Source organism: Zhongshania sp., from assembly GCF_029212375.1.
GTDB lineage: Bacteria > Pseudomonadota > Gammaproteobacteria > Pseudomonadales > Spongiibacteraceae > Spongiibacter.
In genome coordinates this window covers 115,344-173,014 of record NZ_JARGNU010000002.1, presented here as the reverse complement: position 1 = coordinate 173,014, position 57,671 = coordinate 115,344, and the positions used below count along the sequence as shown (strand labels likewise).

Below are 57,671 nucleotides of genomic sequence, written 5' to 3'. Positions count from 1 at the left end.
GCGCCAAACAGCCATGCAAAATCTGAGGTCAGTGCCGCCCCAGCGTAGCGGAAGCGACGCTCAAAATTAGCGGTTAAGGTGCCCGAGGCTTGTCCGTAAGAAACACCGAGTAACGCAAAGCCCACCAATATGAAGGTGTCTTGCATTGCTGGTGAACCGCTCATGAGCATTGGTGTAAACAGGGCAAAGATCGCAATCAGCACCGCCATTAACGACACTGTGGTGCGTTTACCAATGCGGTCGGCAATCACCCCAGAGGCGACGGTTGCAAAGATGCCAATACAGGCGCCGAACACCTGCACAATTAGCACATTGCCAATTAATTGCGACTCACCCAAGGAGATCCACGACAGCGGAAAGATGGTAACAATATGAAACAAGGCGTAGCTGGCGAGTGCCGCGAAGGCACCCAGAAAAATATTGGGGCCTTGCTTCTCTAGCATTTCACTGGTGCTAATCGGTTCCAGCTCACTCTCTTCTAAGGCGGCGGTGTACTCTTCGGTGAGCACTAGGCGCAGGCGCGCAAACAGCGCAACCACATTAATTGCAAAGGCCACAAAGAAGGGATAACGCCATGCCCATGCTTGGAAATCTTCGGCGCTGACGCTGCTAATTAAATAGAAAAACAGCAAGTTGGCAATCAAAAAGCCGATAGGTGCGCCAAGCTGGCCGATCATGGCGTACCAGCTGCGCTTGGCCGGCGGCGCATTGAGCACCAGCAGCGACGGCAGGCCGTCCCACGAGCCGCCAAGGGCAAAGCCTTGCAGAATACGAAACATGGCAAGCAGGAGTATTGAGGCACCACCAAGGCTGTTATAACCTGGCAAAAACGCAATGCCGGCGGTGGCGGTGCCCAACAAAAATAAGGAGCTACTCAGCTTTACACTACGCCCCCAGCGGCGCTGAATATTCATAAACAGCGCGGTGCCAAAAGGCCTTGCGACAAACGCCATAGAGAAAATAGCAAAGCCGTATAACATACCTTCTAAGGTACTGGCGAAGGGGAAAAACACGCTCGGAAACACCAATACGCAGGCCATGCCAAACACAAAAAAGTCAAAATGTTCTGAGGCGCGGCCAATAACCACGCCGATGGCAATTTCGCCTGGGGCGACTGGTGAATGCCCCGCTGGCGTTTGCATATCGGCGGCGAGAGAAGAGTGTGTTGTACTGGCCATGGTGCGGCGCTCATCCGTAGGTTTTATGAATTATTGAAAGACTACTCCGATTACCCCACGCCAGCCATAGGACAAATTGTCCAATTCTTTCCCACCCGCAATTCGCTTAAAGTCTGCGCCCTCTCATTAACATCTGGACTTGCGAGTGGCGATGTCAATTCCCAAAACTCTGCGCACTATATTTGTTTCCGCTATCGGAATGGCCCTGCTGTCTGGCTGCGACACCGTGGTTATGTCGCCGTCTGGCGATATTGCGGCGCAACAGGCCAAGCTGATTGTGTGGGCGACGATTCTTATGTTGATCGTCGTGGTTCCGGTTATTGTGCTGACCTTGTTATTTGCATGGCGCTATCGCGCATCCAATAAAGAGGCCACCTACACCCCCGACTGGGATCACTCCACTAATCTGGAACTAATCATTTGGGCTGCGCCACTGGCCATTATTATCGCCTTGGGCGCGCTAACTTGGGTGAGCACTCACCAGCTGGACCCCTACCGCCCCCTCGATCGCATAGAAGAGGGTCGCCCCGTGCCCGAGGGTGTTGAGCCACTGATTATTGAAGTGGTCGCGATGGACTGGAAATGGCTGTTCTTTTATCCCGAGCAAGGTATTGCGGTGGTCAACCAATTGGCGGCCCCACTGGATCGGCCAATAAAGTTCAAGATCACCGCCACTACCATGATGAACTCTTTTTATATTCCGGCGCTGGCAGGGCAGATCTATGCTATGGGCGGTATGGAAACCCAGCTACACGCGGTTATTAATCAAGCGGGTAGCTACGACGGCTTCTCTGCCAATTACTCTGGCGCGGGCTTTAACGGCATGCGTTTTAAATTTTTGGGCTTATCCGAGGCTAAGTTTGACGAGTGGGTGAGCAAGGCCAAAACCGATGGCGAAGTGCTCAGCCGCAAGGTGTACACCGAGCTAGCTGAGCCCAGCGAGTACAACCCCGTGCAGTACTACCGCGAAGTGGCGCCGGATCTTTACGACGCTATTCTCAACCGCTGCGTAGCGCCAGGCACCCTGTGCATGAAAGACATGATGAAGCACCACGGCAGCCATGGAGCCGGTGCACACGCAGCGGAAACCAAGCGCGTCAGCCCAGCTGTAAATCACAACACAGATGATGAGGGTCACCATGCCCACTAGCTACCTTTGTGCAATTACCGTGGTCGCGAAGCGTCCGTCCCATTCACTTATAGCGCGTCAGGGCGCCGGTAACTCTCATGTCTGATTTCAGTACCCTTATATTTGGCCGGCTAACACTCGACGCCATTCCCTACCACGAGCCAATTCTGCTCATTACCTTTGCCGTTATGGCGAGTGCGGTTATAGCCTTACTAGTGGTGCTCACCCGCTACAAAGTGTGGGGCTATTTGTGGAGTGAATGGTTTACCAGCATCGATCACAAGCGTATCGGTGTGATGTATATGATTCTGGGTTTGGTCATGCTGCTGCGCGGCTTTGCCGACGCCATTATGATGCGGATACAGCAGGCAATTGCCTTTGGCGATTCCGCAGGTTATTTGCCGCCAGAACACTACGACCAAATCTTTACCGCCCACGGCGTGATTATGATTTTCTTTGTGGCCATGCCCTTTGTGGTTGGCCTTATGAACTACATTGTGCCCCTGCAAATTGGCGCGCGAGACGTTGCGTTTCCGTTTTTGAATAACCTCAGCTTCTGGATGACCAGTGCCGGTGCGGCGCTAATTATGGTGTCACTGTTTATTGGTGAGTTCGCCAAATCCGGCTGGCTGGCCTACCCGCCATTAACGGGAATACTGCAAAGCCCTGGAGTCGGGGTGGATTACTATATTTGGTCGCTGCAGATTGCCGGGGTCGGCACCCTGCTATCCGGTATCAACTTTGTGGTCACCATTGTCAAAATGCGCGCGCCCGGCATGAATATGATGAAAATGCCGATTTTTACCTGGACCGCGCTGTGTACTAACATCTTGATTGTGGCGGCCTTCCCTGTATTAACGGCGGTAATGACCTTGCTGTCCTTAGACCGCTACTTGGGCATGAATTTCTTCACCAACGACCTTGGCGGCAACGCCATGATGTACGTAAACTTAATTTGGATCTGGGGTCACCCAGAGGTTTACATACTGATTCTGCCGATCTTTGGCGTGTTCTCAGAGATCGTCTCTACCTACAGTGGTAAGCGCCTATTCGGTTACTCGTCCATGGTCTACGCGACCTTGGTCATCACCATTCTGTCTTACCTCGTGTGGCTGCACCATTTCTTTACCATGGGATCTGGCGCAACGGTGAATAGCTTCTTTGGTATCACCACCATGATAATTTCGATTCCCACCGGCGCGAAAATCTTTAACTGGTTGTTCACCATGTACCGTGGTCGCATTCAGTTTGAAGTGCCCATGCTGTGGACCATCGGCTTTATGATCACCTTCGTGATTGGCGGCATGACTGGCGTGTTACTGGCTGTACCACCTGCTGACTTTGTGCTGCACAACAGCCTGTTTTTGATTGCTCACTTCCACAACGTCATTATCGGTGGCGTGGTGTTCGGCACCTTTGCCGCGATTACCTTCTGGTATCCCAAGGTCACCGGTTACAAGCTCGAACCCTTCTGGGGCAAGGTCTCGTTCTGGTGCTGGTTTATTGGTTTCTACCTCGCCTTTATGCCGCTGTACATGTTGGGCTTTATGGGCGTCACCCGCCGTATGAGCCACTTCGACGATCCATCGTTGCAGATCTGGTTCCAAGTTGCCTTGGGTGGCGCGGTGTTAATTGGCGCGGGCATTATCAGTTTCTTGATTCAGCTCTATGTGAGCTACAAACGCCGCGACTCGCTGCGCGACGAGACTGGCGACCCGTGGAATGGCCGCACCCTAGAGTGGTCGACCTCGTCACCTCCACCAAAATACAACTTTGCGTTTACCCCGCGGGTTTACGACCAGGACGCGTGGTGGCATATGAAGAGCAATGGCTTTAAACACGCAACGGCGGGGTTTATGGCAATTCACATGCCCAAAAACACCGCCGCTGGCATGGTAATCTCGGGCCTTAGCGCCGCCTTTGGCTTTGCCATGATCTGGCATATGTGGTTAATCGGTGGCCTGACATTTGTGGCCTTGATCGCTGCAATTATTATTCACACCTTTAATTACAAGCGCGACTACTACATCCCAGCTGAAGAGGTTGAGCAAGTCGAATCCAAACGAACTGAGGTGCTTGCCTAAGATGTCTCATTCCACTGTTTCGCCCGCCGCTCAGGCGGGTCAATTCGACTTCCTCGTTAAGGGGGAGCATCACGTCGCCAACGGCACCTTGCTGGGCTTCTGGCTGTATTTGATGAGCGATTGCCTCATCTTTGCCGCACTGTTTGCCACCTACGGCGTGTTAAGCCAAAACTACGCAGGCGGGCCATCGGGCGCAGATTTATTTGATCTGCCGCTGGTTGCCTTAAACACCAGTTTTCTGTTGTTTTCGTCGATCACCTACGGCTTTGCCATGCTGCAAATGCAGCAGCGTAAACTTAAAGGCACCATGATTTGGCTGGCCATTACCGGTGTATTCGGCGCGGGCTTTCTGGGCTTAGAACTCTATGAGTTCTATCACCTTTTACACCAAGGTGCCGGCCCCCAGCGCAGTGCGTTCTTGTCGGCCTTTTTCACCCTTGTCGGCACCCACGGCTTGCACGTGTGCATTGGGATTATCTGGTTAGTCACCCTGCTATTCCAACTCCGCAAGCACGGCCTGACCACCGCAAACCGTCGCCGGTTATTTTGCCTGTCGATGTTTTGGCACTTTCTGGACGTGGTCTGGATTGGCGTATTCACTATTGTTTATTTGATGGGGTCACTGTCATGAGCGAGCTTTCACACAACCACGACGAGCATCACGCAGACCATCACCAAGAAGAAGGCCCACACAGCAGTTTCAGCGGTTATATGCTGGGTTTTATGGCCTCGGTGTTCCTCACCGCCATTCCCTTCTGGTTAGTAATGGGCGACGTATTCAGCTCACGCAATACCACCGTGCTGATCATTCTCGCCTTTGCTCTTGTGCAAATTCTGGTGCATATGGTTTATTTTCTGCACATGAATTTTCAGTCTGAAGGTGGCTGGACAATGCTGTCGCTCATTTTCACCGTGGTATTACTGTTCATTACCCTGTCTGGTTCGCTGTGGGTGATGTACCACATGAACGTAAATATGATGCCCTCAATGATGTCGGGCGGCAGCTAAACCGTGACCATCCGCCGCACAGTCAAATTATCGCTAATTAGCCTGTGCGGCCTACTTCTCTTTACAGCCTTTATTGCCCTTGGCAATTGGCAGTTAGAACGTCGCCTGTGGAAACTAGACTTAATCGAAAAAGTCGAAACCCGCGTTCACGCTCCCGCTGAACCTGCGCCAAGTAGCAGCGACTGGCCATCGGTTAACAAAGACGATGACGAATACCGCCATGTTGTTTTAGACGGCCAATTCCTAGCAAACAAAGACACCCTGGTGGTTGCCGCCACCGAGCTTGGCAGCGGCTATTGGGTACTCACTCCGTTTCGGCGCGGCGATGGCAGTATTGTGTTGGTCAATCGCGGTTATATCGGCCAAGGCCTTACACCATCAGCGCCAGCTACCGGCAACACATCTATAGCCGGCCTAATCCGCCTAAGCGAGCCCAAGGGCAGTGTGCTGCGTGAAAACAGCCCAACTAGCGGCCGCTGGTATTCACGGGATATAAAGGCCATTGCCAACAATCTCGGTATCAGCGCCGCGCCTTATTTTGTAGACGCCGATGCTACCCCCCCTCAAATACCAAACGAGCAAACTCCGGTCGGCGGCCTTACCGTTATTAGCTTCAACAACAGCCATTTGGTGTACGCAATTACCTGGTACGGCCTCGCCTTTTCCGTGCTGCTCGCTGGCTTTATTGTGTTTCGGGAAAGTCGCCGTAAAGACTGACCGCGGCTGCGCGCTCAGCCCGTCATGCGTATACTGGCTTGCGCGCTTAAAATAGGCTTGGGGAGAAATACAATAATGACCGACACCAGAGCGCTGGCCGCGGTAAACCAGCTGCTAAGACAAACCGAATCCGACGATACCGACACGCTTGGCAAACATATGCGCCAGTTGGTGCAGTTGCGCTGGATGGCGGTGCTCGGCCAATTACTCACTATTCTCGTTACCCATTACGGCTTTGGTGTTGAACTGCCCTTGCAGCTTATGTTGAGCGTGCTCGGCGGGCTTATCGCCTTTAATGCTTTTAACGAGCTGAGCCTGCGACTGCGTCGCCGAGTGCGCACCGCCGAGCTATTTATGGGCCTGCTAGTCGACATGGGCACCCTCACTTTTCAACTGTTTCTTAGCGGTGGCGCGACCAACCCCTTTGTATTTCTCTATTTATTACAGGTTGGCCTCGCGGCAGTACTTCTAGCGCAAACCTACGCATGGGTACTATTGGGCTTCGCCACAATGTGCTTTCTTTGGCTGGCCGAAGCGGGCCACCCCCTCGACCTACCCCAAGATTATCACCTTGGTATACGCAGCTATTACGTAGATGGCATGCTAATTTGCCTAGTGCTTAATGCCGCGCTATTGGTGGTTTTTATCAATCGTATCAACCGCACTCACCGCGAGCACGATGCCCGCCTTGCCGAATTGCGCCAGCGCGCCGCCGAGGAAGAACACATCTTGCGCATGGGCTTGCTCGCCTCAGGAGCGGCCCACGAACTGGGCACCCCGCTGGCGACCATCGCGGTAATTCTCGGTGATTGGCGGCATATGCCCACCCTCAGTGCAGACCCAGACCTTTGCGAAGAGATCACCGAAATGCAAACGCAGGTGCAACGCTGTAAAACCATCGTTAGCGGCATTCTCATGTCGGCGGGTGAAACCCGCGGCGAGTCCTCTGGCGAAACCAGTGTGTGTGAGTTTTTCGACGAGCTACTTAACGAGTGGCAGAGCACCCGCAAAGTTCGCGAGTTCAGCTTTGACAATCAATTTGGCGAAGACCTAGATATCGCCTCCGACACAGTACTAAAGCAGACCATCTGCAATCTGCTCGACAACGCGCTAGAAGCCTCACCAGAGTGGGTCGGCCTCGACGTCTCCCGCCAAGACGACACGCTTGTAATACGGGTTGTCGATCATGGCCCTGGCTTTGCCAAAGAAGTATTCGACCGCCTCGGCCAGCCCTATCAATCAACAAAAGGGCGGCCAGGCAGCGGTCTGGGATTATTCCTTGTATTCAATGTGGCGCGAATATTAGGGGGCCAAGTGCGCGCCCGTAACCGGCAAGAAGGCGGCGCTGAAATCAGCCTGCGCCTGCCACTAGACGCACTCCGGCTCAAGGAGGTTTAAGGACATGACCAACGATTCAAACGACGCTGAAGCCAAGATCGAAACAACCACTGACGACAGCGCACCAACACTGTTACTGATTGAAGACGATGCCGCCTTTGCGCGTACCTTGAGTCGCTCCTTTGAGCGACGCGGCTACGCGGTGATCAGCACCAGCAGCCTCGACGGCGCCCTCACACTGCTAGAGAGCCACTCCCCTGGTTACGCGGTGGTCGACCTCAAATTAGATGGCGAAGCCTCTGGCCTGGCCTGCGTACAGGCCCTGCACAAACACGATCCTGATATGCTGATCGTGGTGCTCACCGGTTACGCGAGTATTGCCACCGCAGTAGAGGCGGTAAAACTCGGCGCTTGTCACTATCTTGCCAAGCCTTCGAATACCGACGATATCGAAGCGGCATTTAATAGCGCCGAAGGCAATGTAGAAGTTGAAATTCGCGGTCGCGCCACCTCCATAAAAACCCTAGAGTGGGAGCGTATTCACGAAACCTTGGCCGAGACCGGATTTAATATTTCAGAAACCGCTAGGCGGCTTGGCATGCACCGGCGAACCCTAGCCCGCAAGCTCGCCAAGCAACAAGTGAAGTAACGCGGCCTACTCAAGGCCGCCAAGACACAAATATTTAATTTCGACATAATCGTCGATACCGTATTTTGAACCCTCGCGGCCACTGCCAGATTCTTTCACGCCGCCAAAGGGCGCCATTTCATTTGAAATCAGCCCTTCGTTAATCCCGACAATCCCGTATTCCAAGGCTTCACCAAAGCGCCAAATGCGCGCGTGGTCTTGGGTATAAAAATACGCCGCCAAGCCAAACTCGGTATCGTTAGCCATCTCGATGGCTTCTTCCTCGGTATCAAACGCAAACAGCGGCGCCACGGGGCCAAAGATTTCTTCTTTAAAAACTCGCATCTCTCGTGTTGCACCGGTCAGTACTGTGGGCTCGTAAAAGCAGTCGCCCAGCGAAGAAGCTCGACCACCGGCTAAGGCTGTCGCGCCTTTGGCCAGCGCATCGTCCACCAGCGCAGTCACATCCCGCGCCGCCTTGCTATTCACCAGCGGCCCCATGGTTGTTTCCGCAGCGGCGCCATCACCTAACTGGAATTTGCGTACTTCTGCGGCGAGCTTTTCGGCAAACTCATCGTAAATACCGCGCTGTACCAATATGCGATTGGTACACACGCAGGTTTGCCCCGCATTGCGGTATTTTGAGGCCATCGCACCGGCAATAGCGGCGTCGATATCGGCATCGTCAAACACAATAAACGGCGCGTTGCCGCCCAGCTCCATCGAGGTTTTTTTCACGGTGGCCGCGCATTGCTGCAACAGGGTTTTACCCACTGGGGTCGATCCGGTAAAGGTCAGCTTGCGCACCAGCGGATTGCTGGTCATTTCACCGCCAATGGCGCTGGCAGAACTACCACACACCACATTAAACACCCCAGCGGGAATACCCGCCTCCTCGCCCAGCACGGCCATCGCCAAAGCCGACAGTGGCGTTTCTTTGGCCGGTTTACACACAAAGGCGCAGCCCGCCGCTAAAGCCGGTGCCACCTTGCGGGCAATCATTGCATTAGGGAAATTCCAAGGGGTAATCGACGCCACCACGCCCACCGCTTGCTTAATAACGAGGATGCGTTTATCCGCCGACGGCGGCGCAATAATGTCGCCGTAAATACGTTTAGCTTCTTCGGCAAACCATTCAATATAATTGGCGCCGTAGGCAATTTCACCAGCGGCCTCAGCTAGGGTTTTACCCTGCTCCGCCGTTAAAATAGCCGCTAAATCCTGTTGATTGGCCATAATTAAGTTAAACCACTGCCGCAAAATATTAGCGCGTTCTTTGGCGGTTTTACGGGCCCATAATTTTTGCGCCTGCTCTGCGGCGGCAATCGCCCGGCGAGTTTCATCAACGCCGAGATCAGCAATACTGGCAATAAGCGCACCATTAGCAGGGTTTATTACCGCTAGTGTTTTGCCATTGTCGGCATCAAACCACTGGCCGTTGATATAAGCCTGCGAGCGCAGCAAATCTGGGCGCTTTAGCTGCAAGTTAGTTGCGGGCGTAATTTCCATAAAGTCACCTGTAAATAAAGAGTTCGAAGCCTCTGCAGCGCATTTGTTCCATTTTTTATTTATGTATAAAGGATGAGCCAAGGCTGCCGAAGTACAGCTTTTATGAGGCTGTCAGCTCACTCAAAAACCACACTTTTGCGACTACCATAAAGCTGATGCAAGGTGACGCGACTGGCGCAGTCCTGACTTTTGCGAATATGGTTAGTCATTTCATCGACGGCCACAGCGAGATCCCGCGACAATAACAACTGACAAATGCGGTAGTGTTCTTCATAAGTGTCAATAATGCTTTGTGCATCGGGAAACCCCAACCGTCGCACCGAGCGAATTTGGCTGTTGATATCGCGAATATAGTGCTGCAGAACCGCGTTTTTAGAAATCTGCGCCAAGTCTTGGTGAAAGTTTTCTTCTGCTTCTTTTATGGCATCGTTAACAGTAATACCAAAATGTAGCTTTTCCGGGTGCCAAAGTTCGGCGACGGCTTTAAGCTCGGAGTGGTCGCTAAGCTTGGCAATTTCGGCCAACACCATGGTCTCGATACTCACCCGCACATCGTAATATTGACTGATTTGGAGCAGGTCAATATTGCGAATAAAGCAACCCTGCTTGGCGCGAATCGATAAAAACCCCTCGCTCTCCAAACGCTGTAGTGCGGCGCGAATCGGGGTGCGGCTAACTTGAAAATAATCGGCCAACTGGGTTTCAGTTACCCGTGAACCTGGGGCGATTTTTAGCGCAATAATCATCTCCCGCAACTGCTCGTAAACCAGCTGGGCATTCGGCTTTACTTGGGTATTGGCTTTAACGCTCATTGGCTATGGTTTACGGCTATGGTTGATGAAAGTGGACAGTGAAAACAGCCCTAAGTCTTTAGTATTCGCCCAGCCTTTGCAAGTCGTAGAAATTTTGTACACATCGGCTTCATTTCAGTGCACAAGCAATCAACATGCACGTAGTTGGCGCTAACCGCGGCAGGCATTACATTTGTTCAACCCCGCCTACCCCTAAGATCTTCTTCTTAACTATCTGATTTAATTATAAATCATAGATCGTCAATAAATGGCTCACCGAACTGGTCTGGGATTTGCTTTGTTGTATACAACAATGAATTCAACGTTGTACCCAAACTTACATGCACTATATACCCTGTTAGGAGAGCTGCAAACATGTCCCGAACTAATCTGCGCATTTCGGTATTCGCCCCCTTCCGCTGGCCTAGCATTCGCACTGGCGCCGCGCTCTTGGCAAGTTTACTGCTTGGCTCCCAGGCAGTGGCTGGCGCGGCGCAATGGAGCTCTACCAATATTCAGTATTTGGCTGGCAGCACTTACGAGGCAATTTACTTTGACAGCGATGCCGGCAAGCTGAGCTCAAAAGAGGACTCCAACTCGATTATCACCATAGAACACGTTAACGGTTGGAAGTACGGCGACAATTTTTTATTCGTCGACATCACCAACCCCGACAGCAACGATGCGGGAGCACCAACCGGCTATTACGGTGAAATTTCACCGCGGCTGAGCTTTAGCAAAATAACCGGCAAGGATTTAAGCGCGGGTATTATCAAGGATGTGTTAATCACCACCACCGCCGAAATCGGTCAGGGGTTTCACACTTACTTATACGGACTGGCAGTGGATTTGGACATCTTCAGCATGCCGGTTTTTCAGATCAACTATTACGTGCGCAATGAGACAGCGTACGGCGCCGACACCGGCAACCAGCTCACCTTGGTGTGGCTAAAGCCCTTTGACTTAGGCGCATTATCGTTTTCCTTTGAAGGCTTTTTTGACTACGCCTTTGATATGGATCACGCCGAAGACAACATCATTACCGGCCCACGCTTACTACTAGACGTAGGTAAATTGTGGGGCGCGCCTGGCGTGCTGCAAGCCGGTGTTGAATACCAAGTCTGGCGCAATAAATTTGGTATCGACGGCATTGATGAAGATGTGGCCCAGGCCATGGTCAAGTGGATCTGGTAATTCCAGTACCAACAACAACGCACAATGATTTGGAGATGCAAGGATGAAACAAAAAAGTCAGTTGTCACTCAGCCGCAGAAAGTTTGTTAAAACCGCCTCAATTGCTGCCGCCGGCTTAAGCATGGCGCTTAAAACGCCCCTCGCGCTGGCCGCAGCCAAAGTAAAAATGGGTTTTGTTTATGTTGGCCCCCGCGACGACTACGGCTACAACCAGGCCCATTTTGAGGGTAAAGCTGCACTGGCCGCGCTGGACTGGGTAAAGGCAGTAGACGAAGAGAACGTGCCCGAAACCATTGAAGTACAAAAAACCATGGAGAGCATGATTCAGCTCGATGGCGCTCAAGTCTTATTTCCAACCTCCTTTGGTTACTTCGACCCCCATATTCTTAAAATTGCCAAGCGCTATCCCGACACCACCTTTCTGCACTGCGGTGGGCTGTGGGATGCCGAAAAGCACCCCAAGAATGTCGGCAGCTATTTCGGCTATATCGATGAGCCAGTTTATATTTCCGGCATTGTTGCGGGGCATATGAGTAAATCCAAAAAGCTGGGGTTTATCGCCGCCATACCCATTCCGCAGGTACTGCGCAATATCAATAACTTCACTATGGCCGCGCGCAGTATTGACCCATCTATTACCACCACGGTGGTGTTTACCGGCGGCTGGTCTGACCCAGTTAAAGAAGCGGAGGCGGCAAATAGCTTAGTGGACCAAGGCATCGACGTGCTGACCTGCCACGTGGACAGCCCCAAAGTGGTGGTGGAAACCGCAGAAAAGCGTGGCATTTACTCCTGCGGCTACCACACCAATAACGCGGTGTTAGCGCCCAAGGGCTTTTTAACCGGCGCGGAGTGGAGCTGGGCAACGGTGTATAAAAACTACGCCGAGTTAATTAAAAACAAACAGCCTATTCCTAATCTAGTACGCGGCGGTTTAAAGGACGGCATTGTTAAAGTATCACCCTACGGCGCTGTAGTAAGCGACGCCGCCAAGGCCGACGCCGACAAAGCCCTAGCCTCGTTCATGGACGGCTCTATGGTGGTTTACAAGGGCCCAATCAAAGACAACAAGGGCAACACGGTCATCCCAAAAGGCAAATCCTACCTCCAGACTGATACTTGGTTAGAGAGTATGGATTGGCTAGTTGAAGGCGTGGTTGGCTAAATCCAGACGAGGCGCGACCATGCTAAAAACTGTCGAAATATGGTGCTTGTCACTGGGGGCATTGCTGCTGTCTATGCTACTCATTGCCGCCTTTATTTTCACCACGGGCAATTCACCTTCCGAGGTATTTCACAGCCTATATCGAGGCGCATTTGGCAGCTGGTTTTCTTGGCAAAACACTCTAGTGCGAGCGGCGCCGCTAATGCTCACTGCGCTGTGTACCGCCCTGCCCGCTAGGGTGGGCTTAATCGTGATTGGCGGTGAAGGCGCTATGGTGGTGGGCGGCCTAACGGCAGCAATAACTGGTATTGCCATTCAGGACGCGCCCTCGTTTATGGTGATGAGCGCCATGATGATCGTTGGTGGCGGCTGCGCCGGCCTGTGGATTCTTGCTGTGGGGGCACTGCGCCACTACCGCAATGTGAATGAAACCATCAGCTCGCTGCTACTCAACTACATTGCCATCGCGGTCTTAAACTTTTTGGTGGTGGGGGTATTAAAAGACCCCGCGACCCTCAACAACCCCTCCACGTATTCGATTGGCGAGAAGAATATGATCACCAGTATCGGCGACAGCTCAGTGCACTGGGGTTTGGTCTACGGCCTAGTGGTTTGTTTAGCCATGTGGTTTGTGGCGCGCCGCACCACCTTTGGCTTTGCCGCCGACGTGACCGGCGGCAATATCCGCGCTGCGCGTTTGGTGGGTTTGCCGGTGGCCAAAATCGTATTGCTGTCGTGCTTTCTGGGCGGCGCGGCGGCAGGGCTGGCTGGGGTGATTGAGATTGCCGCCATCCAGGGCCGCGCCAATAGTTCACTGAATGCGGGCTATGGCTATGCCGGCATTCTGGTGGCATTTCTGGCTAGGCACAATCCATTAGCCATTATTCCCTACGCCTTGCTGCTCGGTGGCATTCAGGCATCGGGAGGCTTGCTACAGCGCGCCCACGATCTACCCGATGCCACCGTGGCGGTTTTTCAGGGCATTATTTTTATGATGATTCTCAGTAGCGAAATGTTGTACGGACGCATTAAGTTTCTGCAGCCCAAGAGCATGATTTCATGAGTGCTAACAGAGCAAGTGTGACGCCTTTATCCCTGAGCGACAAAAATAGGACGCAGCGCTAATGGAAAACGATATCGGACTTTGGAGTGTGCTTATTGCGGTGCTCGGTGGCGCCATCCGTGTGGGTACGCCCTTTATTTTCGTCAGCCTCGGCGAATGCCTAACCGAAAAAGCGGGGCGCATTAATCTTGGCCTCGAAGGCAATTTAATAATGGGTGCCATGACTGGCTACGCGGTGTCCTACCTCAGCGGCTCGCCGTGGCTGGGGGTGCTGGCCGCCGGTAGCTCGGGTTGTGTGCTGGGCATACTGCACGCCCTGCTTTGCCAAAACAAACAAGTAAACGATATTGCCGTAGGCATTGCCATGATGCTGTTCGCCACCGGCATCGCCTTCTTTTATGGCAAAGCTTTTATTCAACCCAGTGCGCCGCACCTACCCTCGATTGGCTTTGGCAACTGGAGCAGTTCGCCGGTAATAAAAGCCGCGCTGGATATCAATGTATTGTTTTTCCTCGGCGTCGCGCTGGCGCCGGCTATGGCCTGGTTTCTGCGCACCACCCGCTGGGGGAATGCCGTGCGCGTGGTGGGCGAGAGCAGCGACGCCGCCTTGTCGCTGGGCATGAATATCAATCGCGTGCGTCTCCTCAGTACCATGGCCGGTGGCGGCTTGGCGGGTATTGGCGGTTCCTATCTGTCGCTCTACTACCCTGGCAGTTGGAGCGAGGGCCTATCTAGCGGCCAGGGTTTGATGGCGGTGGCGCTGGTTATTTTTGCGCGCTGGAATCCCATGAACTGTCTCTATGCCAGCCTGCTGTTTGGCGGCGCTGCGGCCTTGGGGCCAGCACTGCAATCGGTGGGCATTAACTGGGGATACTATTTGTTTAACGCCGCGCCCTATGTGCTCACCTTAGTCATTATGATTGCCGCCTCTAGCGCCAAGGGCACAGTGCGCGGCATGCCAGGTGAATTTGTTAAATAACGCCAATTGGACTTGTTAAAAAGGATATGCGTATGAGCACTATCACCATTGACGCCACGCCCTACCCATGGCCCTACAACGGCAAACTTACGCCGCAAAATACCGCGCTGCTGATTATCGATATGCAAACCGATTTCTGCGGTGTGGGTGGCTATGTAGACAGCATGGGCTACGACCTGTCGCTGACCCGCGCGCCAATAGAGCCCATCAAGGCGCTGCTGGCGCTATTCCGCGCCAAGGGCTTTCACATTATTCACACCCGCGAGGGCCACCGCCCCGACCTCAGTGATTTACCGCCCAATAAGTACTGGCGCAGTCAGCGCATCGGCGCTGGCATTGGCGATGCTGGGCCCTGCGGGCGCATATTGGTTCGCGGTGAACTGGGCTGGAATATTATTGACGAACTGGCGCCGCTAGCCGGTGAGCCAATTATAGACAAGCCTGGCAAGGGTTCTTTTTACGCCACCGATTTAGAATTAATTTTGACTAAAAACCGCATCGAAAATCTGATTATCTGCGGCATAACCACCGATGTCTGTGTAAGTACCACCATGCGCGAGGCCAACGACCGCGGCTACGAATGTTTAATGGTGGAAGACTGCTGCGCCGCCACCGATCCCGACAACCACCAAGCGGCCATCAATATGGTAAAAATGCAGGGCGGCGTGTTTGGTGCCACCGCGCCATCTGCCTTGCTGCTGGAGGCGCTAAGCAAATGACTGAGCAGCCGATTCTCGAAGCCCTGTCGATCTGCAAGCAATTTGGCGATGTGCGGGTGCTGAATAATATTTCCCTAAAATTGGGACGCGGCACCGTGCACGCGCTGCTGGGCGAGAATGGCGCCGGAAAAAGCACCTTGGTTAAATGTATTATGGGCTACTACCGCCCCGACGACGGCCAGCTGTTATTTGAGGGCCGCGAGGCGCAGATTGTCAGTCCGGAGCAGGCCACCGCGCTGGGCATTGGTATGGTATACCAGCACTTTACCTTGATTCCCAATATGAGTATTGCCGAGAACATTGTGCTGTCGCGGCCCAATTTACCGGCGGTCATCAACTGGCCCGCCGAGATTTCACAACTGGAACAGCGCATGGGCGAGATGCCGTTTCAGTTTGAACTGCGCCGTTCAATCAATTCACTGTCTGCCGGTGAAAAACAAAAAGTCGAGATCATTAAGCAATTGTTGCTCAATGCCAAAGTATTAATTTTGGATGAGCCGACCTCGGTATTAACCCCCACCGAAGCCGATGAAGTGCTCGACAAAATTTATCAACTCACCCGCGACGGCAAACTCAGTGTTTTAATCATTACCCACAAATTCCGCGAAGTAATGAAATACGCCGACGACGTGACCGTGCTGCGCAAGGGCGAATACATCGGCTCGGCCAAGGTTGCCGATGTCGATCCCGAGAAGCTCGCCAAGATGATGGTGGGCGAAGAGACCCTGACCCAAGCGCCGTCTCGCGCCAGCCATAAAAATCGCCGCTGTGTTGTGCAAATAGACAAGCTCACAGTGAACAATGAGCAGGGCTTAGCCGCTATTAGCAATCTTGATTTAGAATTGTATGCCGGAGAAATCATCGGCATCGCCGGTGTCTCCGGCAATGGTCAAAAGCAACTCACCGAAGTCTTGGGTGGGCAGCGCGCGCCGCTGTCTGGTCAGCTTCGCGTTAACGGCCAAGCCTTTGGCGCCAGCCGTCGCGAGATGGTAGAGCACCAGTTTTATTGTCTGCCCGAAGAACCCCTGCGCAATGCCTGTGTGGCGAATCTGAGCGTGGCCGACAATATCGCCCTGCGCAAATTCGACAGCCCCGCGTTTACCTCAATGAAATGGATTGTTAAGCGCAAAGCCATACGCGACTTTGCCCTCGACCTTATTCAACAATACAAAATTCGCACTGCCGGTCCAGAGCAAAATATTGGTGCGCTGTCTGGCGGCAATGTTCAGCGCGCGGTACTGGCGCGGGAACTGGCCCAAGCGCTATCGGTACTGGTGGTATCTAACCCCTGCTTTGGATTGGATTTTAAGGCAGTGGCCGATATTCGCGCCCGCCTGCTTGAGGCCCGCAACCAAGGCACCGCCGTACTGCTGCTCAGCGAAGATCTGGATGAAATTTTGGAATTATCTGATCGCTTCTTTGTGATCTCGGGCGGCCAGCTGGTTTACCAAACCACCCCGCAAGAGGCCGACTTACAAACCATCGGCCGCTATATGGGCGGGCATTAAGCCCCAGTTTAAGGAGAAGATATGTTTACTATTGCCGCCAGCCCCTATCCCTATGTCCTGCCCAGCGGCAGCAAACCCTGCCTGATCGTAATTGATATGCAGCGGGATTTCGTCGAAGCCGGTGGTTTTGGCGAAGCACTGGGCAATGATGTGTCTTTGCTAACTGCCATTGTGCCCACGGTAAAACGTTTGCTGGACTGTTTTCGAGCCCTAAACCTGCCCATTGTTCACACTCGCGAAGCCCACAAACCCGACCTCAGCGACTGCCCACCAGCCAAACTTAAGCGCGGCGGCGCCAGTATGAAAATCGGTGACCTTGGGCCAATGGGGCGTATCCTCATAGACGGTGAAGTAGGTAATGAGTTATTGCCAGAATTGCGTGCTCTGCCGGACGAATTAGAAATAACCAAACCAGGCAAAGGCGCATTTTACGCCACCGCCCTGCAAGACTATCTTCACGATTTGGAAATCACCCATCTGCTGTTTGCCGGTGTCACCACCGAGGTCTGCGTGCAAACCTCCATGCGTGAGGCCAATGACCGTGGCTACGAATGCCTGATTGTTGAAGACGCGACCGAAAGTTATTTTCCCGAATTTAAACAAGCCGCCATCGCCATGATTATCGCCCAAGGCGGTATTGTCGGTTGGTCGGCAAGCTGCGAGCAAGTGATCGCCGGACTGGAGCAGGCCTATGGATAAGTTAGCGAGTGCATTAGCTATTAATGGCTTGTTGGAAGCCGAAGCCCTGTTGGCTAGTCGAGATTGGCAGCCGCTGCGCCCCGGTGTGGCTATTTCCTATATTTACCGCACCAGTAGCAAAGGCCCGAGTGCGGCATTTTTACACTACCAAGCTGGCGCCTCGGTGCCTCGCCACAAGCATATCGATTTTGAACATATTTTGATTCTGCACGGCTCGCAGAGCGATGGCACGGCCGTGTATGGCAAAGGCTGTCTCGTTATTAATCCACCCGACAGCCAACATCAAATCCACTCTAGCGAAGGCTGTATTGCGCTGGCAATTTGGATGAGACCAGTGGCTTTTTTAGGCGAAGCCGAATAGGCGCTAACATACCGAGGTGCGCTTATGAACAAACACGTCAATCTGCAATGCTTGGCAGTTTATACTCTGCTCGCCATAGCGCCGCCTGCGCTATCTCAGTCGGCTATTACGCAATCTACCGTCATCGATTTGAGCGATCTACGCGCGAATACCGCCAGCTATGAATGGTTTGATTTCAAGCATGGCCTTAAAAAACTGATACTGAGCGGCACGCCGGATTCGCAGCATGTCAGTATTCTCTGGTATTGGTATGAGGACAAAATGGGCACCGTGCCACTGCACTACCATGCCAAAACCGAATCGATCTACGTCATTGATGGTTCACAAACCGATGACAAGGGCGACTACCCCAAGGGCAGTTTTTATTTTAATCCCCCTAGCAGCGGCCACGACATTCGCAATAGCCGCGGCCTATTCTTACTGTCCTACGCGGCGCCACCAGACTTCAAACATACCGATGCTATTCAGGAATACAACAACACCATCATCGACGCCGACTACAGCAAATTACCCTTCGCCACCTGCGGTAAACTAAGCAATTGCTACAAAGTACCCCTAAATAAAGACGGCGGCATGAGCAGTATATTTGCCTCGCTGTCCGGCGACGAGCAGTGGCATACCCAAGCCAATGCGTTGTTATTGCTATCGGGTTCTTGCTCGGTAGACAATCAATCCGTCGCCAGCGACACCCTGATTGTAGCCAAAGCCACCGCCCCCATTCCCTACATAGTATCGGCCGCAAAAGATGCATCGTGTATCGCCTTCAGCCTATCTTTTTAAGGCGCAAGGTCATTGCCAACCTGAATAAAGCCGGAGACACGCCTTAAGCCAAGTGCCACAAAACCACGCTATTGTGCTATTTGACAATAAGGTCGGTGCCGCCATATAGTGCTGTAGATCAATAAAACCCCTTTTAATAAACATAATAAATAGCGCTGTATTCGAACTGCCTGAATACAGCGGTGTTGCGCGCGCAGGAAAATAGCCATGAGCGAAACGGTTACCTACACCCACTGCAATATCTGCGTGGCGGGCTGCGGTCTTAAAGTGACTGCCAAAAACAATCAGATCGTGAATATTGAGCCCGACAAAGACGCTGCCGTGTGGCGAGATTTTTGCGTGCGCGGCGCCGAAGCTCACCACGCGCTAAACCATCCCCAACGCATTACTCATCCCATGAAACGGGTTGGCGACGGCTATGTACCCGTGCCGTATAAGCAGGCCATTAAAGAAATCGCCCAGCAACTCAAGACCATTCTCGACCGCGACGGCGCCAATGCACTTGGCGCGTATACCGGCAATCCCGGCGCCAGTAATTTTGGCGGCTTTGCTTTTCTTGGTCTGTTGCTCGATGCCGTGGGCACCGACAATCGCTACTTTGTTGGCTCGCTCGACGAAAACGCCCACCACTATGTGTGCGATGCCATGTACCACCAGCCGTGGACCATGTTGCAAGCCGATATTGAAAACACCGATTTTCTGCTACTCGTTGGCGCTAATCCGGCCATTAGTGAGTTTGCCTGGTTTTTTGCGGTTAGCGAGGGCTGGAAAAAAGCCCAAGCTATGCAGGCCCGTGGCGGTCAAATTGTGGTGGTCGATCCGCGCCGCAGCGAGTCGGCCCAAAAAGCCAAGTTGCACTTAGCCCCGCTGCCAGACAGCGACTGGGCATTGCTGCTGGCCTTGCTGCATATCATCGCCAGCAATGATTGGTACGACAAAAACGCCGCTAAAGATTGCGACGACTTTGAAGGTTTACTAACCCTGCTGCGCAATCAAGATTTGCAAGCCCTTAGCCAGCGCTGCGATATCGCTAGCGAGATATTGGAGCAAGTGGCAAGAGACTTTAGTCGTGGCAGCGCCATGTGCTTGGCTCACACTGGGGTTGGCCAGAGTGTGAATGGCACTGTTGGTATGTGGCTAGCGCATTTGCTAAACCTAATAACTGGCAATATGCGCCGCAAAGGCGGCCTGTATCACAACCGTGGTGCCTTGGATTTATTGCGCACCGGCGCTGAACTATTCCCCGAAGCCAAGCGTAGCAGCCGCGTTAATAAGGCGCCGTCGGTTGCCGGATATCTACCGGTCAATGAAATGGCTACCGATATCGCCACCCCAGGGCCTGGCCAAATCAAAGCCTTTATTATTCAAGGCGGCAACCCGGTGATCTCAGGGCCTGAGGGCGACAGCCTAGACAAGGCCTTTGCCGAATTAGAATTATTGATTGCCGTAGACAGCTTTCAGCGCGACAGCCACCGTCACGCCCACTGGTTAATACCTGCGCCCTCTTTTCTGGAAATTGAAGAACTCTCGGCGCTTATTCAAGAAATTGGCGCCGAGTCTAATATCCAGATGTTGCGCGCAACGGTGAAAAAGCCAGATAGCATGCCCTATGAATGGGAATTCTTTCGCGATCTCGTGTTGGCAATGGACAAACCCCTGCTACTGGGCAAGCCAGCGCTTAACTGGGTGGTAAAGGGCTTTAATTTATATGGCAAGCTGACCGGCAAACCCTACGATGGCTTCAGCCCCAAATCAATTGGCAAAGAGCTACTCAAAAAAGGCGGTATTGTTAGTTATAAAGACGTAGACAAAGCAGAACATGGCCTGCGTTTAAACCAGCCGCGCGACTACAACTACTTTTTGGATTCGGTCGCGACCGCGACTGGCAAAGTCGCCGTTATGCCAAGCGCCTTAACCGAGAGATTGCAGCAGTTATTAGCCGAGCCCCACTTGCACAACAAAAGCACTGAGTTTCCACTGCAATTAATCAGTCGCCGCCGCAAGCATATGATGAACTCGTGGCTAACCCATGGCGCCATGAAAAAAATGAAACGGCCCGAAGGCGACGTCATTGAAATTAACGACATGGACGCCCAGCGCTGGGCGCTAAATGATGGCAGCCAAGTGCGGGTGCGCTCGCGGGTTGGCGCCATCGACGCCAAGCTCAAGGTCAGTGACCGCGTGCGCAGCGGCGTCGCCGTAATGAGTCACGGCTGGGGCGGCCAAACCTATTCACCCAAAAATGGCAGTGCCAGCGAAGCGGTGGGTGGGGTTAATCGCAATTTATTGGTTGCCGCCGACGATGTCGATCCGCTGTCTCGCGTGCCAAGGCTTAACGGCACGGCAGTTTGTGTGGAAGGAATTTAGCTGCAATACGAGGTTTAGCACTACCGGCGTTTATACGCAGAATAGATTAATTCTGAGACAAAAATAATCACTGCCGACGCAGCGCCTGCAAGGTGGGCTTCTATCGCCACCCGCAGGCCAATCAACTCCTCCGTCGCTGCGCGCGGGTATAAATCAAATTGCTCCAATAGCAATTTCCCCAACAATACCGCAACACCCGCGTAGGCAAGCATGGGTGTATTGCGCCGCATCGACAGTAAAATCAACAGTAGATAGCCGTGTAAAACCCCAGACAAACCGAGGTAATAGTCCAGTGCTGGGCAGAACAGATACACCATGGCGCCGCACAAGCCAGACAAGGCGACAAACTCGGCAGCTTTGCGCCGAGCAGCGCGATGATCCAATAAGCTTAAACAACTAAAAACGACGCTATTACTAACAAAGTGGTAGGCATTGCTGTGCACCCACTGCCCGCTCAACAATCGCCACCACTGACCGCGACTGATATCAGCGCGGATCAAGGCGAGGTCGGCAATATAAACATGGCACAGCTGAGCGACAGCCAAAAGCAGTAACATCAACAGCAGGTAATAACTCGGCTTTAGTAACGACAGCATCCGCTCTCCACGCCAATAACTATAGCCCTCAATATTAGTCCCCTTATTCGCTGTTAATGGCCTCAAAACATAACAAGCCAAAGCGAACTGTCATTTTAAGCTGCCATACCAACAAAAACGCGCATCAAGGCAGGCGTTATGGCGCCCGTATTAATATTGAGCCACTGCAAATCTTTTGCTATTTTAGAGCTTCACTGCTTAACAGCAGACCCAATAGCGGAATGTAGCTCAGCTTGGTAGAGCACTGCGTTCGGGACGCAGGGGTCGGAGGTTCGAATCCTCTCATTCCGACCAGCCGGAGCTAAGCCCAATAACCGAGCCAAAATAGACCAGCCGCCCGCCCCGTCCAACGTCCAAACCACCCTTTTTGGCAGCCTCATCACAAGTTTGCCGCAAAAGCAGAACATTTAGGCTAATATGCTTTAATAGTTAGTGACTTACTGCGTTAAATTGATAAAGAATATAATCTTAGGGCAAATACAACCCCAATTAAGTAATTATGGATAGAGGACACCGCTTATGAAACTCTTTTCACGCACCAGCCTGCTGGTCTTGGCAGTACTGCTTTTTGCTGGGTGCGGCGGTGGCGGTAGTAATGGCGGGCCGACGTTAACCATTGACGACTCAAACAATAGCGGTGGTACTACCGATAGCAGTGTGCGCTTCGGCATTTCCAGCGGCGGCAGTTTTCAGGATGGCGTGATTGCCAGCGACCTTGCTGAGCTCACCCAAAACGAGAGTACCATACTTAGAGTTTCCTTTGTGGACGCCAACGGCGCCCCAGTAACCACCCCTGCTGTGGTCAACTTCACGTCTACCTGTGCCAGCGACAACTCCTCAACAATTAGTCCCGCCAGCATCACAAACTCGACCGGTCTCGTTAGTGTTACCTACACCGCACAAGGGTGTAATATAGAAGACACTATCATTGCCAGCACGAGTATCAACAATATCGATTTAAGCGCCTCCACATCACTGCAAGTAAGTGGCACCCTCGCGCCAGGCAATGGTGGGAATACCGGCGATGTTCGCTTCGGTACACTAAAAAATGGCCAATTTGTCGACGGTGAGATCAAAGCCAACTTCACAGCATTACAACCAGGCGACTCTGTTGACCTGTACGTCGCGTTCATTGATGCGGACGGTCTACCGTATTCCGACGCAGCCACAGTGAACTTTACTTCAACGTGTATAAGCGCAGGCCTCGCAACAATCACGCCGGCCAGCGTAAACAACACTACTGGCCTTATTCAAGCAAGCTATGAATCGGTAAGCTGTAATGGCGAAGATAATGTTATCGCCACAACGCTCGTTAACAACAAAATATTACGCGCTACTGTTGTGCTAACAACCACTTTCAATACCCATTTTGGTAATTTCGTAGGCGGGATATTTAGTGATGGCCGTATCAATACCTCCTCAAACTCACTGAAAACAGGCCAAAGCACAACCCTTACAGTCAAGCTGCAAAATGCCCAAGGCAATGCTATCGCCGGAACTGAAGTGCGCTTCTCATCCAGCAGCTGTGTCGGCTCCAGTCTGGCCACTATCACACCCAGCGCGACCACCAATGCAAACGGTATTGCGACCGCAATCTACACAACGAATGGCTGCGACGGCGACGATATCATCATCGCAGAAACCCGCTACCAAGGGCAGGATCTGAGCGCAACAACAACCTTGAGCCTAGACGCACTGCAAGTACAGTTTGGCTCATTCAATCAACTCTTATTTAATAATGGCACTATCGCAAGCAGCAAAAACGGCGTTATAGAAGCGGGCGAGACCACCACCTTAACGGTTGATCTCATTGATCAAAACGGCGATAGCTATACTGGGAGCGCAAGCATCTTCTTCAACTCGACTTGTCTTGCCAGTGGACTTGCAGAAATTGACCCTGCCATTGCCACCAACATTGGCGGTACCGCAAGTGTCATTTATACAGCTCGCGGATGCGATGGCGACGACCTAGTTACGGCAAGTACAAATGTGGCTGATAACACCCTTACCGCTGCGGTTACATTGACCACAGACCAACCGCCACTAGGAACTCTGCAGTTCATTTCTGCAACACCGCAAATTCTGGGTCTAAAGGGCACGGAATCAATCAACGACGCTGATAATGAGGATGGTCGCGAGATTGGCGCCCAATCCGTCGTCACATTTAAGGTCACGAGTACTTCTGGGCAAGCCCTGCCAAATCAGCGTGTAGATTTTGAAATAGTCACCGGCGATACCGGCTCAGGAAATAACGGTCCAGATGCCTATTTGAGCAGCGCCTTTGACACCTCAGACAACGAAGGCTTGGTCACTACGGTAGTAACTCCAGGAACCACTGCGACCCCCGTACGTCTAAAGGCCACAACAACACACGAGGGCGCCACAGTAACTGCAGTATCTAACAGCTTGGTTATTACGACAGGCATCCCAGACCAAGACAGTTTCTCCATTAGCGCCTCCTGCCTCAATCCCGATGCCTGGGCCTATAATGGTGTGACCTCACGGATCACGGCCCACGCTTCGGATCGATTTAACAACCCCGTTCCAGACGGTACCTCTGTGGTATTTTGGACTGAAGGCGGATCAATAGAAGCAAGCTGTAATACCGGCGTTGGCGGCTTCCCCCATGGCGAGTGCTCGGTGTTATGGCGCTCGCAAGACCCGCGGCCCGTCGATGGACGACTCACTATTCTTGCACGCGCCATCGGCGAAGAGAGCTTTGCAGATTCTCAGCCAACCAACGGACGCTACGACGATGCTGAAACTTTTAGCGATATCGGCGAACCCTATTTAGATGCAAATGAAAATGGACTTTATGATGTCAACGTCGAGAAATATGGCGACTTCAATAACGACAACACACGCAACGGTCCAAACAAGCTCTACGACGGACTACTCTGCGACAAAACTGGCGCTAATGCGAAATGTAATCCTGACTCAGAAACGTTGTTCGTAAGCGATAGCATCGTACTGGTGATGTCTGATGCCACCAAGCTGACTATTGAGATACTGGATGGCCCCGACCCACTCACCGCCAACCCTATTAACGGCATTGATCTAACGTCAGGCGGCGGCACGATCTATGCGCATATTTACGATGAGCGCGGGCAGCTACCACCAGGGGGAACAACGGTCTCAGCATCGACAGATTTAGGTAAAATGATTGGCAGCGCTGAATATACCGTTCCGTCATCCAATTCCAACGGCTCATATATTGCTGCATTTACCATCATACCGAGCGATGCGCCAAACGAGGCAAAGATTGGCGGCTTGGTCATTAGTGTAGACACCGGAGATTGCTCAGAAGTAAGCGGGGGCACCACCGTGAACTACAGTGTGTATATCCCCTTGAAACAAAATCCACCAGCTCCGTAATTACACTAGTTAGCAACAAAATTGCTAGTGCCTCGTGGTAAACTACGGGGCACTTCATTCCTAAGAATGCCCCATGACCAAACACGACACCCTCTACTCCACCCCCCACCCCAATCTTGGTCGCTTTGCCTTTGATGAGCATGTGGTGGAAGTTTTTCCCGATATGATTCTGCGCTCGGTGCCAGGTTATGCCACGATTATCGCAATGACAGGAGTGATGGCTGGGCGCTATGCGCAGGGGGGTAGCAATATTTATGATCTTGGCAGTTCGCTAGGTGCCAGCACCTTGTCGATGGCCAGAGAGCTAGGCGATCGCGACTGCACGATTATTGGGGTGGACAATTCCGCGGCGATGATTGCGCGCTGCCGAGGCTATATTAGCAGCACCACACCGCCAATTGAGCTGCGCTGTGAAAACATTCAAGACACCGAGATTCGCAATGCCTCGGTGGTGGTTTTAAATTTCACCCTGCAATTTGTGCCTGCCGAGCAGCGTGGGGAATTAATTCAGCGTATTTCCAAGGCCATGCGCCCTGGCGGCATTCTCATTTTGTCGGAAAAGATTCGTTTTGCCGACACCCATCTTCAAGAGTTAAACACCGACCTCCATCATGCCTTTAAACGCGCCAATGGCTATAGCGATCTCGAAGTCGCCCAAAAGCGCTCAGCATTGGAAAACGTGCTTGTGCCAGAGACCCTAACAGAACACCAGCAACGGCTGCGCGACGCCGGATTTAGCAGTATCGATGTGTGGTTTCAGTGTTTTAATTTTGCCTCACTGGTCGCAATTAAATGATGGATTACCGCGATTTTCTCGCCACTCTTAGCCAACAACACCCCAAGCTCGCCGACTGGGCACTGCAACTGCCAGAACAAATTGCCGCAGGCCTCAGTGAGTCCCGCTATGGCGATCTGCCCCGCTGGAAAGCGGCCCTCGCCGCCCTGCCGGCACTCAGCCCGACAAGCGTTCAATTAGATGCTTCGCGCGTTGGCGCCAGCGGCGAGATTTCCGACGAGCAGCGCAGCGCGCTAGAGCAAGGCCTTAAAGGCCTGCACCCCTGGCGCAAGGGTCCATTTGAGCTATATGGCGTACATATTGACACTGAATGGCGCTCAGACTGGAAATGGGATCGCCTAAAAGACGCCATCGCGCCACTGCAAGGTCGCAGTGTGCTGGATGTTGGCTGCGGCAGCGGCTATCACTGCTGGCGGATGCGTGGCGCGGGCGCCGCGCTAGTCGTTGGCATCGACCCTACACCGCTGTTTGTCACCCAGTATTTCGCCTTACAAAAATACCTTAACGAACCTTCTGTTGCGGTACTGCCGATGGGCATTGAGCACTTGCCCGAGCGCTTACAAGCCTTCGACACCACGTTTTCGATGGGAATTCTCTATCATCGCCGCTCACCCTTTGACCATCTATTAGCGCTGCGCGACACCCTGCGCAGCGGTGGCCAGCTGGTATTGGAAACCTTGGTGATCGACGGCGAGCTAGGTGATGCGCTGGTTCCCGAAGGTCGCTACAGCAAAATGGGCAATGTTTGGTTTATACCCAGCACCGCTACCTTAGAAAGCTGGCTTAAAAAAGTTGGCTTTAAAAACCCCCGCCTCGTCGACGTCAGTCAAACCTCCTGCGACGAGCAGCGCAGCACCGAGTGGATGCAGTTTCACTCCCTCGCCGAGTTTCTAGACCCTAACGACGCCAGCAAAACAATAGAAGGCCACCCAGCCCCGAAACGCGCTACCTTTATCGCCGAGGCGCCTTAGCTCGCCCCAATCAAGCGCAAGCCAAATCGTGACATTGATCAAAACCTGAACAAATAACACCCATCTTCAGTTTCTATGTGACATTTGTGTGATACCTTTCAAATTGATATACGCACTATTACGTAGCGGTTTGGAAAATTCATGCCTCATAGCGATACGGGACCATTATTAGACCGCCTAAAATCACAAGCCCGACAGTGGTTTGGCGAGCACCTGTACCGTTATTTTGACCGCCTGCAAGACAATTTCCATCGCCGCGCCCTCACTGCTAGCAGCACTACCGAGCAAAACGAGCTACTCAGCCAGCAGCGCGCAGTAAAAACGGGGCAAGATGAAGCTTTCCGGCTATTTGCCGACCATATTAACCAAGCGTTTACCGCCAAGCGCAGCCTTGAAACCGGCAGTTACCCCGAACTCGACCGTTTAGCCCAGCAATTGGAAAAATTGCCCGACGCGCCGTTTGGTAAAGAAAAAGCCGATCTTCACTACTTTTGCCGCGCTATTGCGCCAATTACCTTGCTCGCTGGCTTTCAGCACATCATTGTGCCGCTCCGCCTCAACAACCAACATCGCCACCAAGCCCTCACCATGTTTCAGGGCCTGTTTATTCAAGAGCTAAGCAAGCTTTACGAGCAGTTATTAAGCGCGCTACCCAAGTCAATACCCGCCCACAACCTCGGCGACTGGATAGCCCACAGTAAGCTTCAGCTCAGCGAAAAGAATTTATCTACCCAGCAGCGTGCCTTAACCGAGCTGCGCCTGCAGCGCCTACTCAAACTCTACGACCATCGCCAGAACAGTAGCACCGCGCCCACCATCGAGCCCACCGATGATGAATTGATTGAAGCGGCCGCCAGTATTTTTCACGGCCTGAGCAACCGTCGCCGGCTGTCGCCCAGCATCTTGGCATCGCTGAATACTTTGCAGAATCTGGCCAGCAGTATTGCCCTACAAGATCGCCAAAGCTTTTTACACGCCCTGCATCCGGCGCGGCAGGTTTGCCGGCAAGTTGTGAACGCCCTCGCCCACTGGGATCACACCGACAATAGCCAGCGTTTTCAATTTGAGAGCGCCCTCAAAATCATTAGTCGAAAATTAGCGAAAGATGGCGTGCAAGCCAACGATTTTGCCCAAATTCGCAGCCAAGTCGACGACTGTTGCCAGCACCTACTGCAGAGCATCAAGCTCAACGACAAACGCAACCTCAGCGCCGAGGTGGGCCAAAAACGGCTCACCCGTTTGCGCCGCAAAGTGCACGAAATGCTCGACGAAAAAACCGCTGCTATCCAGCTTCCCGTTAGCGTCGACAATATGCTGTACGGGCCAATGACCACGATTGTGCTGTATCACTGGCTGCGCCATGGCAGTAATAGCACTCCGCTGCGCCGCAGCATTAAATTGATCGACGATATACTCTGGTATATTAAACCTCATGCCGACTGGTCGGAGCTGCGCCGCGCCAAAGCCATGAGCAAAGACCTTGAAGCAGAGCTCAGCGAAGGTCTCGCCCGCATTAATTTCAGTTACCAAGCCAGTCAAGCCCTCATTGAAGAGCTACACCAGCTGCGAATGATCGCCTCTGGCCGCAGCACCAGCCTCAAACGCCCCTAACACTGGGAACTCGCTACGCCAATTGTGCGTATTCGGGTGACGACACCATGTAAAAATAGGTATAATTTTGCGCCCGCATGTTTACTCTTCACGAGTGAACACGGCCCAAACCACACTCGTTTTATCGCATTCAACTGCGATCACGCACTTAAGGTGATGACTTTGCAACTCGACCAAGCTTCTTCTACGCAGCTACGCGAATGGGAAACCTCTCTGGCTCAAGAGTATCAGCAGTTTAAAGCCTCTGGCCTCAATCTCGATCTTACCCGAGGCAAACCCAGCGCCGAACAGCTCAATTTATCTGACGAGATCAACCTCATTTTGGGCGACGACCTCAGCAATGAGAGCAACACCGACTTGCGCAACTACGGCGGCCTCGACGGCATTCCCGAGTGCAAGCGCCTGTTTGCCGAGGTCTTGGGCGTCGCCAACGACGAGATTTTAATTGGCGGTAATAGCAGCTTAACGCTGATGTACTTCGCGGTACTCTTTGCGCAGAATCAAGGCTTTGGCGCGCTGGGCGCGAGCTGGGCCAGCGAAGGCAAAACCACCAAATTTCTGGCACCCGTACCTGGCTACGACCGCCACTTTAGCGTGTGTGAGCACCTCGGCATCGAACTCATCCCCGTCGCCCTAAACGACGACGGCCCAGATATGGACGCGGTTGAGCAATTAGTAAAAGCCGACCCCAGCATTAAGGGCATCTGGTGCGTACCACGCTTTAGCAACCCCACTGGCACCGTGTATTCCGAGCAAGTGGTTGACCGTCTCGCCCAGCTGGGCAAGCTCGCGGGCAGCAACTTCCGCGTGTTTTGGGACAATGCCTACGCTGTTCACAGCCTGACTGACGACGCCCCAGAGCTCGCCAACATTATGGATCGCTGCCGCGCCCACGGCACCGAAGACAGCGTGTATCTGTTTGGCTCCACCTCTAAAATCACCTACGCTGGCGCTGGGGTTGCCTTTGCAGGTATGTCTAAGGCCAATATCAAAGCCTTTAGCCAGCACCTTGGCATGAGCCAAATTGGTCCAGACAAAATCAATCAGCTGCGCCACGTTCGCTTTTTGAAAGACAGCGAGGGCCTCAAAGCCCATATGCGCGCCCACGCGAGCGTACTCAAGCCCCGTTTCGACATTGTGCTCAAGCACTTGCGTGAAGGTTTGGCCGACACAGGCATGGCGAGCTGGAACGAGCCCCAAGGTGGCTACTTCATCTCCTTTGACACCCTGCCCGGCCTTGCCAAGGAAGTGGTTAAGTTAGCTGCCGAAGCAGGCGTTAAACTTACCCCCGCCGGTGCAACCTTTCCCTACGGTAAGGACCCCGACAACAAGAACATCCGCATTGCGCCCAGCGTGCCAAGCTTGGAAGAGATCGACCGCGCCATGGCGGTGTTTGTGAACTGTGTAAAATTGGCGTCAGTGCGTCAGCGCCTGAGCTAAATAGAGCACAACAAAAAGGGGGCGCCGATAATCGGCGCCCCCTTTTTTTATATCGATTTAATGGCTACTCAGAATCTGGACTGCGATTAATGGGGCGGCCTGGCAAGCTTGGGAAATTGCGAACGTTACTGGTGCCACCCTCGGCATCAACAATTTTGCCAGCACCTTCTTTTTCCACTTCATCAATCCGCACAATAGAGTGCATTGGGATATAGCTACGCGTTACCCCATTAAATTCATTTTTGAGCTTTTCCTCACCCGGATTCACCACAATTTGGCTCTGCTCGCCAAACACAAACTCCTCAACTTCTATAAAGCCGTACATATCGCTTTGGTAAATCGCGCGCGCGTAGAGTTCATAGACCTTGTTGTTATTATTAAAAATAACTTTATAAATAGGAACTTGAGGCATAGTCTTTCCGTAGTTTAACAGCACTGCTTTAGCGAGAAATCGCACCGGAAAACCGGGTCGCGGATGATAGCATAAATTTGGCGAATCCACTGCACTTCTGGGTTTTAGACCACAATTTGGCTATAATGCCTCCCCAATTTTGTTTGCGGCCATTAGCGCCCCTAATTGTTTAAAAAAAATACTTATGTCAGAAACCAGCGAGACAGCAAGCACCCCTCTAGCACCTGAACTGATTGCCAGCTCAGCCAAGCCCAAAAAGGTGTTTATTAAAACCCAGGGTTGCCAGATGAATGAATACGATTCCTCACGTATTCAGGATTTGCTCGGGGTCAGCCACGGCATGATTCCCACCGACGATCCCAATGAAGCTGACGTGCTGCTGCTCAACACCTGCTCGATTCGCGAAAAGGCCCAAGAGAAGGTTTTTCACCAACTGGGCCGCTGGCGCAAACTCAAGGCCAAACGGCCAGATCTCATTATTGGTGTTGGCGGCTGCGTTGCCAGCCAAGAAGGCAGCGATATTGGTCGCCGCGCACCCTATGTTGATCTAATTTTTGGACCGCAGACCTTGCACCGCGTGCCGGCGATGCTAGACAGCAAAAAGCCCAACGGCCCGATCGTGGTCGATGTGACCTTTCCTGAGATTGAGAAATTCGACAATCTGCCCGAACCCAGCGTTGATGGCCCCAGCGCCTTTGTCTCGATTATGGAAGGCTGCTCAAAATACTGCACCTTTTGCGTAGTGCCCTATACCCGCGGTGAAGAAGTCAGCCGCCCGTTTGACGACGTTATTGCCGAAGTCGCTCAGCTTGCCGCCAAAGGCGTGCGCGAAGTTAATTTGCTCGGCCAAAACGTTAACGCCTATCGCGGCGTTAACCACGAAGACGATATTGTTGACTTTGCCGAACTGATCCACTTTGTGGCCCAAGTTCCAGGCATCGACCGCATTCGCTATACCACCTCGCACCCAGTGGAGTTCAGCGAGGCTTTAATTCAGGCTTATGCCACTGTGCCGCAATTGGTAGACCACCTACACCTGCCAGTACAGCACGGCAGCGACCGCATTTTGGCGGCGATGAAACGCGGCCACACCGCCGATGAATACCGCGCCAAAATTGCCAAGCTCAAAACTATTCGCCCCAATATTAGCCTGTCGTCTGACTTTATCATTGGTTTTCCCGGTGAGACCGATGAAGATTTCGAACACACCATGCAGCTAATTCGAGATATTGGCTTCGATCTCTCCTTCAGTTTTATTTACAGCGCCCGCCCTGGCACCCCCGCCGCGCAGCTACCCGATGAAACCCCAGAAGAAGTGAAAAAAGAACGCCTTGCAACGCTACAACAGCATATTTTGCAAAACGCGGCGCGAATCAGCCGGCAAATGGCGGGCACCACCCAGCGCATTCTGGTTACCGGCGCCTCCCGCAAAGATCCAGGTGAGCTGCAGGGTCGCACCGAAAACAACCGCGTGGTGAACTTTGCCTGTGCAGACCACAGCGTTATTGGCCAATTTGTAGACGTCAATATTTTAGAGGCCTACGCTAACTCCCTGCGCGGTGAGTTAATCAACTGAGCCCTGCCATATTGACGCCACAGCAAAGCGGTCTAATAATCGATGCAAGCATCGGTCTACGCCGCTTTTCGATCACACATTTTGCGCCGCAAACGCGGCATTCGGTGACTCATTGACTGCACAAGATATACAACGCGTTCTCACCCTTGAACCCAACGACACTCGCTTGCTGGCAGACCTCTGCGGCCAGCACGACAGCAACCTCAAAATGATAGAGCAGCGCCTGCACGTTCGCATCGGCGCGCGGGGCAATACCTTTCAGATTAACGGCCCCAACAATGCCGTTGACGATGCCGTGCAACTTATCAAACACTTGTATAACGAATCACTCGAAGGTAGCAGCCTAAACGCCGAGAGTGTGCACCTGCACCTGCAGGAAGCCGGCATTGAGCAAATCAGTAAACCCGTGGTTGCCGATCACCTGCCGGTGGTAATTCAAACCAAAAAGGGCAGCGTTAAACCCCGCGGCGAAAACCAGCAACGCTATGTAAAGTCGATTCAAAATTGCGATATTAATTTTGGCATTGGCCCCGCCGGTACCGGCAAAACCTATCTGGCGGTAGCCTGCGCGGTAGAGGCCTTAATTACCAATCAGGTACAGCGCATATTACTGGTGCGCCCAGCGGTGGAGGCTGGCGAAAAATTGGGCTTTTTACCCGGTGATCTGGCCCAGAAAATCGACCCGTATTTACGCCCGCTCTACGACGCCCTCTATGAAATGCTGGGTATGGAAACCGTCACCAAGCTTATTGAACGCAATATCATTGAAATTGCGCCGCTGGCCTTTATGCGCGGCCGCACCTTAAATGACTCGTATATTATTTTGGACGAAGCCCAAAACACCACGCGGGAGCAGATGAAAATGTTTCTAACCCGCATCGGCTTTGGCTCCACCGCAGTCATCACCGGCGACGCCACTCAGATCGATTTGCCCCGCGGCACACCCTCTGGCTTAGTACACGTAATGAAAGTACTCGGCGATATCGACGGCATTAGCATGACCCATTTTGCCGCCAAAGACGTGGTTCGCCACCCCTTGGTGCAGCGTATTGTTGAAGCCTACGCCGCTTTCGAAGCGAGCACTGGCGGCACTCAATGAGCCAAACCGATCTCGACCTCGATCTGCAAATTGCCTGCGAAGCTGGCAATTTGCCCAGCCAAGCGCAGTTTGAGCTGTGGGCGAGGGCAGCTTTGCAGGAGCACCGCGACGAGGCTGAACTTAGTATTCGCCTTGTAGATATAGCGGAAAGCGCCGAATTAAACCTGCAGTATCGGCAAAAGACGGGACCAACCAATGTACTGTCTTTTCCCGCCGATTTGCCCCCAGAACTGGAACTGCCACTACTGGGCGATCTGGCGATTTGCAAACAGGTGGTAGAGCGCGAGGCAAAAGAGCAGGGTAAAGCCTGTCACGACCACTGGGCGCACATGGTAATTCACGGTACACTCCATCTCCTCGGCTACGATCATATTGACGATGACGAGGCAGAAATTATGGAAGCGCTAGAAATTGCGCTTCTAAAAACGCTAACGATTAGCAACCCCTATACCCCCATATGCGAGGACAGCACCCAAAACCATGAGTGAAGATCGATCTAGCAACGATCCAAGTGACAAGTCTTGGATCGAGAAAATAGCCCATGCTTTTTCATCTGAACCCAAAACACGGGAAGATCTGTTTGAACTGCTTGCTGTCGCCAAACAGAATGAAGTCATTGATGACGATGCCATAAGCATTGTTGAAGGCGCCATGCATATCAGCGATATGCAGGCCCGCGAAATAATGATTCCACGCCCGCAGATGGTGGTTCTCAAGGCCGACCAACCCCTTAGTGAGCTACTGCCGATCATTATTGATACCGGCCACTCTCGCTATCCGGTCATTGGCGACACCCTCGATAATGTGCTCGGCATTCTGCTCTCTAAAGATTTGCTGCCACTGCTGTGGAAAACCCCCAACAGCGAAGACATCGACATTCGCGACGTGCTCCGCCCCGCTACCTTGGTGCCCGAGAGCAAACGCCTGAATGTGCTGCTGCGCGATTTCCGCGAAAAACGCCATCACATGGCGGTGGTTATTGACGAATACGGCGGCGCCGCTGGCCTGATTACCATCGAGGATATTCTCGAGCAAATCGTTGGCGATATTGAAGACGAATACGATGAAGATGACGACCTGCCAATTCGCAAAATCACCGACAACGATTTTGTGGTGCAGGCCCTAACCCCCATCGACGACTTTAACGACTACTTCAACGCCAAACTCAGCGACGAGGATTTCGACACCATCGGCGGCTTACTCCTTAAATCCTTTGGCTACCTGCCCACTCGCAACGAAGTGGCGCGCTTAGACAACTACGAGTTTAAGGTAGTGAACGCCGACAATCGTCAAATTCATTTATTACGCATGCGCCAAATAGCCGATATTAATAGCTAATCACAATTTTCACGCAATAATTCGACGGGGTTGCGGCGCCCCGTCAAACTAAATTCATGGTTTCGGTCTACACTGGCTTAATACACCGGTATTTTAACTGCACCCACGAGGTTTTCATGTTCGCGAATTTGTTCGACACCCTCAACAATATTGCCAATACCTTTATCGAATACGGAGCCTTGGTTTTTCTGCTCGCCCTGGCCGCAGGTATTGTCTACCTGATTTGCCTCTATATCAGCGATATCACCCAAACTCAGCATGCGATTCGGCGCAACTACCCTATCATTGGCCGCTTTCGCTATATCTTTGAACACCTAGGTGAATTCTTTCGCCAGTATTTCTTTGCCATGGACAGAGAGGAATTACCTTTTAACCGCTCGCAGCGCTCCTGGGTTTACCGCGCCGCCAAAAACGTCGACACCACCATTGCCTTTGGCTCCACGCGCCCGCTGAGCCAAAGCAATGAAGTACTGTTTATGAACTGTTTCTTTCCCACCCTCAGCCAAGACGCCGTGCCCACCCACGCGGTTACCATTGGCGAAAATTTCGCCAAACACCCCTATACCAGTTCTGCCATTTTCCATATTTCGGGTATGAGCTTTGGCGCCATTTCCAAACCCGCAATTCGCGCCCTTAGCGCCGGCGCCAAAGAAGCCGGCATTTGGTTGAACACTGGCGAAGGCGGCCTGTCGCCCTACCACTTGGAAGCGGGTTGCGACATTGTGTTTCAAATTGGCACCGCCAAGTACGGGGTGCGCGACCAAGATGGCCACCTCAGCGACGAAAAGCTCCGCAATATCGCCAGTCACCCCCAAGTGCGGATGATTGAAATAAAGCTCAGCCAAGGCGCCAAACCCGGCAAGGGCGGTATTCTGCCAGGCGGCAAGGTCACCGAAGAAGTCGCCAATATTCGCGGCATCGAGATTGGCAAAGACTCGATCAGCCCCAATGGCCACACCGACATTCACAGCATGGACGATCTGCTCGATATGATTGTGCGGATCCGCGAGATCACCGGCAAACCAGTTGGTTTCAAAGCCGTAGTCGGTTTTGCAGAGTGGCTAGATGAAATGTGCGAGGCCATTCACAAGCGCGGCCAAAAATACGCCCCCGACTTTATTACCATCGACAGTGCCGACGGTGGCACCGGCGCCGCGCCGCAAAGTTTGATGGATTACGTTGGCCTACCCATTCGTCGCAGCCTGCCCTTGGTGGTGGATAAACTCTGTGAATACAATTTGCGCAAGCGCATCAAGGTCATCGCCTCGGGCAAAATGATTAACCCAGCCGAAGCGGCATGGGCACTGTGCGTGGGCGCCGACTTTATCGTTAGCGCCCGTGGCTTTATGTTTGCGCTGGGCTGTATTCAAGCCCTGCAGTGCAATAAAAACACCTGCCCAACCGGTATCACCACCCACGACCCCGAACTCCAGCGCGGCCTCGACCCCACCAACAAAGCCACTCGCGTTAAGAATTACGCGCTCAATTTAATGCACGAAGTTGGCGTTATCGCCCACTCCTGCGGGGTTAAAGAAGCCCGCGCCCTACAGCGCAAACACGTGTACTTAATCGACAATAGCGGTAGCCCAGAGCCCCTAACTAATCGCTACCCAGAGCAAACGCCCAAACCCGAATACCTCATTGCCAGCACCGCCGAGCCAGCGCGCAGCGCAGCCAGCAGCCCAGTAAAAGATGCCACGCGACTGCCCGCCAACGACAAAGATATTCGTCAAGCCTGATTCATCGTAATGCGCTAGCGGTGAAGCTGGCGCATGGTTACACTAGGCCCTCGCTAAATTTGCCCTTCAGCTTGGATCAGCACCCTGTGGATACCCCGTCACTGCAATCTCCGTTACCGTTAAAATTTAGCCAGCTCCTATTTCTCGCCCTTGCCGGTGCCTGCATTCCCTTATCACTTGCGCCCTTCGATTGGTGGTGGACAGGTATATTGGTGATGGCGGCCTTGGCCGCGGGCCTCAATCGCGCTGGGCCCAAGCACAGCTTTTTACTGGGTTGGAGTTTTGGCAGCGGCAGCTTCTTAACTGGCGTGTCGTGGGTGTATATCGCCATGCATGACTTTGGCGCCACCCCCGCCTACCTCGCCCTGCCGATGACCGCAGTGTTTTGTGTTTTTCTGGGCCTAGTACCCGCGCTGTTTTGCTACGCCTACAGCCGCTGGGTGCGCGACGGCAAGGCCGGTCGCATCCTCGGCTTTGCGGCTATCTGGGTATTGTGCGAGTGGCTGCGCGGCTGGTTATTTACTGGCTTCCCGTGGCTGTATTTAGGTTATGGTCATCTTCACACCGCACTGGCGGGCTGGTCGCCGGTCGTTGGCGTGTACGGCCTCAGCTTTTGGGTTGCCCTGAGCGGCGCCGCCCTTGCCCAAGTGATTATCGCCCCGCCATCTGCCAAGCGGCCCAGTGTCGTCGCACTACTCGGCTGCGCACTGCTCTTTGGCCAAGGGTATTTGCTTGCGCAAAATGAATGGACGCAAGCAACAGCGAAGGAGCCCCTGCGCATTAGCGCGGTGCAGTCAAATATCTCCCAAGAAAAAAAATGGGCCTACACCCAGTATTGGGCAACATTGGAACTCTACGACCAAGCCTCAGAAAAACTGTGGGCAGACTCCGATTTAGTGATTTGGCCAGAGGCAGCCATTCCCGCGCTCTACCACAGTGCCCAATCCTTTTTTGACTATATCGCCGAGCGCGCCGCCGCCAATAACAGCGCCTTGATCACTGGGGTGCCCACTCGCTTTGACGAGAAGATGCACAACTCCGCCATGGTCATCAGCGGCGGCGAAGGCATTTACCACAAGCAGCGGCTGGTACCCTTTGGCGAATACGTGCCGCTTAGCAGCTATATTCAGGGGCTGTTAAAAATCTTCGATCTGCCGCTGTCCAGCTTTAGCCGCGGCGGTTCAGATCAGGCCCACCTCAGCGTTAAAGGCTGGCAGCTAGCGCCGTCCATTTGCTATGAAATTGCCTACCCAGATCTTATTGCCCAGAGCGCGCGCGATTCAGATGTGCTGTTTACTATTAGCAACGACGCTTGGTTTGGCCACTCCATAGGCCCCGACCAACACATGCAAATGGCGCAAATGCGCGCCCTAGAGAACGGCCGCGAGTTAATTCGGGTAACCAGCACCGGCATCAGCGCAATTGTTGACCACCACGGCAATATTCGCACTAGAGTGCCGTCGTTTACCCAAACCGCGCTGCGCGGTGAAGTCTACGCCCGCGAAGGCTCAACGCCTTTTACCCGCTACGGCTCCACCCCCATTATTTTATTGTGCTTCGTCCTTATTCTCTGCGCGCGGATCGGCGCCAAGCAATCGCCCCGCCCCAGCTAAGCTGCTAGAATAAGCGCCCTAAACTTTAACTGCCCGCTGTATAGAGAATTGACACTGCCAATGGACCATCAATACGCCCCCCGCGACATCGAAACCTCTGCCCAAACATTTTGGCATGAGCAAGGCAGCTTCACCGCTGTAGAAGATCCCAGTCGCGAAAAATACTACTGCTTGGCTATGTTTCCCTATCCCAGCGGCAAGCTTCATATGGGCCATGTTCGCAACTACAGCATCGCCGACGTAATCTCACGCTACCAGCGTATGCTTGGCAAAAATGTGCTACAGCCTATGGGTTGGGACGCTTTTGGCCTACCCGCTGAAAACGCCGCCGTTAAAAACAAAACTGCGCCCGCCAAGTGGACGGTAGAAAACATTGCCTATATGCGCGACCAGCTCAAACAGCTGGGCTTTGCCTACGACTGGAATCGCGAGCTTGCGACCTGCAAGCCCGATTACTATCGCTGGGAACAGTGGTTCTTCACCCGCCTTTACGAAAAAGGCATGGTCTACAAAAAGACCTCGGCAGTGAACTGGTGCCCCGTTGACGAAACCGTGCTGGCCAATGAGCAGGTTATCGACGGCTGCTGCTGGCGCTGCGACACCCAAGTACAGCGCAAAGAAATTCCTCAGTGGTTTATTAAAATCACCAGCTACGCAGAACAGTTAATCGACGACTTAGACCAACTCGACGGCTGGCCTGAGCAAGTTAAAACCATGCAGCGCAATTGGATTGGCCGCTCGCAGGGCGTGCAAATGCGCTTTGATTTAGAAGCCCCCGTTGCTGGCGCCGACAGCTTTGAGGTTTACACCACTCGCCCAGATACCCTGATGGGCGTGACCTATGTCAGCCTAGCCGCGGAGCACCCCATCGCCATTGAAGTGGCCAAAACCAATAGCGAACTGGCCGCCTTTATCGACAGCTGCCGCAATAGCTCGGTAGCCGAAGCTGATATGGCGACCATGGAAAAACGCGGCATGGCCACTGGCCTGCAAGCTCGCCACCCGCTAACTGGCGAGTTGGTGCCGGTATGGATCGCCAACTACGTGCTCATGGACTACGGCTCTGGTGCGGTTATGGCGGTACCCGCCCACGACCAGCGCGACTATGAATTCGCCAAAAAATACGGCCTTGGCATCAAGCAAGTTGTTGCCTCGGCAAACGACGAAGCCATCGACATCGACGTAGCGGCCTTTACCGAAAAAGGCGTGCTAATCAATTCCGGCGACTTTGACGGCCTCGATTTTACCGCGGCCTTCACTGCCATTTCGGACGCGCTCATCGCCCAAGACAAAGGCCGCGTGACCACTAATTACCGCCTGCGCGACTGGGGTGTTTCTCGCCAGCGCTACTGGGGCGCACCTATCCCCATGTTTAATTTACCCGAGGGCGGCGAGATTCCCGTGCCAGCCCACAAGCTGCCCATGCTGCTTCCCGAAGACGTAGAAATGGACGGCGTACAGTCGCCCATTAAAGCCGACACCGAGTGGCGTAAAGACGAACTCGACGGCAAGCCCGTAGAGCGCGAGACCGATACCTTTGACACCTTTATGGAGTCGTCGTGGTATTACGCCCGCTTCACCTGCCCCGACTTTGAAGACGGCATGCTCGACCCCGAGCGCGCCAATTACTGGCTACCGGTAGACCAATACGTGGGCGGCATCGAACACGCCATACTTCATTTGTTATATGCGCGTTTCTTCCACAAGCTGATGCGCGACGAAGGCCTAGTGAACTCTGACGAGCCATTTAAACAATTGCTCTGTCAGGGCATGGTGTTAAAAGACGGCACCAAGATGTCTAAGTCCAAGGGCAATACCGTCGACCCTCAAGCGCTGATCGAACAATACGGCGCCGACACCGTGCGCTTGTTCATTATGTTTGCCGCGCCGCCAGAGCAGAGCTTGGAGTGGTCAGACAGCGCCGTTGAAGGCGCCCACCGCTTCCTTAAGCGTCTGTGGAATTTGGCAGCTAGGCATTTAGATGCGGGTAGCCCAGCTACGCTAGATACCGCGAACTTGTCTGGCCTCCAGCAGGATTTGCGCCGCAAAACCCACGAAACCATTGCCAAGGTCAGCGATGACTTCGGTCGCCGTCTAACCTTTAATACCGCCATTGCCGCAGTAATGGAGTTGATCAACGACGTATCTCGCTTCCAAGCCCAAGGCCCGCAATGCTTGGCCGTTGAGCGTGAAGCCCTAGAGGCCGCCGTGCGTTTATTAGCGCCCATCGTGCCTCACATCAGCCACCAGCTGTGGATTAACTTGGGTCACAGCGAGGCGGTAATTGACGCGCCTTGGCCGCAGGTCGACGATGCTGCGCTAGTGCGCAACACCATTCAAATGGCAATACAGGTTAATGGTAAATTGCGCGCCACCATCGAAGTTGCCATTGACGCTGACGGTGACGCCATTAAAAAGCTGGCTAGAGAGCAGGAAAACGTTAAACGTTTTATTGGCGATTTAACCATTCGCAAAGAAATCCTAGTGCCTAAAAAATTGGTGAATATCGTTGCAAATTAAGCGCTTGAGAATATTACTGACTGTCGCCGGCTGCCTGTGGTTGACCGCCTGTGGCTTTGCGCTGCGCGGCAGCACGAGCTTGGCGGCTGATATGCAGCCGGTGTACATCAGTGCCGAGCGCGACAGCCAAGAGCTGAAACAATCGCTGAAGCGGCAGTTTGTAATAAATGATGTCGCCGTTACCAAGCGACGCGGTGAAGCCAAGCTTATTGTGGTGGTTAAACTGCTCGAAGAACAAAAGCGCAGCGCCGCGCTGGATCGTGAAGCAAGGGATGCAGAATACGCCCTTTACGAATCTGCCAGCGTTGAACTGCAAAGCCCCGACGGTAAGAATTTAAAGGGCCCCCATACCCTTCAGCAGCGCCGCTTAATTGTGAACGACCCCGACAATCCGGTGGGCGAAGAAACCGAATCCACCATCGTTCGCGACGAGATGCGCGAGCAACTCAGTATTCGTCTGGCCCGTCAGGTGGAATACTGGTCAAACCAACTGCAAGCCAAGCCCTGATGAAACTGCGCCCCGAGCAATTAGCTGCGCAGCTCGATAAATCACTAGCGCCTGTCTATTTGGTGTGTGGCGATGAGCTGCTCATCACCCAAGAGTGCTGCGACACCATTCGTCAGCACTGCCGCCAGCAGGGTATACACGAGCGTGAAGTACTCAATGTTGAGCGTGGGTTTGACTGGGGGCAGCTTATTGACTCTGGGCAATCAATGTCGCTGTTCGCCGAGCGTAAGCTAATCGAGCTGCGCCTAGGCAATAGTAAAATGGACCAGAAAAGCTCGGCGATACTGCAAGAATATTTAAAGAATGTCGACGGCAGTAATATTTTGTTGGTCAGCTGCGGCAAACTCGACAGCCGCAGCATGAATAGCAAGTGGGTAAAAGCCCTAGATGCAGCGGGCGCCGTCATTCAGGTATGGCCTATTGAGCGTCAACATTTGGGTAACTGGATTATGCAGCGCATGCGCAGTATCGACCTAAAAGCCGAGCCTGATGCAGTGCAATTACTCGCCGACCGCGTTGAAGGTAATCTGCTTGCCGCCGACCAAGAAATCTCCAAACTGAAAATTTTGGCGGGCGATCGCACCATCACCGCAGAGGTGGTGGCCAGCGCCGTGGCGAGCAGCGCGCGCTATGACATTTTTAAACTTATCGACGCCGCCCTTGCCGGCCAAGCTGGCAGCGCACTGCAAATGCTCAACAGCCTACTGGCCGAAGGTGGCGAAGAAATTGCCATGCTCGGCGCTATTGTCAGAGAAATTCGCGGTCTCTATGCCTGCGCGCAAATGCTTGAGCAAGGCCAGAGTATCGACAAGGCTTTAGATAGCCAACGGGTGTGGGACAAGCGCAAGGGTTTATATAAAAACACGCTGCGCCGCTTAAAGAGCCGCCAACTGGGCGCGCTATTACAACTCGCAACCCGCATTGATGCCGCCCAAAAAGGCCAAAGCGATGAAAATGCCCAGCTGCTATTCAGCAACCTCGTCTCCGCCCTTGCCGGTCAACGGCTTATCGGCAGTAGCCTAGCGCGCTAAACGTTTTCGCATACCCAAGCTACGCTTGGGCCCTGCACTTTACACCTACTTAAGCAGCGCCAAATCAGCTTGTAAATCGGCGCGGTAAGAAGAGCGTACCATTGGTGCGCTGGCCACGCTTTTAAAGCCCAACTCTTTTGCGATACGGCCAAACTCTTCAAACTCTTCTGGTGTCACAAAGCGGTCAACGGGCAAGTGATCTCGACTGGGCTGAAGATACTGGCCCATTGTGATCATGTCGATATCATGGGCGCGCATGTCTTTCATGACCTGAATCAGTTCTTCGGCGGTTTCGCCCAAGCCCAGCATTAAACCAGATTTAGTTAGCACGTCGGGGCGGCGCTCTTTGTATTTTTTAAGCAGATCCAGCGACCACTGATAATCAGAGCCGGGACGAATTTTTTTATACAAACTGGGCACGGACTCCAGATTGTGGTTGAACACATCGGGCGCTTCTTTTTCGAGAATATCCAGTGCGATGTCCATGCGACCACGGAAGTCTGGCACCAGTATTTCGATACGAATTTTAGGGCTGCGCTCGCGGGTTTCGCGGATACATTCGGCAAAGTGCTGGGCGCCGCCGTCGCGCAAATCATCGCGGTCTACCGAGGTAATAACTACGTATTTAAGCTGCATTTCAGCAATGGCTTCGGCCAATTCCCGCGGTTCATTTTCTGCCAAGGCATTGGGGCGACCGTGGGCGACATCGCAGAACGGGCAGCGACGGGTGCAAATTTCACCCATAATCATAAAGGTAGCGGTGCCGCCACTAAAGCACTCACCTAGGTTTGGGCAGGCCGCTTCTTCACACACCGATGCCAATTTGTGCTTGCGCAAAATACTTTTAATTCGCCCAACTTCTGGGCCAGCGGGCATTTTTACCCGAATCCACGACGGCTTTGTTGGCAACTCTACAGTGGGGATAACCTTAATGGGAATACGAGCTACTTTTTCTGCCCCACGCAGTTTCTCGCCCTGCACGACCACCTTTTTAGCCGCTTTACTGGCCACAGATTTAGCAATGATTTCAACGCCAGTTTGATTCGTTTCAGTTTCCATAATTACCCCAACATCTCCGGCAGCCTATGTTCAGCCGCCTCTCGACAGTTTGTATAGCCCAGCAGCTCCGCCAATGCGGTACTCAGCGCTTGAATTAATTCGGTTTGCGACGGCGGCGCAATGCTGCGCTGACGACGAATATCGCTCACTTCCATACCCTGATGACCACAGGGATTGATGCGTAAAAACACGCTTAAATCCATATCGATATTCAAGCTTAAGCCATGAAATGTACTGCCCCTACGCACCCGCAAGCCCAATTGGGCTATCTTGGCACCGCTGTCCAGATAAACACCTGGCGCATCGGCGCGGGGATGAGCGGCAATACCGAGTTCGGCCAATACCGCGACAATGCTATTTTCAATTGCGGTAACTAAATCACGAATACCTATTCCCAGCCGGCGCAGATCAATTAACACATAACCCACTAACTGACCGGGACCGTGATACGTTACCTGCCCGCCGCGATCTACCTGTACCACCGGAATATCGCCGGGCATCAAAATATGCTCAGCCTTACCCGCTTGACCTTGCGTAAACACTGCATCGTGCTCTAGAAACCACAGTTCGTCTGGGCTGTTTGCATCGCGAATATCGGTGTAGTGCTGCATTGCGCGCCACACCGGCTCGTAAGCTTGGCGGCCAAGTTTACGCACATAAATTGTGTTGGGGCGGCTCATCAGAGCACCATTTTAACGATGCCGGTCGCTTTTAGATCAGTGAAAATATTGTCTAACTGAGGCTTGCCAGTAGCCGTAATGGTAACGGTAACAGACACAAAGCGACCTTCACTGCTGGCGCGCTCGGTAATAATGGTTTCGTCAAATTCACCGGCGTGAACGCGCATAATTTCAATAACACGCTCACGCAAATTGGCGTCACCATGGCCTATCACTTTTATCGGATAGGCGCAGGGAAATTCTAATAGTGGGGTTTGCTCACTCATAAGACCATCCGCGCCGCCAGCAGCGGCGCTTTATTAAAACCAATCGCGGATTAAACCAGCGTGACTTAAGAAACTATCTTTAAGTAATTAGCTTTAAGAAACCAAATTCAGGAAGAACAGCACAATGCTATCCCACAGGCGCTTAAATATACCGCCCTCTTCTACTGCGGCCAGCGCCACTAACGGCACTCGCACTTTTTCAGCGCCGTCCAAGCTCACGACCAACTCGCCGTATTCTTCGTCGGCGGCTATTGGCGCGGTAAGCACTTCGTCTACCACCAACTGCGCGTCAAGGGCTTCGCTCTTACCGCGGGGAATGGTCATATAGACATCTTTCTGAACACCAAGAATGACGGTATCGCTGTCGCCCTTCCACACCTTGCTGCGGGTCAATTCGCTGCCGGCGGCATAAAGATGATGCGTTTCAAAATAGCGAAAACCATAAGACAGTAATTTTTGGGTTTCGCGCTCCCGAGCAGCGGTGCTGCTGGCCCCCATGACCACCGAGATCAAACGCATACCTTCGCGCTTAGCCGACGTTACCAAGCAGTAACCCGCTTCAGCGGTGTGCCCTGTTTTTAGGCCATCAACACTAGGGTCGCTCCACAACAAACCGTTGCGGTTACTCTGCCGGATGCCGTTGTAAACAAAATCATGTTCGCTGTACAGTTCATACTCTTTAGGAAAGCCGATAATTGCCTTGGCTAACAGCGCTAAATCCCGCGCCGAGGTGTAGTGCTCAGGGTCTGGCAAGCCGTGGGAATTCATATAATGGCTGTTTTTCATGCCCAGCATACCGGCATGCTGGTTCATGATGCCGGCAAAGGCATCTTCACTGCCGGCAATATGCTCGGCGACGGCCACGCTGGCATCATTACCAGACGAAATCACCACACCTTTATGCAGCTCGTGCAGTGGCACTTGCTTGCCTACTTCAATCCACATTAACGACGAACCATTAAAAATGGGGTTTTGCGCCCAGGCATTTTTACTGATGGTGACCATATCGTCGTTGCTGACTTCGCCGCGTTCTAACTCGTAAGACAGCACATAGCTGGTCATTAATTTGGTTAGACTGGCGGGAGGCAGACGTTCGTCGGCATTATGCTCAATAAGTACTTCACCGCTATTGGCATCCATTAGCAGGTAGGCTGACGCCGCCACACTCGGTGCCGCTGGAATAAGATTAGCCTGCGCCCACGCGCCAGATGACATAATTAAAGTCGCAGTGAAAGCGAAAAACGTTTGCTTAAACATAATACCCTTTTCAAATTTTGTTAATGATTTACGAGTCGTTGGCCTCTACCACTAAATGAGGCTCGCCTGACCAATGCTGTTTTAAAACTTTTTTCGCAGCTTGGGCCGACGAATAGTCAGCAAACGGCCCCACCCGCACACGGTGCAAATCGCTGCCGTGCTGATTGTTACCACTGGCGATTAATACTGGATAAGCTAAGCCTACACTTAAACTGCGCTGTAACTCAGCCGCCGACGCTAATTGTTTAAACGCGCCAACTTGTAAATAATAACGCGTGACATCTGCAGCCGACACCACAGCACTATTATCCGTGTCTATGACCTCAATTTCCACTGGCGCCGTGCCCTGATCGGAAAAACCCAGTTTCACTGCCGCCGCATACGACAAATCCATGATGCGATCAGAGTGGAATGGGCCACGATCGTTAACCCGCACAACAGCGGTACGGCCATTACGCAAATTAGTCACTTTGACATAAACCGGTATTGGCAGAGTGCGATGCGCCGCACTCATGTTGTAGAGGCTGTAGGTTTCGCCATTGGACGTGGCGTGACCATCAAACTTAGTGCCATACCAAGAGGCAATACCCCGCGCCTTGTAGCTGCGGTAATTGTTGAGCAAAACATATTCTTTGCCATTAACCACATAGGGGCTGATATTTCCCGATGTTCTAATGGGCTCATGCTTGGGAATCGCGTCGACAATAGTAGCTGGATCCAACCGCCGCAAGGGCGCGCCGTCATGCTCCTGCTGATAGCGTGAGCTACCTTTGCGCGGCGGCGTAGCCGACACACCATCGTCGCTATTAGGTAGTGGCGCTACTGGCGCACAAGCCACCAGCAGTGACAATCCAGCTAGGCAAAATAGACCGCGTAATCTCAAGATTCAGGAGTCCCATTAACCTGGGCAGCAATCAATTGGCTTAACTGGTATGCAGCCATTGCATACATTGCACTGTGGTTGTAGCGGGTAATCACATAAAAATTTTGCAAACCAATCCAGTATTCATCGCCTTCATCGCCGTCGAGTTTCATGACCGTTGCTTTTAATTCCGGCGGTAGAGCGCGATCACTGCCGATGCCCGCTTTACTCAACTGCAACACCGTCTTCTCTGGTTTTAGGCCAGCATTAAACAAGCTGGTATCGGCATTTTTTTTCAATACCGCGCCACTCACCACCGGTTGGCCAGCACGCCAGCCGTGACGTTTGAAGTAATTTGCGACACTGCCAATGGCATCGACCGGATTATTGACAATATCGATTTTGCCATCCCCATCAAAATCCACCGCGTAGGCGCGGTAGCTGCTGGGAATAAATTGACCAAAACCCATGGCGCCAGCGTAAGAGCCTTTCAGGTCAAAGGGATCAAAGCCCTGCTCCCGAACCATAAGCATATATTCCTCTAACTGACCGAGGAAAAAGCTGCTGCGACGGGGAAAATCAAAGCCTAAGGTTGCCAGCGCATCCACCACGCGGTAGCTACCTTTATTGCGACCGAAGCGGGTTTCAACACCAATAATGCCGACAATCATCGACGCTGGCACACCGTATTCTTGCTCAGCGCGGGCCAAAGTCTTGCGATGCTCCCGCCAAAACTCAGCGCCCTGCGCGACACGATCATCTTGGATAAATATTTTTCGGTAGCGACCCCACGTCATTACCGACTCAGCGGGGCGTGACATAGCGTCCAATATGGACTGTTTGGGCTCGGCTTGCTTTAGTACCGCCACCACCCAGTCACGGTCGAAATTATGCTTTTCAACCATGGTTTTAATAAAGGCTTCAGAGCCGGAATGCGCGCTGTAATCAGCCAGCGCTGGCGCAGACAGCATTAGCGCCGCAATGGCGCCGCCAAGCAACTGTTTCACGGTGGTTTTTAGTTTATTTTGGTTTTTCACAGTCAATCCTATTATCACTGATGCACTAAGCGCTCGTCGGCGCAGATACCCATCAAAATTCCAAACCCCACCAATAGTGTTACCAGTGAAGTACCGCCCTGACTCACCAGCGGTAGAGGCACCCCTACCACGGGCAGTAAACCCGAGACCATTCCCATGTTTACAAAGACATAGACAAAGAAAGTTAGAATAATACTCCCGCCTAATAAGCGACCGAAGCATTGTTTTGCCTGACTCGCGATCCACAGACCGCGACTCACGATCAGGCCATAGAGTAACAATAACAGCAATACCCCACGCAAACCGAATTCCTCGGCGAGTACCGCGATGATAAAGTCAGTGTGACTCTCGGGCAAAAAGTCTAAATGTGATTGAGTGCCAAGCAGCCAACCCTTACCTTCAAAACCGCCAGAACCTATCGCAGTTTTCGACTGAATAATATTCCAGCCAGCGCCGAGCTTGTCGCTCTCTGGACTTAGCATGGTCAAAATCCGCTGGCGCTGGTAGTCGTGCAGCACAAACTCCCACATTGGGTAGGCCATCATCGCCAGCAACCCAAAACAAGAAAATATAAACCCCCAGCTAATCCCTGCCAGAAATAACACAAAAATACCGGAGGTTGCGATTAATATCGAGGTGCCCAAATCTGGCTGAATGACGATAAGTCCGGTTGGAATAAATATCAGCGCAAGGCTTATAAAGGTATGCCGAAAGCCAGGCGGCAGTGGGTGGGTAGACAAATACCAAGCCACCGCCATTGGCATCACCAATTTAGCGATTTCAGAGGGCTGAAAACGAAAACCGCCCACCCCCAGCCAGCGCTGGGCACCCTTTGCCCCCACGCCAACAAAATCCACCGCCAACAGCAAACCGACACACACAATATAAGCAAAGGGCGCCCAACGCTGTAACTGTTCGGGGTGCAGCTGGGCCACCAATATCATCACCACAAAGGCCACCGACAAATAGCGGCCCTGGCGCAATACCGTCGCCATGCTGCCATCGCTGGCGCTGTATAAAACCACTAAGCCCACGCCACTTAATATCAATAGCAGCACTAGGAGCGGGATATCAATACGCAGCCGCTGGCTAATAGTACGCTGACTGCTAATACTGCGATTACTGCCCGGCAATTGACGCACAAAATCGGAATTATTCATCTACCCACACCTCAGGCGTGATATCCATCGACGGTGGAACGGTTTTAGGCTCGCCAATTAAAAAGGCTTCAAACACTTTCCTCGCTGCAGGCCCCGCTACACTGCCGCCGTGCTCACCGTTTTCAATAACTACCGATACCGCAATTTTAGGGTCTTCTGCCGGCGCAAAGGCCACAAACAATGCGTGATCCCAATTGCGCTTTTTCATGGCGCTGGAATCGTATTTTTCACCAGCGGCAATACCCACTACCTGGGCGGTACCGGTTTTAGCTGCCATACGGTAAGTTAATCCCGCTTTTAGGCCTCTAGCCGTCCCTTGGGAACCTGCCACCACCTCTTCCATTGATTGGGTAATGGCATCCCAATAAGCGTCAGGCACGTCGTCCATACGCCCCAATAGCGGCGCCACCACCTTTTCACCGTCAACCGACGCCAACAGCCGCGGCGCTCGCAATTCACCCCGCGAGGCAATAACCGAGGTCGCCACCGCTAATTGCAGCGGTGTAGCCAACATAAAGCCCTGACCAATTCCCACACTAATGGTTTCGCCCGGATACCAGTGGCTGTTGCGCACTTCTTCCTTCCACGCTCGCGACGGCAGGATGCCACTGCGCTCGTTGGTGTTGTCGATGCCAGTTGGCACCCCTAAACCAAAGCGCACCCCAAAATCATGGAGACGGTCGATACCCAGCTTATAAGCTAACTCATAAAAATACACATCGCAGGACTGCACAATCGCCTGCTCTAAATTGACTGAAGCGCCGTGCCCACCCCGTTTCCAATCTCGATAACGGCGACTGTCATTGGGCAGACTAAACCAACCGGGATCAGACACACGGGTCGTCGGTGTGACCATGCCATAATGCAAACCCGCCAAGCCCCAAATGGGCTTGATCGTTGATGCGGGCGGATACTGGCCCTGCAATGCGCGATTATAGAGCGGCAGGTCGGGATCATTTTGCAAGGCATTATAATCAGTACTACTAATGCCGTTAACAAACAAATTGGCGTCGTAGCTCGGGGTACTCACCATGGCAATAATGCCGCCCGTGCGCGGATCCATCGCCACAATCGCGCCACGCTGGCCCTCTAGAGCCTCAAAGGCGACCTGCTGCACATAGGCATCGACACTGAGATGGATATCACCGCCCGGCTGGGGATCGTGGCGCTCTAATACCCGCAGAATACGGCCGTGAGCGTTACTCTCTACGTTTTGGTAACCCACTGTGCCGTGGAGTAATTCCTCGTAGTATTTTTCTAAACCAATTTTACCAATATGGTGGGTACCGCTGTAATTTACCGGATCGATCTCGTCAAGCTCGCGCTCACTTATTCGACCAACATAGCCCAGCACGTGAGCAAATAACTCGCCATGGGGATAATGCCGCACTAATTGAGCGTCGATCTCAACCCCAGGAATACGGTAGCGATTAACCGCTATTTTGGCGATTTCATCTTCACTCACCCGAAACTTTAGGGGTACGGCTTCATAGGGCCGACGCCGAGTTAAGCGCTTGCGAAACTGCTCAATATCGTCTTCTTCAAGGGCAACCAGCTCGCCGATAATCGCCAAGGTTTCATCCAGCGATTCCACCCGTTCTTTCACTACGGTGAGGGTATAGCTGGGAATATTCTCGGCTAGCAGCACGCCATTGCGGTCAAAAATCAAGCCGCGCTTGGGCGCGATGGGCAAAAGTTGAATGCGATTGCGGTCGGAATGGGTTTTATAAATATTGTAATCGGCAATTTGCAGCTGGCCATAGCGAGCAATCAAAATCGACGTCATCACCACCACAAACACAATCGAGATCGCCACGCGATAGCGGTACACTCGGCGCTCGTAATGGGTATTTTTAAGCTGTTGGCGCCTAGTCATGAGGCAGTCATCAACGGTGGTAAGGGTGGTTGTTATTAATGGTCCACGCTCGGTAAAGCTGCTCTGCAAATAATACCCGCACCAGCGGATGCGGTAGGGTCATTGCCGACAATGACCACTTCTGGCGCGCCAAGGCCAAACACGTCGGACTCAGACCGTCGGGGCCACCAACCAAAATACTGATATTGTCGCCCTCCATTTGCCAGCGGGCTAAGGCCTCGGCTAAGCTTTCGGTGCTCACGGCTTTACCCAGCACATCAAGCGCAATAACGCGGTCGCCACTGGGGATTGCCGCGGTCATCGCCTCGCCTTCTTGGGCAATGGCGCGGCGAATATCGGTGTTTTTACCCCGTTTAGGCAGAGGTAACTCTTTGATATCAAATTGAATCTCGGCAGGCAGCCGCTTGCGGTACTCAGCAACGCCCTCCTCAACCCACGCTGGCATTTTAGTGCCAATGCAAATCAAGCTAACTCGCATCAGGCTCTGAACCTGGTTCTGAGCCCAGCTCTGGCACCTGCCACAGGCGCTCAAGATCATAAAACAGCCGCGCTTCCGGCAACATGACGTGCACTACCACATCGCCAAAATCGACAAGTACCCAGTCGCCAGTGTCCTGACCTTCCATGCCAATTGGCACAATGCCCTTCTTTTTAGCTTCAACCCAGGTGTTATCTGCTAGCGATTTAACATGCCGGTTCGAGGTGCCACTACACACCACCATATAGTCGGTAACGCCACTTACGCCGCGCACATCGATGGCCACAATATCTCGACCTTTTACATCTGTAAGCGCTTCCAGCACCAGATTCTTGAGTTGTTCAACGTCCATCAAACGGGTATTCCTATGTATTACACTGTGTATATAAACCGTGTTCAGCGATATAGTCCGCGACGACGTCGGGAACAAGGTAACGAATTGACCTGCCACTGGCCAAGCGCTGGCGAATATCAGTTGCCGAAATCGACAGCTGAATCAAACTTAACTCATAAAAGCCACCGGCACTGCGCACCGCCAGTTCCGCGGCGGTTGCCACCCTGCGCGGGGCGACAAAATTTGCCACCGCGGAATCCATTTGCAGTGGATAAGCGGCCCGATGTAAAACCACCACATTAGCCAAACTAAACAGGTCTGGCCAATCCCGCCAATGCTGCACTTTATTAAAGGCATCGCTGCCCATAATCACTGTGATCGACATCGCAGTCCCGCGCTCGGCCCGCAGTTCCCGTAAGGTATCTACGGTATACGACGGCTTTTCCCGCAGTAACTCGCGGCCATCGGCAAACAATCCAGCCTCACCAGCTACCGCCGCACTGACCATCGCAAGGCGCTGCACGCTGTCGGCGCCAGGCTCGCCTCGCAATGGCGGCCGATGACTTGGCAGCAAAGCCAATTCATCGACCCCAAGTTGTTCTTTAATCTCTACCGCCGAGCGCAAATGACCGTGGTGTATCGGATCAAAAGTGCCGCCAAAAATGGCCAGCGATGCAATGGGCTTAGCAGTGGTCGGCGCCGTCATTTAGCTGCGAATATGCCCATCGCCAAGTACCACGTACTTTTGCGAGGTCAGGCCCTCTAGGCCGACTGGGCCGCGGGCGTGAATTTTGTCGGTGGAAATACCAATTTCCGCTCCTAGGCCGTATTCAAAACCATCGGCAAAGCGAGTCGAAGCGTTAATCATCACCGAGCTGGAGTCCACTTCACGCAGAAAACGGCGGCCGGTGGTGTAATTCTCAGTCACAATGGATTCGGTGTGGGCAGAGCTGTACTGAGCAATGTGATCCATTGCCTCGTTAACATCAGCCACCACCTTAATGGATAAAATTGCAGCCAAATACTCGGTGCCCCAATCTTCATCACTGGCCTCTACTGCACCCATCAAGATTTGCCGCGTGCGCGGGCAACCGCGCAGCTCAACGCCTTTGGCGGTCAGCGCATCGGCAATGCTCGGCAATAACTCTTCGGCGCGACTCTCGGCTATCAGCAGCGTCTCCATGGTATTGCAGGTGCCGTAGCGGTGAGTTTTGGCATTTACCGCAATCGCCAGTGCTTTTTCGGCATCGGCTGCGTCATCAATATAAACATGGCAAATGCCGTCGAGGTGTTTGATTACCGTTACCGTGGCATCACGCGCAATGCGTTCGATCAAACCCTTGCCGCCGCGGGGCACAACAACATCGACAAATTCAGGCATGGTAATCAACTCGCCAACCGCGGCGCGGTCGGTGGTTTCCAGTACCTGAACCGCGTGCTCGGGCAGACCAGCAGCTAGCAGACCTTCGCGAATACAGGCTGCCAAGGCTTGGTTAGAGTGGATGGCCTCGGAGCCACCGCGCAAAATCGCCGCATTGCCCGACTTCAAACACAGGCTGGCGGCCTCTACCGTTACATTGGGGCGGGACTCGTAAATAATGCCAATTACCCCTAAAGGCACCCGCATTTTGCCCACTTGGATGCCGCTCGGCCGATAATTCAAGTCGGTAATGGCGCCAACGGGGTCGGCCAGTGCGGCAACTTGGGTCAAACCTTCAATAATGCCGGCGATACCTGCGGCATTCAGTGCCAAACGATCTAACAATGCCGCGTCTAAACCGGAGACTTCACCGGCGGCGAGATCTTTGGCATTGGCGGCGATAATCTCATCGCGCCGAGCGTCTACCGCCGCCGCTATTGCCAGCAGGGCGCGATTCTTAACGCCAGTATCGGCCGCCGCCACCAGACGGGCTGCTGCCCGCGCCTGACGACCGAGCTGATTCATATACTGCTTAATGTCCATGAGCCTTTCAATCCTCTCACCTCCACTACGCTGCGAAGGTCGAAATTTGTTAATTCTCCAACCGGAGAAACTAAAAAGGCCGCTAGTATAACGGATTGGAAAAGGACTCACTATCGACAATATCTACTGCGCCACGCCCAAGCAGGGTGGCTAAGGCCTTAAATCTTACTGAGACAAGGCATCGAGTACGTCATGCAGCGCATCTAGGCGCGCTACGGGCTCGTCGATACTGAGTATTTGATACGCATCGGCAGCAGGCAGGGGCAGCAATTGTGCCAAGCGATTGGCCAAAGCGCCCGCCTCGCCTACCTCTAAATCCATACCTAAACGCTGAACATGAGGGTGCTCACCAAGCTGCTGCAATAAATCTTGTAATTCACTGCCTCGCGGCGGCAGCGCGGTGTCGGCTAATTCGGCCAACCAAGTAATGTCGCCAATATATAAGCCGCCCTCGGCTTGGCGCGCCGACGCCAAGCGAAAACGCCGTCCACCTTCAACCACCACGCCCAATAGGCCATCGGAGGTTTGATCCCAGTCAGTGATGCGCGCTTCGGTGCCAATTAACGCCAAGGTCGCCTGACGTTCACCAGGCTTTAACACTTCAGCTCCGCCCTCGGGCAACCACACAATGCCAAAGCTTTGCTGCTCGCGCAGGGTGTCGCGAATCAGGTCTAAATAGCGGCGTTCAAAAATCCGCAACCCCATGCGCCCACCAGGAAACAATACGCTGCGCAGGGGAAATAGCGGCAACTCTACTAAAGTGGTGCCGCTAAGCTCAGACATTCCCTTCCGGCCCCAGCGGCTTCATTACCAAAATCAATTTTGGTAGCAACAACATGGCGCCCAGCAAAGCAGCCACCATGGCCAAACCGGTTAGCAAACCAAAATAGATGCTGGGGGTGAAGTTAGACAGCGCCAAAATTGAAAAGCCGAACACGATAATCACCGAGGTGTAATACATCGCTCTGCCGATACTAGCGTGGCAACGATACATGGTAGCGATGTAATTGCGATCTTTTGGAAACTCTTCTTTAAAGCGATGTACATAGTGAATGGTGTCATCAACACCGATACCTACGGTGATTGCCGCAATGGTGATTGTCATCATATCTAGCGGAATACCCGCCAAACCCATGCCGCCCAATACCGCACCCGCTGCCAGCAGGTTCGGTGTTAAGGCAATGAAAGCAAGACTCAAGGAGCGGAACAGCACCATAAACATGGCCAGTATTGCCACAAACACCGCGCTCAAGGTCATGATTTGCGAAGTAAACAAGCTTTGCAGCATATTGTTATACAAAACCAACATACCTGTGAGATGCACTTGCTCAGGCGCAAAGCCCAACTCGTTCACTAAATGGTCTTCAATATCTATTAATAACTGGCTCCGATTCAGGCTGCGGCTGGTTTCTTTCACCCGCACGCTAATCCGCACTTGGTCGACCTCGGCAGACATATAAGGATCAATCAAGATTGAGGAAATCGATTCGGGCAGCGAACGCTGGGCCAGCGCCAACTGCAGGTCGTCGACATTGCCCATAATGATTTGCATCAACTCATAAAAAGTAGACAGCGACAGAACTTTGCCGGTTTCCGGCAAATTGTCGACATAGTCGTGTACCGACTTAATACGCTGTAATCCAGCCACCGTAAACCACTCACTCTGGGCGGGACCTACATCGCCAAAATCATCGGCAAAGTCGTCGGCAAAAGCATTACTAAAGTCATCAAAATCATCGCCGCTCGCACTCGCAGGGGTCGCGGCAACTGGTTCTTTTTTGGGCAGGTCCAAGATAATATCAAGGGGGATGGTGCCACCTAATTCGGCGTCGATCGTCTCCATACCCTGATAAATTTCAGTAGTGTCGTGAAAATAATCAATAAAGCGGTTTTCAACCTTGAGCTGAGAGATACCGACCACACTCAGAATCAGCAAGCCCACCGACACTACAATAATTGTTTTACCGAAGTGCTCTGTGGCCTGCGCGAAATACCGCGTTGATCCACCCGACTCGGCACTCGCGGCCTTTTCGGCGCGGGGCTTTAGCAGCATTAGCACGCAGGGCATTACAAGAAATGTCAAAATTAGCGCCGATGTCACGCCGATGGTCATCATCCAACCAAAATCAATAACCGGACGAATTCCGCTAACCACTAGGGATGCAAACGCGACTAAGGTCGTTAATGACGTGTAAACACAGGGTCGCAGCATCACTGTGACCGTTTCTGACACTAAGCGAAATTGATCTGCCTCGGGTTCAGCGGCGGCGTATTCGCGAAAGCGCACCACCAAATGAATGGTGATCGACAACGTAATAATTAATAGTAAGGCAACAAAATTTGCCGAGATCACGGTGAGCCGCCAGTCGAGAAAACTCAGTAAGCCCAGCATAAACACTACATTCAACACGCAAGTCGACAAAGGGATAAGCACCCAGCGCAAACTGCGAAAAATCGCCACCAGCAACACCACAATAAACAGCAGTATACCCGCGCCAAACACCCGCAAATCGCTTTTTACAAAGGCGATCATATCCACTGCGATCATCGGCACACCACCGAGGAATACCGTGGCATCACCGCGATAATCTTTCACGATATCCCGCGCTAAAGCCACCAATTCGGCCTGTTGCTCGTGGGCCTCGGCATTATAATTGGCAAAGGTTTTCTCAAGGCTACTCAGCTCATCGCGCTCGTCGGGACCGATGGCGTCAGCCGCTGCTTTAGCGCGCAGCGCATCACGCTGATTTAGTAGCTCAAAGTAGCGTTCATCGCGCTTAATATTGACCTGAATTGCGGTAGTGCTGCCGTCAGTACTGGTTAGCAGCGACTTGTATATAGGGCTGGTCGACAACTCTTCGCGCACCATGTCCATATTAATATCTGGCGTGCGCAAAGTCGGAATATCGCCGGCCGTTACTTGACTTAGCGATACTCGCGGACTTTCTAGCAGTGGCACATCCAATATCGAGGTGACATTGGAAATATTAGGTAAGGTCGCCAGCCGATCGCGAAGCTCACCGAGGGTTTTCAGTTGCTCGGGGGCAAACAAATCACCTTTAGGCTGATAGGTGACCAACAGGAAATCTTCTGAGCCGTAGCGCTTACTAATCTCGCGGTAATACGCCAGCGACTCATCGCCCTCTAACACCAGCGCGTCCGCTGAGGCGTCTAGCTGCAAGGTGGGTATATAGCTTCCCAGCCAGCCAACCACTGCGAGTAAAATCGCCAACACCCAAAATGCATTACGCAGTACTACGCGCTGATACACCGACAATAACATTGTACTCATAGTTGTCCCTTAAGCATCTGCTGCCGGATTGGCTGCCCCGGCCCCGTTGTAAACTTGTTTTTATTCGCCCCAGCGCGGCACGAGATTCTGCGCCACACCGAGATGATCCAAAATTCTTGCCACCACAAAATCAATCACATCAGCCACGCTTTGTGGCTTGCGATAAAAACCCGGCGAAGCAGGCATTACTGTTGCGCCCATTTGCGTCAAACTGAGCATATGCTGCAAATGAATTGCCGATAAGGGCATTTCTCGAGGCACCAAAATCAGTTGGCGGCGCTCTTTGAGCGCAACATCGGCGGCGCGTTCAATTAAATTATTACTCGCCCCACAGGCAATGGCCGAGAGGGTGCCGGTACTCGCCGGACACACCACCATTGCGCTTGGCGCGCCGCTACCCGATGCCACCGCCGCCATCCAATCTTCGGGGCCGTGCACCTTAAGTTGTTCCGACGTACATTGAAAGCGCTCACACAAATGCCGCAACAAGGCGGCGGGCTTTGCAGGTAGGGTTTCCTCCGTTTCGGTCGCCACTACCAGCAGGGCCGCTTTCGAAATCATAAAATGCACTTCGCAACCAGCAGCCAACAAGCACTCCAACAACCGCAAACCGTATTGCGCGCCAGAGGCGCCGGTCATCGCGAGCGTTACCGACTTCATACCGGCTGCTCCCAGCGCTTGCGCAGCGCCGCAATAAGGCGCTGATGCACGCCACCAAAGCCGCCATTGCTCATAATCACCAAATTATCGCCCGCCTTTAAGCTCGCGCTAAGTTCGGCAATCGTCTGGTCAAGATCCACACTCAAGCGCGCCGGTGTGGTACTGCCGGCAATCACCGACTCCAGCGACCAGTTTAGTCCCGGCGGTTGATACCAAATAACGTCATCGGCTTGTGCGGTGGCCACCGCCAAGCGCTCCTTATAAATACCCATACGCATGGTATTAGAACGCGGTTCTATTAAAGCAACAATTCGCCCGTCGTTCACCCGCCCGCGCAGACCTTCTAAGGTTGTGGCTATCGCGGTGGGATGATGGGCAAAATCGTCGTACACGGAAATACCCGCCACCGTGGCCAGCAATTCCATACGCCGCTTTACACCCTGAAATTGATTTAAAGCCTCGATGCCATCTTTGGGCTGCACACCAATATGATGGGCCGCAGCCAGGGTACCCAGCGCATTATTTACATTGTGAGCGCCAGTGTGAGACCAATTTACACGGCCCTGCACAATGCCTTTATAAAGAACATCAAACTCAGAGAAATCGCCGCTCAGCACCTTAGCCTGCCAATCTGCGGCCTGCCCTTTTTCGCTACTAAGCCGTTCAACTTCACTCCAGCAGCCCATATCCAGCACTTCATCTAAGGATTGCGTGCCGGCAGGAATAATAATTCGACCAATGGCGGGCACGGTGCGCACCAAATGATGAAACTGGCGCTGGATGGCGGCTAAATCAGGGAATATATCGGCGTGGTCAAACTCTAAGTTATTGAGAATAGCGGTGTAGGGCCGGTAATGCACAAATTTTGAGCGCTTATCGAAAAAGGCACTATCGTATTCATCGGC

52 protein-coding genes and 1 tRNA gene (2 of these 53 cut by a window edge) are annotated in these 57,671 nt (G+C 52.9%); 32 read left to right on the top strand and 21 right to left on the bottom strand.

All coding sequences use genetic code 11. The features are described from left to right. Nucleotides 1-1,178: the 5' portion of an MFS transporter gene (locus tag P1U47_RS02855; protein WP_301027041.1), read on the bottom strand. The gene continues 136 nt to the left of window position 1, outside the view; the window shows 1,178 of its 1,314 coding nt (coding positions 1-1,178); the start codon lies at nucleotides 1,176-1,178; the stop codon falls past the left edge of the window. A gap of 151 nt (nucleotides 1,179-1,329) precedes the next feature. Here P1U47_RS02855 and cyoA point away from each other — a divergent pair, with 151 nt between their 5' ends. The 7 genes from cyoA (at nucleotide 1,330) to P1U47_RS02820 (ending at nucleotide 8,103) form a co-directional block, all read left to right on the top strand. Further along, entirely contained in the window at nucleotides 1,330-2,328 is a 999-nt protein-coding gene (gene cyoA / locus P1U47_RS02850) for a ubiquinol oxidase subunit II (RefSeq protein WP_301027040.1), read from the top strand. 77 nt (nucleotides 2,329-2,405) lie between these two features. Then, complete coding sequence (cyoB, locus tag P1U47_RS02845) at nucleotides 2,406-4,391, top strand: cytochrome o ubiquinol oxidase subunit I (RefSeq protein WP_301027039.1); 1,986 nt, start codon at nucleotides 2,406-2,408, stop codon at nucleotides 4,389-4,391. A 1-nt stretch (nucleotide 4,392) separates the two neighbouring features. Next, nucleotides 4,393-5,022 (top strand): cytochrome o ubiquinol oxidase subunit III, encoded by a 630-nt coding sequence (cyoC, locus tag P1U47_RS02840; protein ID WP_301027038.1) that lies wholly within the window; start codon nucleotides 4,393-4,395, stop codon nucleotides 5,020-5,022. Next, a complete protein-coding gene (cyoD, locus tag P1U47_RS02835) occupies nucleotides 5,019-5,399 on the top strand; it encodes a cytochrome o ubiquinol oxidase subunit IV (protein WP_301027037.1) in 381 nt (126 codons plus the stop codon). Before cyoC ends, cyoD begins: the two co-directional genes overlap by 4 nt. Nucleotides 5,400-5,402: 3 nt before the next feature. Beyond that, a complete protein-coding gene (locus tag P1U47_RS02830; RefSeq protein ID WP_301027036.1) occupies nucleotides 5,403-6,116 on the top strand; it encodes an SURF1 family protein in 714 nt (237 codons plus the stop codon). A 75-nt stretch (nucleotides 6,117-6,191) separates the two neighbouring features. Further along, nucleotides 6,192-7,514 (top strand): ATP-binding protein, encoded by a 1,323-nt coding sequence (locus tag P1U47_RS02825; RefSeq protein ID WP_301027035.1) that lies wholly within the window; start codon nucleotides 6,192-6,194, stop codon nucleotides 7,512-7,514. A gap of 4 nt (nucleotides 7,515-7,518) precedes the next feature. Then, complete coding sequence (locus P1U47_RS02820; RefSeq protein ID WP_301027034.1) at nucleotides 7,519-8,103, top strand: response regulator transcription factor; 585 nt, start codon at nucleotides 7,519-7,521, stop codon at nucleotides 8,101-8,103. A gap of 6 nt (nucleotides 8,104-8,109) precedes the next feature. Here P1U47_RS02820 and P1U47_RS02815 read toward each other — a convergent pair whose 3' ends face one another. Continuing rightward, the gene (locus tag P1U47_RS02815) at nucleotides 8,110-9,591 is read right to left on the bottom strand and encodes an NAD-dependent succinate-semialdehyde dehydrogenase (RefSeq protein WP_301027033.1); all 1,482 of its coding nucleotides are present in this window, start codon (nucleotides 9,589-9,591) and stop codon (nucleotides 8,110-8,112) included. Nucleotides 9,592-9,707: 116 nt separating this feature from the next. Further along, the gene (locus P1U47_RS02810) at nucleotides 9,708-10,403 is read right to left on the bottom strand and encodes a GntR family transcriptional regulator (RefSeq protein ID WP_301027032.1); all 696 of its coding nucleotides are present in this window, start codon (nucleotides 10,401-10,403) and stop codon (nucleotides 9,708-9,710) included. Between the two features lie 354 nt (nucleotides 10,404-10,757). On the opposite strand from P1U47_RS02810, the gene P1U47_RS02805 reads away from it, so the two are divergent. From P1U47_RS02805 to P1U47_RS02760, 10 genes are all read left to right on the top strand, one after another. Further along, nucleotides 10,758-11,576 carry an outer membrane protein OmpK gene (locus P1U47_RS02805; protein ID WP_301027031.1) on the top strand — a complete coding sequence of 273 codons (819 nt, stop codon included), beginning with the start codon at nucleotides 10,758-10,760 and terminating at the stop codon, nucleotides 11,574-11,576. Nucleotides 11,577-11,619: 43 nt separating this feature from the next. Then, the gene (locus tag P1U47_RS02800) at nucleotides 11,620-12,741 is read left to right on the top strand and encodes a BMP family ABC transporter substrate-binding protein (RefSeq protein WP_301027029.1); all 1,122 of its coding nucleotides are present in this window, start codon (nucleotides 11,620-11,622) and stop codon (nucleotides 12,739-12,741) included. Nucleotides 12,742-12,760: 19 nt separating this feature from the next. Beyond that, complete coding sequence (locus P1U47_RS02795) at nucleotides 12,761-13,804, top strand: ABC transporter permease (RefSeq protein ID WP_301027028.1); 1,044 nt, start codon at nucleotides 12,761-12,763, stop codon at nucleotides 13,802-13,804. Nucleotides 13,805-13,865: 61 nt separating this feature from the next. Then, nucleotides 13,866-14,783, top strand: a complete 918-nt coding sequence (locus P1U47_RS02790) for an ABC transporter permease (protein WP_301027027.1) — start codon at nucleotides 13,866-13,868, stop codon at nucleotides 14,781-14,783. A gap of 32 nt (nucleotides 14,784-14,815) precedes the next feature. After that, a complete protein-coding gene (locus tag P1U47_RS02785; protein ID WP_301027025.1) occupies nucleotides 14,816-15,502 on the top strand; it encodes an isochorismatase family cysteine hydrolase in 687 nt (228 codons plus the stop codon). Then, nucleotides 15,499-17,010 carry an ABC transporter ATP-binding protein gene (locus tag P1U47_RS02780; RefSeq protein ID WP_301027024.1) on the top strand — a complete coding sequence of 504 codons (1,512 nt, stop codon included), beginning with the start codon at nucleotides 15,499-15,501 and terminating at the stop codon, nucleotides 17,008-17,010. Before P1U47_RS02785 ends, P1U47_RS02780 begins: the two co-directional genes overlap by 4 nt. A gap of 21 nt (nucleotides 17,011-17,031) precedes the next feature. Then, the gene (locus tag P1U47_RS02775; protein WP_301027023.1) at nucleotides 17,032-17,709 is read left to right on the top strand and encodes a cysteine hydrolase; all 678 of its coding nucleotides are present in this window, start codon (nucleotides 17,032-17,034) and stop codon (nucleotides 17,707-17,709) included. Continuing rightward, nucleotides 17,702-18,070 carry a cupin domain-containing protein gene (locus P1U47_RS02770; protein ID WP_301027022.1) on the top strand — a complete coding sequence of 123 codons (369 nt, stop codon included), beginning with the start codon at nucleotides 17,702-17,704 and terminating at the stop codon, nucleotides 18,068-18,070. The genes P1U47_RS02775 and P1U47_RS02770 overlap by 8 nt, the downstream gene beginning before the upstream one ends. A 24-nt stretch (nucleotides 18,071-18,094) precedes the next feature. After that, nucleotides 18,095-18,850, top strand: a complete 756-nt coding sequence (locus P1U47_RS02765; protein WP_301027021.1) for a cupin domain-containing protein — start codon at nucleotides 18,095-18,097, stop codon at nucleotides 18,848-18,850. 207 nt (nucleotides 18,851-19,057) lie between these two features. After that, nucleotides 19,058-21,217 carry a molybdopterin-dependent oxidoreductase gene (locus P1U47_RS02760; protein ID WP_301027020.1) on the top strand — a complete coding sequence of 720 codons (2,160 nt, stop codon included), beginning with the start codon at nucleotides 19,058-19,060 and terminating at the stop codon, nucleotides 21,215-21,217. A gap of 20 nt (nucleotides 21,218-21,237) precedes the next feature. Here the strand turns inward: P1U47_RS02760 and rrtA are convergent, their stop codons facing one another. After that, nucleotides 21,238-21,813 carry a rhombosortase gene (rrtA, locus tag P1U47_RS02755; RefSeq protein WP_301027019.1) on the bottom strand — a complete coding sequence of 192 codons (576 nt, stop codon included), beginning with the start codon at nucleotides 21,811-21,813 and terminating at the stop codon, nucleotides 21,238-21,240. 217 nt (nucleotides 21,814-22,030) lie between these two features. On the opposite strand from rrtA, the gene P1U47_RS02750 reads away from it, so the two are divergent. The 6 genes from P1U47_RS02750 (at nucleotide 22,031) to P1U47_RS02725 (ending at nucleotide 30,006) form a co-directional block, all read left to right on the top strand. Next, nucleotides 22,031-22,107, top strand: a tRNA-Pro gene (locus tag P1U47_RS02750). A 225-nt stretch (nucleotides 22,108-22,332) separates the two neighbouring features. After that, on the top strand, nucleotides 22,333-25,188 hold the full coding sequence (locus P1U47_RS02745) for an Ig-like domain-containing protein (RefSeq protein WP_301027018.1): 2,856 nt from the start codon (nucleotides 22,333-22,335) through the stop codon (nucleotides 25,186-25,188). A 73-nt stretch (nucleotides 25,189-25,261) separates the two neighbouring features. Further along, nucleotides 25,262-25,984 (top strand): carboxy-S-adenosyl-L-methionine synthase CmoA, encoded by a 723-nt coding sequence (gene cmoA, locus P1U47_RS02740; RefSeq protein WP_301027017.1) that lies wholly within the window; start codon nucleotides 25,262-25,264, stop codon nucleotides 25,982-25,984. After that, entirely contained in the window at nucleotides 25,981-26,955 is a 975-nt protein-coding gene (cmoB, locus tag P1U47_RS02735; RefSeq protein ID WP_301027016.1) for a tRNA 5-methoxyuridine(34)/uridine 5-oxyacetic acid(34) synthase CmoB, read from the top strand. The genes cmoA and cmoB overlap by 4 nt, the downstream gene beginning before the upstream one ends. Nucleotides 26,956-27,096: 141 nt before the next feature. Next, nucleotides 27,097-28,566 carry a DUF1631 family protein gene (locus P1U47_RS02730; RefSeq protein WP_301027015.1) on the top strand — a complete coding sequence of 490 codons (1,470 nt, stop codon included), beginning with the start codon at nucleotides 27,097-27,099 and terminating at the stop codon, nucleotides 28,564-28,566. A 162-nt stretch (nucleotides 28,567-28,728) separates the two neighbouring features. Continuing rightward, the gene (locus P1U47_RS02725) at nucleotides 28,729-30,006 is read left to right on the top strand and encodes an aminotransferase class I/II-fold pyridoxal phosphate-dependent enzyme (protein ID WP_301027298.1); all 1,278 of its coding nucleotides are present in this window, start codon (nucleotides 28,729-28,731) and stop codon (nucleotides 30,004-30,006) included. Between the two features lie 64 nt (nucleotides 30,007-30,070). On the opposite strand, the gene P1U47_RS02720 is transcribed toward P1U47_RS02725, so the two are convergent. Beyond that, entirely contained in the window at nucleotides 30,071-30,418 is a 348-nt protein-coding gene (locus P1U47_RS02720) for a DUF1820 family protein (protein ID WP_301027013.1), read from the bottom strand. A 184-nt stretch (nucleotides 30,419-30,602) separates the two neighbouring features. On the opposite strand from P1U47_RS02720, the gene miaB reads away from it, so the two are divergent. The 9 genes from miaB to holA all read left to right on the top strand — a co-directional run bounded on the left by miaB (nucleotide 30,603) and on the right by holA (nucleotide 41,842). Further along, complete coding sequence (gene miaB, locus P1U47_RS02715; RefSeq protein WP_301027011.1) at nucleotides 30,603-31,994, top strand: tRNA (N6-isopentenyl adenosine(37)-C2)-methylthiotransferase MiaB; 1,392 nt, start codon at nucleotides 30,603-30,605, stop codon at nucleotides 31,992-31,994. Nucleotides 31,995-32,106: 112 nt separating this feature from the next. Beyond that, nucleotides 32,107-33,093 carry a PhoH family protein gene (locus P1U47_RS02710; RefSeq protein WP_301027010.1) on the top strand — a complete coding sequence of 329 codons (987 nt, stop codon included), beginning with the start codon at nucleotides 32,107-32,109 and terminating at the stop codon, nucleotides 33,091-33,093. Next, nucleotides 33,090-33,581 carry an rRNA maturation RNase YbeY gene (gene ybeY, locus P1U47_RS02705; protein ID WP_301027009.1) on the top strand — a complete coding sequence of 164 codons (492 nt, stop codon included), beginning with the start codon at nucleotides 33,090-33,092 and terminating at the stop codon, nucleotides 33,579-33,581. The genes P1U47_RS02710 and ybeY overlap by 4 nt, the downstream gene beginning before the upstream one ends. Beyond that, a complete protein-coding gene (locus P1U47_RS02700) occupies nucleotides 33,574-34,431 on the top strand; it encodes a transporter associated domain-containing protein (RefSeq protein ID WP_301027008.1) in 858 nt (285 codons plus the stop codon). The genes ybeY and P1U47_RS02700 overlap by 8 nt, the downstream gene beginning before the upstream one ends. Nucleotides 34,432-34,547: 116 nt before the next feature. Beyond that, nucleotides 34,548-36,170 (top strand): FMN-binding glutamate synthase family protein, encoded by a 1,623-nt coding sequence (locus P1U47_RS02695; RefSeq protein ID WP_301027007.1) that lies wholly within the window; start codon nucleotides 34,548-34,550, stop codon nucleotides 36,168-36,170. 86 nt (nucleotides 36,171-36,256) lie between these two features. Continuing rightward, nucleotides 36,257-37,783 (top strand): apolipoprotein N-acyltransferase, encoded by a 1,527-nt coding sequence (lnt, locus tag P1U47_RS02690; RefSeq protein WP_301027006.1) that lies wholly within the window; start codon nucleotides 36,257-36,259, stop codon nucleotides 37,781-37,783. 60 nt (nucleotides 37,784-37,843) lie between these two features. After that, the gene (gene leuS, locus P1U47_RS02685; protein WP_301027005.1) at nucleotides 37,844-40,303 is read left to right on the top strand and encodes a leucine--tRNA ligase; all 2,460 of its coding nucleotides are present in this window, start codon (nucleotides 37,844-37,846) and stop codon (nucleotides 40,301-40,303) included. Beyond that, the gene (gene lptE, locus P1U47_RS02680; RefSeq protein WP_301027004.1) at nucleotides 40,293-40,811 is read left to right on the top strand and encodes an LPS assembly lipoprotein LptE; all 519 of its coding nucleotides are present in this window, start codon (nucleotides 40,293-40,295) and stop codon (nucleotides 40,809-40,811) included. The genes leuS and lptE overlap by 11 nt, the downstream gene beginning before the upstream one ends. After that, nucleotides 40,811-41,842, top strand: coding sequence for a DNA polymerase III subunit delta (gene holA / locus P1U47_RS02675; protein WP_301027003.1), 1,032 nt, complete (start codon nucleotides 40,811-40,813; stop codon nucleotides 41,840-41,842). Before lptE ends, holA begins: the two co-directional genes overlap by 1 nt. Nucleotides 41,843-41,887: 45 nt before the next feature. Here the strand turns inward: holA and lipA are convergent, their stop codons facing one another. The 16 genes from lipA to mpl all read right to left on the bottom strand — a co-directional run. Further along, entirely contained in the window at nucleotides 41,888-42,901 is a 1,014-nt protein-coding gene (lipA, locus tag P1U47_RS02670; protein WP_301027002.1) for a lipoyl synthase, read from the bottom strand. Between the two features lie 2 nt (nucleotides 42,902-42,903). Further along, on the bottom strand, nucleotides 42,904-43,581 hold the full coding sequence (gene lipB / locus P1U47_RS02665; protein WP_301027001.1) for a lipoyl(octanoyl) transferase LipB: 678 nt from the start codon (nucleotides 43,579-43,581) through the stop codon (nucleotides 42,904-42,906). Then, nucleotides 43,581-43,847, bottom strand: coding sequence for a DUF493 domain-containing protein (locus P1U47_RS02660; RefSeq protein WP_301027000.1), 267 nt, complete (start codon nucleotides 43,845-43,847; stop codon nucleotides 43,581-43,583). The genes lipB and P1U47_RS02660 overlap by 1 nt, the downstream gene beginning before the upstream one ends. Nucleotides 43,848-43,940: 93 nt before the next feature. Next, entirely contained in the window at nucleotides 43,941-45,104 is a 1,164-nt protein-coding gene (locus P1U47_RS02655) for a D-alanyl-D-alanine carboxypeptidase family protein (RefSeq protein WP_301026999.1), read from the bottom strand. Nucleotides 45,105-45,132: 28 nt separating this feature from the next. Further along, a complete protein-coding gene (locus tag P1U47_RS02650) occupies nucleotides 45,133-45,987 on the bottom strand; it encodes a septal ring lytic transglycosylase RlpA family protein (RefSeq protein ID WP_301026998.1) in 855 nt (284 codons plus the stop codon). Beyond that, nucleotides 45,984-47,003, bottom strand: coding sequence for a lytic murein transglycosylase B (gene mltB, locus P1U47_RS02645; protein ID WP_301026997.1), 1,020 nt, complete (start codon nucleotides 47,001-47,003; stop codon nucleotides 45,984-45,986). The genes P1U47_RS02650 and mltB overlap by 4 nt, the downstream gene beginning before the upstream one ends. Before the next feature lie 14 nt (nucleotides 47,004-47,017). Next, nucleotides 47,018-48,163 carry a rod shape-determining protein RodA gene (gene rodA, locus P1U47_RS02640; protein WP_301026996.1) on the bottom strand — a complete coding sequence of 382 codons (1,146 nt, stop codon included), beginning with the start codon at nucleotides 48,161-48,163 and terminating at the stop codon, nucleotides 47,018-47,020. Beyond that, on the bottom strand, nucleotides 48,156-50,039 hold the full coding sequence (gene mrdA, locus P1U47_RS02635) for a penicillin-binding protein 2 (RefSeq protein WP_301026995.1): 1,884 nt from the start codon (nucleotides 50,037-50,039) through the stop codon (nucleotides 48,156-48,158). The genes rodA and mrdA overlap by 8 nt, the downstream gene beginning before the upstream one ends. 10 nt (nucleotides 50,040-50,049) lie before the next feature. Continuing rightward, nucleotides 50,050-50,517 (bottom strand): 23S rRNA (pseudouridine(1915)-N(3))-methyltransferase RlmH, encoded by a 468-nt coding sequence (gene rlmH, locus P1U47_RS02630; RefSeq protein ID WP_301026994.1) that lies wholly within the window; start codon nucleotides 50,515-50,517, stop codon nucleotides 50,050-50,052. After that, nucleotides 50,507-50,869 carry a ribosome silencing factor gene (rsfS, locus tag P1U47_RS02625; RefSeq protein ID WP_301026993.1) on the bottom strand — a complete coding sequence of 121 codons (363 nt, stop codon included), beginning with the start codon at nucleotides 50,867-50,869 and terminating at the stop codon, nucleotides 50,507-50,509. The genes rlmH and rsfS overlap by 11 nt, the downstream gene beginning before the upstream one ends. A 13-nt stretch (nucleotides 50,870-50,882) precedes the next feature. Continuing rightward, on the bottom strand, nucleotides 50,883-51,557 hold the full coding sequence (nadD, locus tag P1U47_RS02620) for a nicotinate-nucleotide adenylyltransferase (protein WP_301026992.1): 675 nt from the start codon (nucleotides 51,555-51,557) through the stop codon (nucleotides 50,883-50,885). Next, on the bottom strand, nucleotides 51,558-52,814 hold the full coding sequence (locus tag P1U47_RS02615) for a glutamate-5-semialdehyde dehydrogenase (protein WP_301026991.1): 1,257 nt from the start codon (nucleotides 52,812-52,814) through the stop codon (nucleotides 51,558-51,560). It abuts the gene before it with no gap. 165 nt (nucleotides 52,815-52,979) lie between these two features. Then, on the bottom strand, nucleotides 52,980-53,597 hold the full coding sequence (locus P1U47_RS02610) for an LON peptidase substrate-binding domain-containing protein (protein ID WP_301026990.1): 618 nt from the start codon (nucleotides 53,595-53,597) through the stop codon (nucleotides 52,980-52,982). Beyond that, nucleotides 53,590-56,106 (bottom strand): MMPL family transporter, encoded by a 2,517-nt coding sequence (locus tag P1U47_RS02605; RefSeq protein WP_301026989.1) that lies wholly within the window; start codon nucleotides 56,104-56,106, stop codon nucleotides 53,590-53,592. Before P1U47_RS02605 ends, P1U47_RS02610 begins: the two co-directional genes overlap by 8 nt. Nucleotides 56,107-56,166: 60 nt before the next feature. After that, the gene (locus tag P1U47_RS02600) at nucleotides 56,167-56,766 is read right to left on the bottom strand and encodes a flavin prenyltransferase UbiX (protein WP_301026988.1); all 600 of its coding nucleotides are present in this window, start codon (nucleotides 56,764-56,766) and stop codon (nucleotides 56,167-56,169) included. Next, on the bottom strand, nucleotides 56,763-57,671 hold the 3' portion of the coding sequence (gene mpl / locus P1U47_RS02595) for a UDP-N-acetylmuramate:L-alanyl-gamma-D-glutamyl-meso-diaminopimelate ligase (RefSeq protein WP_301026987.1). Its footprint extends 474 nt past the window's final position; only the last 909 of its 1,383 coding nucleotides appear in the window; its start codon lies beyond the right edge, outside the window; it ends in the stop codon at nucleotides 56,763-56,765. The genes P1U47_RS02600 and mpl overlap by 4 nt, the downstream gene beginning before the upstream one ends.

Coding starts and splice junctions, on each gene's coding strand:
- cyoA (WP_301027040.1), top strand. CDS start 1,330: ATGTCAATTCCCAAAACTCTGCGCACTATATTTGTTTCCGCTATCGGA.
- cyoB (WP_301027039.1), top strand. CDS start 2,406: ATGTCTGATTTCAGTACCCTTATATTTGGCCGGCTAACACTCGACGCC.
- cyoC (WP_301027038.1), top strand. CDS start 4,393: ATGTCTCATTCCACTGTTTCGCCCGCCGCTCAGGCGGGTCAATTCGAC.
- cyoD (WP_301027037.1), top strand. CDS start 5,019: ATGAGCGAGCTTTCACACAACCACGACGAGCATCACGCAGACCATCAC.
- P1U47_RS02825 (WP_301027035.1), top strand. CDS start 6,192: ATGACCGACACCAGAGCGCTGGCCGCGGTAAACCAGCTGCTAAGACAA.
- P1U47_RS02820 (WP_301027034.1), top strand. CDS start 7,519: ATGACCAACGATTCAAACGACGCTGAAGCCAAGATCGAAACAACCACT.
- P1U47_RS02815 (WP_301027033.1), bottom strand. CDS start 9,591: ATGGAAATTACGCCCGCAACTAACTTGCAGCTAAAGCGCCCAGATTTG.
- P1U47_RS02810 (WP_301027032.1), bottom strand. CDS start 10,403: ATGAGCGTTAAAGCCAATACCCAAGTAAAGCCGAATGCCCAGCTGGTT.
- P1U47_RS02805 (WP_301027031.1), top strand. CDS start 10,758: ATGTCCCGAACTAATCTGCGCATTTCGGTATTCGCCCCCTTCCGCTGG.
- P1U47_RS02800 (WP_301027029.1), top strand. CDS start 11,620: ATGAAACAAAAAAGTCAGTTGTCACTCAGCCGCAGAAAGTTTGTTAAA.
- P1U47_RS02795 (WP_301027028.1), top strand. CDS start 12,761: ATGCTAAAAACTGTCGAAATATGGTGCTTGTCACTGGGGGCATTGCTG.
- P1U47_RS02790 (WP_301027027.1), top strand. CDS start 13,866: ATGGAAAACGATATCGGACTTTGGAGTGTGCTTATTGCGGTGCTCGGT.
- P1U47_RS02785 (WP_301027025.1), top strand. CDS start 14,816: ATGAGCACTATCACCATTGACGCCACGCCCTACCCATGGCCCTACAAC.
- P1U47_RS02780 (WP_301027024.1), top strand. CDS start 15,499: ATGACTGAGCAGCCGATTCTCGAAGCCCTGTCGATCTGCAAGCAATTT.
- P1U47_RS02775 (WP_301027023.1), top strand. CDS start 17,032: ATGTTTACTATTGCCGCCAGCCCCTATCCCTATGTCCTGCCCAGCGGC.
- P1U47_RS02770 (WP_301027022.1), top strand. CDS start 17,702: ATGGATAAGTTAGCGAGTGCATTAGCTATTAATGGCTTGTTGGAAGCC.
- P1U47_RS02765 (WP_301027021.1), top strand. CDS start 18,095: ATGAACAAACACGTCAATCTGCAATGCTTGGCAGTTTATACTCTGCTC.
- P1U47_RS02760 (WP_301027020.1), top strand. CDS start 19,058: ATGAGCGAAACGGTTACCTACACCCACTGCAATATCTGCGTGGCGGGC.
- rrtA (WP_301027019.1), bottom strand. CDS start 21,813: ATGCTGTCGTTACTAAAGCCGAGTTATTACCTGCTGTTGATGTTACTG.
- P1U47_RS02745 (WP_301027018.1), top strand. CDS start 22,333: ATGAAACTCTTTTCACGCACCAGCCTGCTGGTCTTGGCAGTACTGCTT.
- cmoA (WP_301027017.1), top strand. CDS start 25,262: ATGACCAAACACGACACCCTCTACTCCACCCCCCACCCCAATCTTGGT.
- cmoB (WP_301027016.1), top strand. CDS start 25,981: ATGATGGATTACCGCGATTTTCTCGCCACTCTTAGCCAACAACACCCC.
- P1U47_RS02730 (WP_301027015.1), top strand. CDS start 27,097: ATGCCTCATAGCGATACGGGACCATTATTAGACCGCCTAAAATCACAA.
- P1U47_RS02720 (WP_301027013.1), bottom strand. CDS start 30,418: ATGCCTCAAGTTCCTATTTATAAAGTTATTTTTAATAATAACAACAAG.
- miaB (WP_301027011.1), top strand. CDS start 30,603: ATGTCAGAAACCAGCGAGACAGCAAGCACCCCTCTAGCACCTGAACTG.
- ybeY (WP_301027009.1), top strand. CDS start 33,090: ATGAGCCAAACCGATCTCGACCTCGATCTGCAAATTGCCTGCGAAGCT.
- P1U47_RS02700 (WP_301027008.1), top strand. CDS start 33,574: ATGAGTGAAGATCGATCTAGCAACGATCCAAGTGACAAGTCTTGGATC.
- P1U47_RS02695 (WP_301027007.1), top strand. CDS start 34,548: ATGTTCGCGAATTTGTTCGACACCCTCAACAATATTGCCAATACCTTT.
- leuS (WP_301027005.1), top strand. CDS start 37,844: ATGGACCATCAATACGCCCCCCGCGACATCGAAACCTCTGCCCAAACA.
- holA (WP_301027003.1), top strand. CDS start 40,811: ATGAAACTGCGCCCCGAGCAATTAGCTGCGCAGCTCGATAAATCACTA.
- lipA (WP_301027002.1), bottom strand. CDS start 42,901: ATGGAAACTGAAACGAATCAAACTGGCGTTGAAATCATTGCTAAATCT.
- lipB (WP_301027001.1), bottom strand. CDS start 43,581: ATGAGCCGCCCCAACACAATTTATGTGCGTAAACTTGGCCGCCAAGCT.
- P1U47_RS02660 (WP_301027000.1), bottom strand. CDS start 43,847: ATGAGTGAGCAAACCCCACTATTAGAATTTCCCTGCGCCTATCCGATA.
- P1U47_RS02655 (WP_301026999.1), bottom strand. CDS start 45,104: ATGTTTAAGCAAACGTTTTTCGCTTTCACTGCGACTTTAATTATGTCA.
- rodA (WP_301026996.1), bottom strand. CDS start 48,163: ATGAATAATTCCGATTTTGTGCGTCAATTGCCGGGCAGTAATCGCAGT.
- mrdA (WP_301026995.1), bottom strand. CDS start 50,039: ATGACTAGGCGCCAACAGCTTAAAAATACCCATTACGAGCGCCGAGTG.
- rlmH (WP_301026994.1), bottom strand. CDS start 50,517: ATGCGAGTTAGCTTGATTTGCATTGGCACTAAAATGCCAGCGTGGGTT.
- rsfS (WP_301026993.1), bottom strand. CDS start 50,869: ATGGACGTTGAACAACTCAAGAATCTGGTGCTGGAAGCGCTTACAGAT.
- nadD (WP_301026992.1), bottom strand. CDS start 51,557: ATGACGGCGCCGACCACTGCTAAGCCCATTGCATCGCTGGCCATTTTT.
- P1U47_RS02615 (WP_301026991.1), bottom strand. CDS start 52,814: ATGGACATTAAGCAGTATATGAATCAGCTCGGTCGTCAGGCGCGGGCA.
- P1U47_RS02610 (WP_301026990.1), bottom strand. CDS start 53,597: ATGTCTGAGCTTAGCGGCACCACTTTAGTAGAGTTGCCGCTATTTCCC.
- P1U47_RS02605 (WP_301026989.1), bottom strand. CDS start 56,106: ATGAGTACAATGTTATTGTCGGTGTATCAGCGCGTAGTACTGCGTAAT.
- P1U47_RS02600 (WP_301026988.1), bottom strand. CDS start 56,766: ATGAAGTCGGTAACGCTCGCGATGACCGGCGCCTCTGGCGCGCAATAC.